The sequence below is a fragment of the Rhodococcus sp. SGAir0479 genome, from assembly GCF_005484805.1.
In the GTDB taxonomy this organism is placed as follows: Bacteria; Actinomycetota; Actinomycetes; order Mycobacteriales; family Mycobacteriaceae; genus Prescottella.
Genome location: NZ_CP039432.1, coordinates 4,579,679 through 4,637,349, shown reverse-complemented (window position 1 = coordinate 4,637,349; position 57,671 = coordinate 4,579,679). Strand labels below are relative to the sequence as shown.

The 57,671-nt window shown below is 69.1% G+C and carries 49 protein-coding genes, 1 tRNA gene, 3 rRNA genes, 1 pseudogene and 1 riboswitch (2 of these 55 running past the window's edge); of the genes and pseudogenes, 14 read left to right on the top strand and 40 right to left on the bottom strand.

What is annotated here, in order from left to right; translation table 11 throughout:
* On the top strand, window positions 1-466 hold the 3' portion of the coding sequence (locus tag E7742_RS21460) for a hypothetical protein (RefSeq protein ID WP_254699104.1). 47 nt of this gene lie to the left of the window's left edge; the window shows 466 of its 513 coding nt (coding positions 48-513); its start codon lies beyond the left edge, outside the window; its stop codon occupies window positions 464-466.
* Between the two features lie 25 nt (window positions 467-491).
* Here E7742_RS21460 and E7742_RS23315 read toward each other — a convergent pair whose 3' ends face one another.
* On the bottom strand, window positions 492-635 hold the full coding sequence (locus E7742_RS23315; RefSeq protein ID WP_175420553.1) for a hypothetical protein: 144 nt from the start codon (window positions 633-635) through the stop codon (window positions 492-494).
* A 209-nt stretch (window positions 636-844) separates the two neighbouring features.
* Between E7742_RS23315 and E7742_RS23310 the strand changes: the two genes are divergently transcribed.
* Window positions 845-1,012 (top strand): hypothetical protein, encoded by a 168-nt coding sequence (locus E7742_RS23310; protein ID WP_175420552.1) that lies wholly within the window; start codon window positions 845-847, stop codon window positions 1,010-1,012.
* Between the two features lie 8 nt (window positions 1,013-1,020).
* A complete protein-coding gene (locus tag E7742_RS21455) occupies window positions 1,021-1,410 on the top strand; it encodes an ATP-binding protein (protein ID WP_137800780.1) in 390 nt (129 codons plus the stop codon).
* A gap of 36 nt (window positions 1,411-1,446) precedes the next feature.
* On the opposite strand, the gene E7742_RS21450 is transcribed toward E7742_RS21455, so the two are convergent.
* The 3 genes from E7742_RS21450 to E7742_RS21440 are packed head-to-tail and all read right to left on the bottom strand — an operon-like array spanning window position 1,447 to window position 4,464.
* On the bottom strand, window positions 1,447-3,123 hold the full coding sequence (locus E7742_RS21450) for an MDR family MFS transporter (RefSeq protein WP_137800779.1): 1,677 nt from the start codon (window positions 3,121-3,123) through the stop codon (window positions 1,447-1,449).
* 33 nt (window positions 3,124-3,156) lie between these two features.
* On the bottom strand, window positions 3,157-3,987 hold the full coding sequence (locus E7742_RS21445; protein ID WP_137800778.1) for a crotonase/enoyl-CoA hydratase family protein: 831 nt from the start codon (window positions 3,985-3,987) through the stop codon (window positions 3,157-3,159).
* Window positions 3,988-4,026: 39 nt separating this feature from the next.
* Window positions 4,027-4,464 (bottom strand): carboxymuconolactone decarboxylase family protein, encoded by a 438-nt coding sequence (locus E7742_RS21440; protein WP_137800777.1) that lies wholly within the window; start codon window positions 4,462-4,464, stop codon window positions 4,027-4,029.
* A gap of 205 nt (window positions 4,465-4,669) precedes the next feature.
* Here E7742_RS21440 and E7742_RS21435 point away from each other — a divergent pair, with 205 nt between their 5' ends.
* Window positions 4,670-5,191: a 2-oxo-4-hydroxy-4-carboxy-5-ureidoimidazoline decarboxylase gene (locus tag E7742_RS21435; protein WP_137800776.1), complete on the top strand. Its 522-nt coding sequence runs from the start codon at window positions 4,670-4,672 to the stop codon at window positions 5,189-5,191.
* A gap of 91 nt (window positions 5,192-5,282) precedes the next feature.
* Window positions 5,283-6,359 (top strand): alkene reductase, encoded by a 1,077-nt coding sequence (locus E7742_RS21430; protein ID WP_137800775.1) that lies wholly within the window; start codon window positions 5,283-5,285, stop codon window positions 6,357-6,359.
* 43 nt (window positions 6,360-6,402) lie between these two features.
* Here E7742_RS21430 and E7742_RS21425 read toward each other — a convergent pair whose 3' ends face one another.
* Window positions 6,403-7,053 (bottom strand): TetR/AcrR family transcriptional regulator, encoded by a 651-nt coding sequence (locus tag E7742_RS21425; RefSeq protein WP_441346870.1) that lies wholly within the window; start codon window positions 7,051-7,053, stop codon window positions 6,403-6,405.
* A gap of 80 nt (window positions 7,054-7,133) precedes the next feature.
* Between E7742_RS21425 and E7742_RS21420 the strand changes: the two genes are divergently transcribed.
* From E7742_RS21420 to E7742_RS21410, 3 genes are all read left to right on the top strand, one after another.
* Window positions 7,134-8,237, top strand: coding sequence for an ABC transporter permease (locus E7742_RS21420; protein WP_137800773.1), 1,104 nt, complete (start codon window positions 7,134-7,136; stop codon window positions 8,235-8,237).
* A gap of 15 nt (window positions 8,238-8,252) precedes the next feature.
* Complete coding sequence (locus tag E7742_RS21415; RefSeq protein WP_137800772.1) at window positions 8,253-8,765, top strand: YbaK/EbsC family protein; 513 nt, start codon at window positions 8,253-8,255, stop codon at window positions 8,763-8,765.
* A gap of 74 nt (window positions 8,766-8,839) precedes the next feature.
* On the top strand, window positions 8,840-9,394 hold the full coding sequence (locus E7742_RS21410) for a flavin reductase family protein (RefSeq protein WP_137800771.1): 555 nt from the start codon (window positions 8,840-8,842) through the stop codon (window positions 9,392-9,394).
* A 27-nt stretch (window positions 9,395-9,421) separates the two neighbouring features.
* On the opposite strand, the gene E7742_RS21405 is transcribed toward E7742_RS21410, so the two are convergent.
* The 8 genes and pseudogenes from E7742_RS21405 to E7742_RS21375 form a co-directional block, all read right to left on the bottom strand.
* Window positions 9,422-9,805, bottom strand: coding sequence for an ATP-binding protein (locus E7742_RS21405; protein ID WP_254699103.1), 384 nt, complete (start codon window positions 9,803-9,805; stop codon window positions 9,422-9,424).
* Between the two features lie 28 nt (window positions 9,806-9,833).
* A complete protein-coding gene (locus E7742_RS21400; RefSeq protein WP_137800769.1) occupies window positions 9,834-10,172 on the bottom strand; it encodes an STAS domain-containing protein in 339 nt (112 codons plus the stop codon).
* Window positions 10,169-12,137, bottom strand: a pseudogene (locus E7742_RS21395) (glycosyltransferase). Before E7742_RS21395 ends, E7742_RS21400 begins: the two are co-directional and overlap by 4 nt.
* Window positions 12,134-13,369, bottom strand: a complete 1,236-nt coding sequence (locus E7742_RS21390) for a SpoIIE family protein phosphatase (protein WP_254699102.1) — start codon at window positions 13,367-13,369, stop codon at window positions 12,134-12,136. The pseudogene E7742_RS21395 and the gene E7742_RS21390 overlap by 4 nt, the downstream one beginning before the upstream one ends.
* A 1-nt stretch (window position 13,370) precedes the next feature.
* Complete coding sequence (locus tag E7742_RS21385; RefSeq protein ID WP_137800768.1) at window positions 13,371-14,282, bottom strand: glycoside hydrolase family 26 protein; 912 nt, start codon at window positions 14,280-14,282, stop codon at window positions 13,371-13,373.
* A gap of 73 nt (window positions 14,283-14,355) precedes the next feature.
* The gene (locus tag E7742_RS21380) at window positions 14,356-14,991 is read right to left on the bottom strand and encodes an LLM class flavin-dependent oxidoreductase (protein WP_137800767.1); all 636 of its coding nucleotides are present in this window, start codon (window positions 14,989-14,991) and stop codon (window positions 14,356-14,358) included.
* A 44-nt stretch (window positions 14,992-15,035) separates the two neighbouring features.
* Window positions 15,036-15,119: a putative leader peptide gene (locus E7742_RS23830; RefSeq protein WP_368076974.1), complete on the bottom strand. Its 84-nt coding sequence runs from the start codon at window positions 15,117-15,119 to the stop codon at window positions 15,036-15,038.
* A gap of 60 nt (window positions 15,120-15,179) precedes the next feature.
* On the bottom strand, window positions 15,180-16,496 hold the full coding sequence (locus tag E7742_RS21375) for an aminotransferase class V-fold PLP-dependent enzyme (protein ID WP_137800766.1): 1,317 nt from the start codon (window positions 16,494-16,496) through the stop codon (window positions 15,180-15,182).
* Window positions 16,497-16,550: 54 nt separating this feature from the next.
* A riboswitch (SAM riboswitch) is annotated at window positions 16,551-16,665 on the bottom strand.
* Between the two features lie 215 nt (window positions 16,666-16,880).
* Here E7742_RS21375 and E7742_RS21370 point away from each other — a divergent pair.
* Entirely contained in the window at window positions 16,881-20,819 is a 3,939-nt protein-coding gene (locus E7742_RS21370) for a Pls/PosA family non-ribosomal peptide synthetase (RefSeq protein WP_137800765.1), read from the top strand.
* On the top strand, window positions 20,816-22,132 hold the full coding sequence (locus tag E7742_RS21365) for a M1 family metallopeptidase (RefSeq protein WP_137800764.1): 1,317 nt from the start codon (window positions 20,816-20,818) through the stop codon (window positions 22,130-22,132). Before E7742_RS21370 ends, E7742_RS21365 begins: the two co-directional genes overlap by 4 nt.
* On the opposite strand, the gene E7742_RS21360 is transcribed toward E7742_RS21365, so the two are convergent.
* From E7742_RS21360 to E7742_RS21300, 13 genes are all read right to left on the bottom strand, one after another.
* Window positions 22,118-23,383 (bottom strand): MFS transporter, encoded by a 1,266-nt coding sequence (locus tag E7742_RS21360; RefSeq protein ID WP_175420550.1) that lies wholly within the window; start codon window positions 23,381-23,383, stop codon window positions 22,118-22,120. The two genes, E7742_RS21365 and E7742_RS21360, sit on opposite strands and share 15 nt — an antisense overlap.
* On the bottom strand, window positions 23,380-24,033 hold the full coding sequence (locus E7742_RS21355) for a GntR family transcriptional regulator (protein ID WP_137800763.1): 654 nt from the start codon (window positions 24,031-24,033) through the stop codon (window positions 23,380-23,382). The genes E7742_RS21360 and E7742_RS21355 overlap by 4 nt, the downstream gene beginning before the upstream one ends.
* A gap of 49 nt (window positions 24,034-24,082) precedes the next feature.
* A complete protein-coding gene (locus E7742_RS21350; RefSeq protein WP_137800762.1) occupies window positions 24,083-24,904 on the bottom strand; it encodes an ABC transporter ATP-binding protein in 822 nt (273 codons plus the stop codon).
* Window positions 24,901-25,590: a FadR/GntR family transcriptional regulator gene (locus E7742_RS21345; RefSeq protein WP_137800761.1), complete on the bottom strand. Its 690-nt coding sequence runs from the start codon at window positions 25,588-25,590 to the stop codon at window positions 24,901-24,903. Before E7742_RS21345 ends, E7742_RS21350 begins: the two co-directional genes overlap by 4 nt.
* A gap of 265 nt (window positions 25,591-25,855) precedes the next feature.
* Window positions 25,856-25,972: ribosomal RNA gene (rrf, locus tag E7742_RS21340) — 5S ribosomal RNA — on the bottom strand.
* Between the two features lie 126 nt (window positions 25,973-26,098).
* Window positions 26,099-29,230, bottom strand: a 23S ribosomal RNA gene (locus E7742_RS21335).
* Between the two features lie 339 nt (window positions 29,231-29,569).
* Window positions 29,570-31,088 (bottom strand): 16S ribosomal RNA (locus E7742_RS21330).
* Together the 16S, 23S and 5S rRNA genes form the textbook arrangement of a ribosomal RNA operon.
* A 594-nt stretch (window positions 31,089-31,682) precedes the next feature.
* On the bottom strand, window positions 31,683-31,880 hold the full coding sequence (locus E7742_RS21325) for a hypothetical protein (RefSeq protein WP_137800760.1): 198 nt from the start codon (window positions 31,878-31,880) through the stop codon (window positions 31,683-31,685).
* A 281-nt stretch (window positions 31,881-32,161) separates the two neighbouring features.
* A tRNA-Thr gene (locus tag E7742_RS21320) sits at window positions 32,162-32,234 on the bottom strand.
* Window positions 32,235-32,297: 63 nt separating this feature from the next.
* Window positions 32,298-33,485, bottom strand: coding sequence for a DNA polymerase III subunit delta' (locus E7742_RS21315; RefSeq protein ID WP_137800759.1), 1,188 nt, complete (start codon window positions 33,483-33,485; stop codon window positions 32,298-32,300).
* 44 nt (window positions 33,486-33,529) lie between these two features.
* The gene (topA, locus tag E7742_RS21310) at window positions 33,530-36,418 is read right to left on the bottom strand and encodes a type I DNA topoisomerase (protein WP_137800758.1); all 2,889 of its coding nucleotides are present in this window, start codon (window positions 36,416-36,418) and stop codon (window positions 33,530-33,532) included.
* Window positions 36,419-36,565: 147 nt separating this feature from the next.
* Window positions 36,566-37,150, bottom strand: coding sequence for a hypothetical protein (locus E7742_RS21305; protein ID WP_137800757.1), 585 nt, complete (start codon window positions 37,148-37,150; stop codon window positions 36,566-36,568).
* Between the two features lie 178 nt (window positions 37,151-37,328).
* Window positions 37,329-37,532, bottom strand: a complete 204-nt coding sequence (locus E7742_RS21300) for a cold-shock protein (protein ID WP_005515803.1) — start codon at window positions 37,530-37,532, stop codon at window positions 37,329-37,331.
* A gap of 388 nt (window positions 37,533-37,920) precedes the next feature.
* Here E7742_RS21300 and E7742_RS21295 point away from each other — a divergent pair, with 388 nt between their 5' ends.
* Window positions 37,921-40,284 carry a DEAD/DEAH box helicase gene (locus E7742_RS21295; RefSeq protein WP_137800756.1) on the top strand — a complete coding sequence of 788 codons (2,364 nt, stop codon included), beginning with the start codon at window positions 37,921-37,923 and terminating at the stop codon, window positions 40,282-40,284.
* A 5-nt stretch (window positions 40,285-40,289) separates the two neighbouring features.
* Here E7742_RS21295 and E7742_RS21290 read toward each other — a convergent pair whose 3' ends face one another.
* The 7 genes from E7742_RS21290 to ssd are packed head-to-tail and all read right to left on the bottom strand — an operon-like array spanning window position 40,290 to window position 44,964.
* Window positions 40,290-40,646 carry an Rv3654c family TadE-like protein gene (locus E7742_RS21290; protein ID WP_137800755.1) on the bottom strand — a complete coding sequence of 119 codons (357 nt, stop codon included), beginning with the start codon at window positions 40,644-40,646 and terminating at the stop codon, window positions 40,290-40,292.
* On the bottom strand, window positions 40,643-40,996 hold the full coding sequence (locus E7742_RS21285) for a TadE family type IV pilus minor pilin (RefSeq protein ID WP_137801345.1): 354 nt from the start codon (window positions 40,994-40,996) through the stop codon (window positions 40,643-40,645). The genes E7742_RS21290 and E7742_RS21285 overlap by 4 nt, the downstream gene beginning before the upstream one ends.
* Entirely contained in the window at window positions 40,993-41,196 is a 204-nt protein-coding gene (locus tag E7742_RS21280; protein ID WP_137801344.1) for a DUF4244 domain-containing protein, read from the bottom strand. The genes E7742_RS21285 and E7742_RS21280 overlap by 4 nt, the downstream gene beginning before the upstream one ends.
* Window positions 41,197-41,256: 60 nt before the next feature.
* Window positions 41,257-41,841, bottom strand: a complete 585-nt coding sequence (locus tag E7742_RS21275; RefSeq protein WP_175420549.1) for a type II secretion system F family protein — start codon at window positions 41,839-41,841, stop codon at window positions 41,257-41,259.
* The gene (locus E7742_RS21270; protein WP_137800753.1) at window positions 41,841-42,662 is read right to left on the bottom strand and encodes a type II secretion system F family protein; all 822 of its coding nucleotides are present in this window, start codon (window positions 42,660-42,662) and stop codon (window positions 41,841-41,843) included. Before E7742_RS21270 ends, E7742_RS21275 begins: the two co-directional genes overlap by 1 nt.
* Window positions 42,659-43,858 (bottom strand): TadA family conjugal transfer-associated ATPase, encoded by a 1,200-nt coding sequence (locus E7742_RS21265; RefSeq protein ID WP_175420548.1) that lies wholly within the window; start codon window positions 43,856-43,858, stop codon window positions 42,659-42,661. The genes E7742_RS21270 and E7742_RS21265 overlap by 4 nt, the downstream gene beginning before the upstream one ends.
* A complete protein-coding gene (ssd, locus tag E7742_RS21260) occupies window positions 43,855-44,964 on the bottom strand; it encodes a septum site-determining protein Ssd (protein ID WP_137800752.1) in 1,110 nt (369 codons plus the stop codon). Before ssd ends, E7742_RS21265 begins: the two co-directional genes overlap by 4 nt.
* 531 nt (window positions 44,965-45,495) lie before the next feature.
* Between ssd and E7742_RS21250 the strand changes: the two genes are divergently transcribed.
* Entirely contained in the window at window positions 45,496-46,314 is an 819-nt protein-coding gene (locus E7742_RS21250; RefSeq protein ID WP_137800750.1) for an HAD-IB family hydrolase, read from the top strand.
* A 385-nt stretch (window positions 46,315-46,699) separates the two neighbouring features.
* On the opposite strand, the gene E7742_RS21245 is transcribed toward E7742_RS21250, so the two are convergent.
* From E7742_RS21245 to E7742_RS21225, 5 genes are all read right to left on the bottom strand, one after another.
* A complete protein-coding gene (locus E7742_RS21245) occupies window positions 46,700-47,452 on the bottom strand; it encodes an oxidoreductase (protein ID WP_137800749.1) in 753 nt (250 codons plus the stop codon).
* A gap of 63 nt (window positions 47,453-47,515) precedes the next feature.
* A complete protein-coding gene (locus E7742_RS21240) occupies window positions 47,516-49,141 on the bottom strand; it encodes a dipeptide ABC transporter ATP-binding protein (protein WP_137800748.1) in 1,626 nt (541 codons plus the stop codon).
* Entirely contained in the window at window positions 49,138-49,980 is an 843-nt protein-coding gene (locus E7742_RS21235; protein ID WP_137801342.1) for an ABC transporter permease, read from the bottom strand. Before E7742_RS21235 ends, E7742_RS21240 begins: the two co-directional genes overlap by 4 nt.
* 19 nt (window positions 49,981-49,999) lie before the next feature.
* Window positions 50,000-50,926, bottom strand: coding sequence for an ABC transporter permease (locus E7742_RS21230; RefSeq protein ID WP_137800747.1), 927 nt, complete (start codon window positions 50,924-50,926; stop codon window positions 50,000-50,002).
* Window positions 50,927-50,929: 3 nt separating this feature from the next.
* The gene (locus E7742_RS21225) at window positions 50,930-52,549 is read right to left on the bottom strand and encodes a peptide ABC transporter substrate-binding protein (protein WP_175420547.1); all 1,620 of its coding nucleotides are present in this window, start codon (window positions 52,547-52,549) and stop codon (window positions 50,930-50,932) included.
* Between the two features lie 340 nt (window positions 52,550-52,889).
* Between E7742_RS21225 and acs the strand changes: the two genes are divergently transcribed.
* Entirely contained in the window at window positions 52,890-54,818 is a 1,929-nt protein-coding gene (gene acs, locus E7742_RS21220; protein ID WP_137800746.1) for an acetate--CoA ligase, read from the top strand.
* Between the two features lie 76 nt (window positions 54,819-54,894).
* Here the strand turns inward: acs and E7742_RS21215 are convergent, their stop codons facing one another.
* The gene (locus E7742_RS21215; RefSeq protein ID WP_137800745.1) at window positions 54,895-56,547 is read right to left on the bottom strand and encodes an outer membrane protein assembly factor BamB family protein; all 1,653 of its coding nucleotides are present in this window, start codon (window positions 56,545-56,547) and stop codon (window positions 54,895-54,897) included.
* A gap of 45 nt (window positions 56,548-56,592) precedes the next feature.
* Between E7742_RS21215 and E7742_RS21210 the strand changes: the two genes are divergently transcribed.
* A complete protein-coding gene (locus E7742_RS21210) occupies window positions 56,593-57,216 on the top strand; it encodes a TetR/AcrR family transcriptional regulator (RefSeq protein ID WP_137800744.1) in 624 nt (207 codons plus the stop codon).
* Between the two features lie 54 nt (window positions 57,217-57,270).
* On the opposite strand, the gene E7742_RS21205 is transcribed toward E7742_RS21210, so the two are convergent.
* On the bottom strand, window positions 57,271-57,671 hold the 3' portion of the coding sequence (locus tag E7742_RS21205) for a MarR family transcriptional regulator (protein WP_137800743.1). The gene runs 40 nt beyond the window's last position; the window shows 401 of its 441 coding nt (coding positions 41-441); its start codon lies beyond the right edge, outside the window; its stop codon occupies window positions 57,271-57,273.

The window sequence follows — 57,671 nt, the reverse complement described above, 5'->3', positions numbered from 1 at the left end:
GCCCGTTTCGTTACCTGGTGGCCGTCGGGTCGGCACCCGCACGACGGCGCGCATGCCGTCCGGGGGAGCTATCGAATCTCCGGTTACGGAACCGGGAAATCTTGCGGAGGTCTACCGCGACGAGATCCGTGCGCTCGCGCTCGCGACGCAGCGACCCACATCGGTGATCCGACACGGCCAGAGCTCGTACCTGTGCGTCGAGTTCGAGTTCGACCGCTTCCTGCTGGCCACGAACTCGCCCGACGGAGAGTTGGGACTCGCCACGCGAGGCGGCGCGGACAGCGACCTCTGGACGGTGCGAGTCTTCGATCGGCCGGCCCGACGCCTCCTCGCGCTCGAGCGGAGCGAGTGGCTCGTCGATGCGCTCGACGAGTCGCTCCTCCACATCCGACAGCGGGGCCACTGGATCCACTCGGACCTGAAGTTCGGCGAACTCACCGCGCCGGGGACGGCAGTACACGCCTAGAAGATCGTGCGTGGCCGAGTCCTGCTCACGGGAAGTCGAGCAGAGCGTTCCGGGCGGCGGTCACGTACGCCCGGTCCGCGGATGCGGCCACCGAGCCGAACGCCGGCATTTCCTGAGCGGCGACATCGGCATCGCCCTGTGCTGCGGCTACGAGCCCCTGATCGGCCATGGCTGCGACCCTTTCATCCACACCGGCGCGGTGGCCGGTAACTGTCGATCAGCGGTCCGTCGACCGCTCGGTGCCCCGGTGATACCCCGCCCAGCGCCGTCTCATACCTCCCCCGAGTACCGAAGATCGATTCATCCCCGGGGGTATAGCTCCCGGCCCGGTGGGTAGTACCTGCAGTACCTCGTCCGACCTCACACCGGGAGCCCTCGATGCCGTTCACTGCAAGCGCTGTCCGCGTTCTCTGCGTCAAGGGTCTGCGCGCCTGCTCCGACATCGCCCTCCTCGCCCCCGCGTCGCAAGGCGGTGGTGACCCGGTGACGAAGCCGCTCACCTCCCTCTCGGTTCTCGGTACCCGCCCGCTCCGGACCGCGGCCTGACTGCCACCATGTCCGTGTCCTCCGTTCCGGCCTGCGGTTCCGCGCTCCCGACCGCCCGCCGCACTCTGGTGAAATTTGCTCAGGAACAAGGCGTTCCGGACGAGATCGTCAGCGACATGTCCCTGGCCAGCTACGAGGCGATGGCCAATATCGTCGAGCACGCGTATCCCGCGCGATCCGACGGCACCTTCGACGTCCAGGCGCAGTTCGACGACAGCCGACGCGAGCTGACCGTCGTCCTCACCGACCACGGCCGGTGGAAGAATGCGCCGGCGAGCGCGGGATCGTTCCGGGGACGCGGTCTGGCGTTGATCCGAGCGTGCAGCCACACGGCCGACATCGCGACCGGGCCGGAAGGCACCCGGGTGTCGCTGCGATGGAACTGCAACGACCGGTGAACCCGGCGGAGGCTTGCCTGCCCGGTCGGCGCTCGGTCAGCCGCCGGCCCGCTCACTCTCGTCGATGCCCGATCTGGTGCGCAGCGGCACCTCCCGCCAGATCAGAATGAGCACCAGTGAGGCGATCGCGAGTACGACGATCGGTGGGTAGACGGCTTCGAAGGCGGTCGCGAAGCCGTCCTTGAACGGGGCGGCGAGCGTCGCGTCCAGGTGCTGGATGAACGAGGTGTCCTCCATCGCGGCCTTCGCGGCACTCGGATCGCCGCTCGCGAGGGCCCGGGCGATGCCGGCCTCGGCGGGGTCGGGGCTCTGTGTCCCGGCCGCGACGGCCTGCCGGAACTCCGGCGACTGGGCGGCGTCCTGCAACTGGTCACCGATCGCCGGCGTGAGCTTCGCGAAGAGGATCGAGAGGAACAGCGCGACGCCCATGGTGCCGCCGATCTGCCGGAAGAACGTCGCGGCGGCCGTCGAGACTCCCATGTCCCTGGGCGGCAACGCGTTCTGGATCGCCAGCGTCAGCGGTTGCAACAGATTTCCGAGGCCCAGACCGAGGACGAAGATGAAGGTCATGAACACCGGCAGGCCGGTCCGGGCGGTCACCGAGTGCAGTAGGAGGGCGGCCACGGCGACGAGCACGGCACCGACGACCGTGAAGATGCGGTAGCGGCCGGTCTTCGAGATCAGTTGACCGGACAGTACCGACGCGAGCGCGATCCCCAGCACCGCGGGTAGCATCTGGAACCCGGCCAGGGTGGGGCTCGAACCCTTGACGACCTGCAAATACTGCGGGATCACCGTGATCGCCCCGAACATCACCGCGCCCACCAGGAAGCTGATCAGTACTCCGAGCGCGAACGTCTGGTTGCGGAAGAAGTGCAGCGGGAACAGCGCCGCGTCCCGCATGAAGTACTCGACGGCGACGAAGCCGATCACCCCGACCACACCGATCGCGTAACAGGTGAGCGAGCGGGGACTCCCCCAGCCCCAGTCCCGACCTTGTTCGGCGACCACCAGCAGCGGCACCACCCCCACCGCCAGTACCAGCGCACCCCACCAGTCGATCCGCATCGGGCGGTGCACGGGCGGCAGGTGGAGGACCCGCCACACCACCGCGAGCGCGGCCATCCCGATCGGCACGTTCACGAGGAACACCCATCGCCAGCCGGCGATGCCGACAATCTCCTCCTGCCCGGACAGCACGCCGCCGACCACCGGTCCGAGCACGCTGGAGGTGCCGAACACGGCGAGGAAATAGCCCTGGTAGCGGGCGCGTTCGCGGGGCGGGACGATGTCGCCGATGATTGCGAGCGCCAGGGAGAACAGGCCGCCGGCGCCCAGGCCCTGGATCGCGCGGAAGACCGCCAGCATGTACATCGACTGCGCGAACGTGCACAGCACCGAGCCGAGGACGAACAGCACGATCGCGGCCATGAAGAACGGCTTGCGTCCGTAGATGTCGGAGAGCTTGCCGTACAGCGGGGTGACGAGCGTGGCGGTGATGAGGTAGGCGGTGGTCACCCACGCCTGCAGCGCATACCCGTCGAGGTCGTCGGCGATGGTGCGCATCGCGGTCGCGACCACCGTCTGGTCGAGGGCGGCCAGGAACATCCCGAGCAGCAGGCCACTGAGGATCGCCAGGATCTGGCGATGCGTGAACGCGGCCTGCGGCCCGGGCGCGACGGCGGGGTCGGAGTCTCGAGGATCCTGTGCCATGCCGGCCCCCTCGCCGTCGCTGTCACATCGGGGTCAGCGTCCCTGGAACTCGGGCGGACGCTTCTGGAACACCGCCGTGATGGCCTCGGTGAGGTCCTCCGACGGCAGGAAGGCCGCGTTCCACGCGGCCACGTACCGCAGGCTGTCGTTCACCGCCGCGGACCTGCTGTGGTCGAGCACGTCCTTGATGCCGTGCACCACGAGCGGCGGATTGGCCGCGATCTCGGCGGCGGTCGCGTGGGCGGCCGCGAGCACCGCGTCGGCGTCCTCGAACACGTCATTGACCAGTCCGATCTTCTCCGCGCGCGCCGCGTCGATGTCCTTGCCGGTCAGCGCGAGTTCGCGCAGGTGCCCGTCGCCGATGATCGCCGGCAGGCGGGCGAAACTGCCCATGTCGGCGACGATAGCAACCTTGACCTCGCGGATGCTGAACTTCGCGTCGGCGCTCGCGTAGCGGATGTCGGCGGCGGAGATCAGGTCGACGCCGCCGCCGATGCACCAGCCCTGGATCGCGGCGACGACCGGCTTGCGGCAGTCCGCGACGGCGTTGATGCCGGACTGCATCCGCTTGATCAGCTCGTGGAAGTCCGTGCGCGGGCCGGCCTGAGCCTTGTCGGCCAGGACGGCGCCGAAGCCCCCGCTCATCGCCGGCAGGTCCAACCCGAACGAGAAGTGCTTGCCGGAACCGGCCAGCACGACGGCGCGCACCTCGGGGTCGGCATCGAGCGCGGCGAAGACGCCGGGAAGCTCGTCCCAAAAGTCCGGGCCCATCGCGTTGCCCTTGCCGGGGCCGATGAGGGTCACCTGCGCGACATGGTCCTTGTGCTCGACCGTGAAGGCCTTCCAGCTCTGCTGTTCCGTCATTACTCGAGAGTAACCTTTGGTCCGTCGCCGCACACCCGCTCAGGGGGCGACGGGGTAGTGGCTGGTGATCGCGACGCGGTTCCAGGCGTTCATCACGACGGCGAGCCAGCTCACCGCGGAGGCCTGCTCGTCCGACAGCGTCCCGTCGTCCCATGCCCGCGACTCCGGCACCGTCAGCCGGGTCACCTGCTCGGCCAGCGCCAGCGCCGCCCGCTCCTGCGCGTCGAAGTACTGCGACTCCCACCACGCCGCGATCACCGCCAGGCGGTCACTCGTCTCCCCCTTCGCGATCGCGTCCCGGGTGTGCATTCGCAGACAGAAGGCGCACCCGTTGAGTTGTGAGATCCGGATCTTGACGAGGTCGCCGAGGCGCGGACCCAACCCGGACGCCTCGACGGCGGTGTCCGCCTGCCCACTCAGGACGAGCAACTGCTTGTAGACGTCCGGGTGCTGCTTGCTGAGATTCACGGAGCTCATGGGGCCGGTCCTTTCGGGGCACGCTCGGTCGCGCGGGTACCCGGGATCCTTCCACTGTCGGCCGAATCCGTCACCGGGACCGCAAATTTCGCGAGGGTGGCGACACGGCCACGCGTTAAATGTGCGCAAACTCCGTACCGATCCGTGGCTCGGTGCCGACGGTGGGCGCGATGATCGAGGGGCCTGGGACACGGAGGGAGGAACCATGTTGATGCATCAGGGAATCGGTCTGGATCGGTTCAATGCACTACCGCGCCGCCGGGCGATCCACGCGCTCTTCGAGTGCTGCTGCTGTCTGCCGTGGTCGGCGCGACTGGCCGACGGGCGCGCGTACGCGTCGTACACCGAACTGATGTCCCGCGCGGAGCGGGAGTTCGCCGAGCTGCCCGAGTCGGAGATCGACCAGGTATTACAGGGCCATCCGCGGATCGGCAGGCGGGCGCGCAGCGCGGCGTCCTTCCGGGAGCAGTGTGCGGTCTGGGTCGACGACGACGCCGTGATGCGCACCCTCGCCGAGGCCGCCGCCGCGTACGAGGAGCGGTTCGGCTTCCGGTACGTGTGGTGCGCGGACGGACGGGACGGTCGCGCCCTGCTCGCCGATCTCACCGCGCGGATGGGCCACGACGCCGCCACCGAACGCGCCGTCCGGACCGCCGAGCTGGCGAAGATCACCCGCACCCGACTGGAGCGAATGTTGGGCCCGGAGGGCGGTTTTCCCGACTACTGACGTACGGGCGGCGCCGGTGCGCCAGACGGCAGTGACACACCTCATGGTCGCCGCCGGGAATCCCACCGCGGAGAATCCCGTTGCGACACCCATGGATTTGTTCACACCTGTAGCACTCGGAGACCTCGAGCTCGCGAACCGCATCGTCATGGCCCCACTGACCCGCATGCGCGGCGGATCGGCCGGTATACCCGGCGACCTGATCGTCGAGCACTATCGGCAGCGGGCGAGCGCCGGTCTGATCATCACCGAGGGAACGTATGTGAACTACGAGTCGCAGGCGTTCGTCGGACAGCCGGGGATCGTGACCGACGAGCAGGTGGCCGGCTGGCGTCGCGTGGCGGAGGCCGTGCACGACCGCGGTGGCCGCATCGTGATGCAGTTGATGCACGGCGGCCGGGTGACACATCCGGACGTGAACAACGGCCACCGTGTCGTCGCCCCCAGTGCGGTCGCGATCGACGGTGAGGCCCACACGACCAACGGCAAGCAGCCCTATCCGGTGCCGCACGCGCTGACGATCGACGAGGTGCACGCCACCGTCGACGACTTCGTCGCCGCGGCCCGGCGAGCGGTCGCGGCCGGCATCGACGGGGTGGAGATCCACGGCGCCAACGGTTACCTGCTGCACGAGTTCCTGTCGCCGACGTCGAACCGGCGCGACGACGAGTACGGCGGTTCAGTGGAGAACCGGATCCGGTTCGTCGTCGAGGTGGTCACGGCCGTGGCCGAGGCCGTCGGCGCCGGACGGGTCGGACTCCGCATCTCCCCCGAGCACAATATTCAGGACGCCTACGAGACCGACCGCGAGGACACCCTCGCCGTCTACGGCGCCCTCGTCGACCGGTTGCGTCCGCTCGGCATGGCGTACCTGTCCGTTCTGCACAAGGAGCCTGCCGGCGACCTCGCCCAGGAACTGCGGCGCCGCTTCGGCGGCAAGGTGATCGCCAACAGCGGTTTCGCGTCGCCGACCACCCGCGACGAGGCCGTCCGGCTCATCGAGGGCGCCCACGCCGACGCCGTGGCGGTGGGACGGGCGCTGATCGCCAACCCCGACCTGGTCGAGCGCTGGCGCGGTGACCATGACGAGAACGAGCCGCGACCGGAGCTGTTCTACGGGCCCGGAGCCGAGGGCTACACGGATTACCCGTTCCTGCAAGCAGTCTGAGTTCCAGTCGTGAGACGGCGGTGGCGCACCAGCGCCACCGCCGTCACTCGTTCGAGCCCCCGGCGGAGTCGAACGACGCGCGCGCGACCGCACCCGCGAACAGTGCGGTGACCGCGGCGCCCATGGCCTGCTGATCCACCTCGTCGGGATCGACGGTGTGCTCGAGCACCAACCCGGAGATGAGGGCGGTCAGGGACAGCGCCGTGGTCCGGACGTCGAGGTCGACCCCCCATTCCCGCGCACGATCGGCGATCAGTTCGACGAGCCGGCCGCGAAGGTGGCGCCGCTCGCGCAGATACGCCTGTTTGATGTTGGGATCGCGGACGGCCTGGACGCCGAACTCGAGGACCAGCAGCGACCACTCGGTGTCCGCGATGAGGGCCGACGCGACGGCGGCGCCACCCTTGCCGACCGCGTGTGCCAGATCGAGACCGGCGATCTCGGCGAGCACCCGGCCCGCGAGGTCCAGCGAGCGCTGCGCGAACAGTTCGGCGAACAGATCCTGTTTCGACTCGAAATTCGAGTACACCGCCCCCTTGGTGAACCCCGCGCGGCGCGCGATCTCGGCGAGCCTGGCGCCCGCGAACCCCTGCTCGGCGAACTCGTCGGCGGCCGCCTCGAGGATGCGCGCCCGTACGACGTCGCGCCCCGGACGTGCGGTCGCGGTCACTTCGCCTTGACGACTACCAGTCACGATACTTACGGTATTCAATACCCACGGTATCGACAAGACCGTCGGCGACAGTACGCACACTTCGAGCATCGAGGACACCCGTGACCGCGACCACCGAGACGACCGGCGCCCCGTCGACCACCTCCGCCACCCCGCCGTCGCCGCACGGCAGTCCGGTGGAACGGCTCGGCAGCGGCAAGGTGATGGCCGCACTGGCGGTGGGCGTCCTGGTACTGCAGCTCGGATTCATCCTCAGCTACGTCGCAGCGTTCCACCAGCCCACACCGCGGGACATCCCCGTCGCGGTCGTCGCCGCGCCGGGGCTGCCGGACGGGATCGCTCCCCGGTCCGTGGACCAGCTCGACGCGCTCGCCGGGCATCCGGTCGACGCGCGCCTGGCGGCCGACACCGCCGAGGTCCGGCAGCTGCTGCGGGACCGCGACGTCCTGGGCGCGTACGTCATCGACCCCGGTGGCACGGACACTCTGATCACGGCGAGCGCGGGCGGCAGTTCGATCGCGTCGGCTCTCGAATCGATCTTCGATCGGGTGGCGATGGAGCAGGACCGCCAGCTGGTCGTCCGGGACGAGATCCCCGTCAGCGCGCACGACAACCGCGGCCTGTCCGGGTTCTACCTGTCGATCGGCTGGGTCGTGGGCGGGTACCTGCTGGCCGCCGCGATCGGCCTCTTCATCGGGGCACCGAAGACGCTGCGTCAGGCGTGGGCGCACGTCGCCGTGCTGTTCGGGTACTCCGTCGTCTCGGGGGCGCTGGGCGCACTCATCACGACGCATGTGCTGGAAACCTTTGCGGGACATTGGTTCCCGCTGTGGCTCCTGGGCACCGGAGTGGTGTTCGGGACCGGACTGTTCACCCTGGGACTGCGGGCGGCGGTCGGCATTCTGGCGGTTCCGCTCGCGATCGCGGTGTTCGTGGTGCTGGGCAACCCGAGTGCCGGCGGCGCCTTCGGGGCGAACGTGATTCCCAGCTTCTATGCGGCGATCGGCAAGTGGATCACGCCCGGTGCGGGTACGGAGGGGGTGCGCGCGGTCGTGTACTTCGACAACGTCGGGTTGGGCCAGCCCGCCCTCGCCCTCGCGCTGTACACGGTCGTCGGGGCGGTCCTGCTCCTCGGTTTCACAGTGTGGCGCGCCCGCCGCGACGCCGATTCGGACGCCGATACGCCTGCCCCGGCCGCGAACTAGTCCTACGCTGAATCCATGCCCAGGCTGCTGCATCCCCATGCGGCGCACGTCGCCGACACGCTGATCGCGCGCGGCCACCACGGGGTGATCGTCAGCCAGCCCGCGCCCATCCACAGCGCCGCCGATGCCGCGGTGACGCTGGGGGTGGATCCGGGTGCCGTCGTGAAGTCGCTCGTGTTCCTGCTCGACGACGATCCGGTACTCCTGCTGGTCTCCGGTGCGCACCAGGTCGACCTCGCCGCCACCGGCGCCCGCTTGCAGGGCTCGTTGACGCGGGCGTCGCTCGAGACGGTCCGCGAGGTCACGGGCCAGCCGATCGGTGGGGTGGCGCCGCTGGGGCATCCGACGAATCTGCCGACGTACCTCGACAGCGCGCTCGCCGACTACCCGGAACTGTGGGCCGCGGCGGGACATCCGGACACCGTCTTCCGCACCACGTTCTCCGAGCTCCTGCGGGTGACGGCGGGCCTGGCGATCGACATGGGCCGCGGCCCGAAAGGGGCGGCGGATCAGTTGTCCGCTGAGTGAACCGAAGCCTGGTTGGTCGGTATGGCTGGCCTTATAGTGGCGAACAGTCACCCAGGTCGAATCGGAGTAATGCCTTGTCACAGTCTGTCGAGAATGCGCCCGAACTCGCTGTCGTCCCTGCCGTCGGTTCGGAGGGCGTGAGCAACGACGAGTACAAGGCCGCGATGCGGCGTCATCCGGCGGGCGTCACCATCGTGACCCTGGACTCCGGGAAGGGCCCGGTCGGCTTCACCGCCACGTCGTTCGCGTCGTTGTCGATGGAACCGCCGCTGATCTCGTTCAACATCGCGCTGAACTCGTCGAGCATCGACGCGCTCCGGGCGGCGGATTCCGTGGTCGTGCACCTGCTGGGCGAGCACCAGCAGCACCTGTCGCAGCGGTTCTCCCGCAGCGCCGACCAGCGGTTCAGCGACGAGTCGCTGTGGTCACGGCTCGAGACCGGTGAGCCGGTCCTGCACGGCACGCCCATCTGGATGCGCACGACGGTGCACCAGCTGATCCCCGCCGGCGACCATCTCTTGGTGATCGGTCACATCACGCGCCTGCACAACGAGAACGACGACGAGGCCGCCGCGGCGCCGCTGCTCTACCACGACGGCCGCTACCACCGCGCGGCTCCGCTGGACTGACGCGGTTCCGGCGGCGCACGGGCGTCGTCAGCGCCGACACGAGACGAACCACCGATTGACGGCTCCGACGCGGCGGTAGTTCAGGGTCTCGCTGAGTTGCTTGGCGATGGCCAGCCCGCGCCCCCGCTCGGCGAGCGGATCGGGCATCGTCACGGCCGCGAGGTCGATGCGAACCTCCGGCCCGTCGTCCTCGAACGTCGCGTCCAGCCGGTCGGGCAACGACTCCACCACCAGCTGCAGGTGCACCGGATCCGCGCCGCGGGGGGTGTGCTCGACGATGTTCGCGGCCAGTTCCGCCACGACGGTCTCGAACCGGTGCCGCGGGTCCGCGGCTACCGGTTCCGCCTCGAACAGGTCGTCCAGCAGCTGGTGCACGGCCTCGAGGGCGCCGGGACCGGTCGTCGTCGTCAACGTCCTCCCGGCGCCTGTCGCGTCCGGGTCACTCGCCTCCGAAGGCACCGTCGGCCGATTCGTAGGACCGCAGCACGCGGTCGAGACTCGTCAGCGCGAGAACGCTCTGCACCTGCGGGGTGGGCGACGCGATACGCAGATCGCCCCCGGACTGCCGCGCGGCCTTCAGGCCCGAGATGAGGGCACCGAGTCCGGAGGAGTCGACGAACTCGACGCCTCCCAGATCCACGACGAGTCGTGACGTGCCCGCCGCGACGAGGGACGTCAGCTGTTCGCGCAGTCCCGGTGCGGCGATCATGTTCAGTCGTCCCTCGGGCCGGACGACGACCACGCCCGCCGCGGTCGTCCTGGTGTCGAAGGCGGTCATCGGTGTCCTCCCGTTTCCGTTCCGCGGTAACGCACCGCGGTGATCACAACGCTCAATATCACCAGATCGAACATCACCCAGAAGAGGTTCACCCCGACGCCGAGGACGGAGATGGTGCCGAACCACAGGCGGACGATTCCCACCACCGACGCCACCACCAGCAACACCATGGCCGCCAGCTGGTACTTCACGAGGTGCCACGGCAACGATTGCACGTTCTGTCTCGTCTTGGGTGTGACGGCGAAACCGAGCGGTCGTCCCAGGCAGACGTTCGCAAAGGCGGTGGTGCACGCGCGGATCCACACCGGGAACAGCGCGAGGCTGTACTGCTGACCGCGCCACGTCGGCATACCCCGGCTCACCACGAAGAACAGCAACTGGTTCAGCAGGAGGAAGGGCACCAGTCGGCCGAAGAAGTCCCAACTGTAGGCGTCCACCGGCATCACGCCCGTGATCAGGTACACCGCGGGTGCAGCGATGTACGCCAGTGCAGCGAACCCGGCGAGGTAGCTCCACATGGTGGCCCAGTACATCAACCGTTGTGCGACGCTCAGGCCCCGCTGCACCAGCGGGTTCTCCCGGAGCATCACCTGGATGGTGCCCTGGGCCCAGCGCAGCCGTTGCGTGAGCATCGTTTTCAGGTCGTCCGGCGCGAGCCCCTCGGCCAGGATCTCGTGGTGGTACACCGTGCGCCACCCCTGGGCGTGCAGGCGCATGCACGTCGCCATGTCCTCGGTGACGGAGATCGTCGCGAGCGGGAGCATCGGCTGGGCTTCGTCCGATCGCCCCACGTCGACGGAGTCGACGAGGAGTCGTACCGATTCGATCGCCCCGAGCGGTGACCACTCGCGGTGTGCCAGCCGCGCGAGTGGCCTCGTCGTCGAAGAAGGAGTCGTCGTCGCCGGCCGGTTCCTCCGTCAGCGCACGAACCGCTGCCAGGTCCGCCCGCATCGCCTCGACGTCCTTGGCGACGACGCCCTCCGCGGCACCCGCGACGGCCCGCTGGAACGAGTACGTGACGTCGCCGACGGACTCCCCCGCCCGCAGGCGCTGCTCCGCGACCCGCACGGCGTCCCGAACCTGTTCGAGCGCGGCCAGCGCCGACGGGTCGTCGGTGTCCCGGGCCGCGCGCCGCAGCACGTCGGTGGCGGTGCGCAGCGCACGACGGACACCCTCCTCGACGGCGCGGACGTACCCGCTGATGCCCAACCGCATCAACGCCTCCCGCCGCAGCACGGCGTTGGACCCGCAGAAGAAGGCGGCGTTCCACCCGTCCTTGCCCTGCTGGATGGGACCGTAGAACAGCGGCGCCTGACTCCCGAACGGATCGCCCGGAGGCACGTTGACGAAGTACTGCGGTGTCTGGACCAGCGCAGTGCTCTCGTCGCGGAAGTAGCCGAGCGTGCGATCGAGGATGTCGGGGTGCGGGACCTGGTCGGCGTCGAGCACCAGGAGGTACTCGCCTTCGGTCGCCAGGAGCGCGTTGTTGAGGTTCCCGGCCTTGGCGTGCCTGGGCTTGCCGGCCCAGTCCGACGACCGCGTGAGGTACCCGATGCCGGCCTTCTCCGCAGCCGCCGCCAGTTCGGGTCGGTCGCCGTCGTCGAGGATCCAGGTCCGGTGCGGGTGGCGGATCCGCTGCGCCGCCTCGGCGGTGTCCATCACCATCTCGATGGGCTCGTTGTAGGTGGTCACGAAGACGTCGACGGTGGCGCCGGGCGGGGGCGGCGGGGGATCGGGTCGCCGCCGCAGCCGCCACATCGTGAGGCCGAACAGCAGCGAATCCACGAGGCTGTACGTTTCGGCGATCACCAGCGGTACGGCGATCCACCAGGCCGTCCAGTTCACCGAGAACAGCCACCGCCACACGACGTAGTTGATGCCGAGAATCGCCGTGACGAGGATCAGGAACCGCAGGGCCACCGACGGCTCCGTGCCGCGGGCCACCTCGCTCCGCGTGGTCGTCATGCGTCCTCCCTGCCGATCGCCACGATCGTCACGTCGTCCAGTGGGGGCATCTCCGCCACGAGATCGCCGACCGCGGCGACGAGGCCGGCGGCGTCCACGTGCGCGGCCACGAACGCGTGGACGGCCCGCGGATCGCTGTCCTCGTCGAGCAGGTCGAGCAGGCCGTCGGAACACACGACGAGCATGTCGCCCGGAGACAGCGACGACGTGTGCGAGTCCCACGCGTCGTCGAGCGCGATCCCGAGTGGCAGCCCCGAGGCCCGCAACGGCTCCACCGTGCCGTCGCGGCGGCGCACCATCGACAGCCCGTGACCGGCGTCGACGTACGTCACCGTGCCGGTCGGGAGATCGACGACGGCATGGAACGCCGTGACGAAGGTGTCGGTACCGTCCAGGTCCTCGGCGAGTTGTTCGGCGGCCGCCGACGCGGCGACACCGGCGTCCACGTCGGCCTGCGTCTCCCCCGCCAGGCGGGCGAACGCGCGCGTCGCGCCGCGAAACGTGGACCGGACGGCGGCCGCCACGATCGCGGCTCCGGTGCCCTTGCCCATCACGTCCGCGACCGTCACCACGAGTCGGTCGTCGACGACGTGGTGGTCGTAGAAGTCACCGCCCACCACGAACGCGGGAAGGCACGCGCCGGACACCGCGTAACCCTTCTGCCCCTGCAGTGGGCGCGGCAGCAGGCTCCGCTGGATGTCGGCACCCCGCGCGAGATCCTCGGACCACTCGAGTTCCCGCTGGACCATTCCGGCCATCTCGGCGAAGTTGGTGAGCTCCTCGTCGTCGAGGGTGCGAGGGGTCTCGTCGTAGACGCAGAACGTCCCGACGGTGTGTCCGCCCGGTCCGTAGAGCGGGTACCCGGCGTAGAAGCGGATGCCGCCGTCGCCCCCGATGCCGGGGATTTCGCTGAACCGCGGGTCGTCGGCGGCATCCTCCACCACCAGTACGGGATCGGGCACCCCCCGGTACGTGCGCGCGATGGTGGTCTGACACACCGTTCGATCCCGCGGGACCTCGGTGAGGGCGAGTCCCTCGATCGACTTGAACCACTGCCGATCACGGTCCATCAGCGACACACTGCACATCGGTACTCCGAGCACCCGGCGGGTCATCCGGGCGATGCGGTCGAACCGCTCCTCCTTCGGGGTGTCCAGCAGCCCGAGCTGCTCGACCGCCTGCATTCGTTCCCGCTCGATCTCCGGGCGAATCCACCCCCCGGCGTCCGTCATCTCACCGACACCCTTCCCCGATTGCTCGGGCGAACGCGCTCACCGACTCCGGCGAACTGATCATCCGCCAGTCCACTTCCTTGTCGTGATCGAACCACACGAATCCGGCGATTTCGCGGCGGTCCGCGAGGAACTGGACCAAACGGCCGATCCACTCGGGTCTGGAGCCCCCGGACTCGGCGCACGCGACCTCGGTGAGCAGACGCGGGCACCCGGGCGCGAGTGGACGCAGCTCGTCGAGGGTCGGTTCGAACAGTGCCCGCGGCTGCGTCCAAATCGAGTGTGCGCGAGCCCGTCCCCAGTTGTAGCCGTCGAGTCCCACGACGTCCACGACGTCGTCTCCCGGGTAGTAGGCCGCGACCGACGCGCTACCCGGAAAGGACACGGTGGGCGCCCAGATCCAGGACACGTTGTGGGCACCGTGCCGACGGAAGACCGCATGGACGTGACGCCAGGCGGCGATGTAGTCGGCTCCGGAGTTGGTCGCAGCGCCCCACGGATACCACCCCCCGTTGGGTTCGTGCGCGAACCGCAGACCGATCGGGCCGCCCCACTCGGTGAGCGCGCCGGCCCACGTGGCGAGGTACTCGTCGTGAAGGCCGACCGCCACCGAGCGCACGGACGGCACCGAACCGGGGCCGCGGTGCTCCCACCACCAGGGCTCCCACGTGACGATCGGAACGGCGCCGCGTCCGGCCACCATGTCCATGCCCGTGATCGGTGGCGCGCACGCGAAGTCGCAGAAGGCCATCACGAGCCGGGGCTGCACGCCGACTGCGCCCACGACCTCGTCGAGGTCGTGGGCAGACGCGAATCCGGACTCGACGCTGACACCGAACCGGGGCCCCGACAGGGCATCCTGTCCCGGGCCGACCGGAGGGTCCCACGGAAGTCGCGCTCGCCAAGTGCTCACTCCGCCAGTGTCCGTGCGGGGCGCCGATCGTGCTCGACGATCGCCGCGGCGACCGCGTCCGGGGCCGGGTGTCTCAGGACGCCCGTGCGGGCCGCTGCAACCCGAACCGGGCCAGTGCCTCGTCGACGGTGTGGGACGCGGTGACCGATCCGCGGCGTTCGAGCCACGGGAGGGTGCCGTCGACGACACGTTCGAGGACGCGCGGCAATGCCAGCGGCAGCAGCGTCACCCCGTCGGCGACATCGGCGGCGTGGATGTCCGCGATCAGGCTCGCCAGCCCCTCGGCGGTCCCGATGTACGACAACGACGACGGCTGGTGCGGCACACTCGACGTCTCGTCGAGCAGGGCGAGTTCGGCTCGGGCACTGCGAGAGTCGGCACCGATCAGGGTTTCGATGTCGACGAGCACCGCCACGGCGTCGGGGTCGCGGCCGTCCGCCGCGACCGCGGATCGGATGCGGGCGCGGATCTGTTGCACCTCACGCAGGTCGGCGGCACGGACCCGATGCACCACCGCCGGCTCGGCGGCGAGATCGAGGGTGTCGGGCCCCACGGTGAGGTCGACCCACAAGTCGGGTCCGGTCAGCGCGATGTTGCCGGCGATCCGGGCGGCGGCGGGATGATGTCCGGCGCCGGAGAGTTCGACGGCCACCCGCAGGGGGCGGCGTGGGGTGACGGTGTGGACGGAAGCGAAAACGGACTGGGGCATGGTGGTTCCTCGGGACGAGCGTGGACGGGGACGACGGGTGAGCGTCAGTCCCGACACATCTCCGACGAGGTGCGGCACAGGTCGACGTGACGGCGCGACCACCGTCCGCTCGTACCGGTCGACTCCATGCGCGTCACGCTACCCTCGGTCGTTGTCCCCCATCAGGGTTCGGATCACCGTGATCGAGATCAGATGCACTCCGCGGCGCCGTCGGCGCCACTCGAGAAGCCGCGGGTCTCGGGCACCGGGTTCCACAGGCCGTCGGTCTTCCCGTAGTTCCAGTCGGCCTCGCCCGCGACCAGCTGCCGGACGGCGGCGACGAGGCGTTCGACGTCGTCGGACGTGGTGCCCAGGCCGAGGCTCGCGCGGACCGCACCACCGGCGTGGCCGATGCGGTTGAGCAGCGGGTGAGCGCAGAACCGGCCGTCGCGCACACCGATGCCGTGCTCGGCCGAGAGGTACGCGGCGATCTGGCCGGGCTCGAAGCCGTCGATCGTGAAGGTGACGATGCCGACGCTGTCCGGGGCGTCCGACCACAGGCGCAGCAGCTGCACGCCGTCGATCTCGCCGAGGCCCTCGGCCAGGCGCGTGGAGAGAGCACGCTCGTGCTCGACGACCTTCTCGAAGTCCAACGCGGCCAGCGCATCACAGGCTGCGGCGAGGGCGGCGACGCCGAGGACGTTGGGGCTGCCGGCCTCGTGTCGGGCCGGAGCGGGGGCCCAGCAGGTCTCGTCCACGGTCACCTCGCGGACGGCGCCGCCGCCGGCGAGGTACGGCTCGGCAGCGTCGAGCCAGTCGCGGCGGCCGACCAGCACCCCGGCACCGAACGGCGCGTACAGCTTGTGCCCGGAGAACGCGAGGTAGTCGACGCCGGTCGCGGCGAGGTCCACGCGGCGGTGCGGGGCGAGCTGCGCGCCGTCGACGAGGATGCGGGCGCCGCAGCGGTGCGCGATCTCGGCCAGCTCGGCGATGGGAAGCACCTCGCCGGTGACGTTGGACGCGCCGGTGATCGCGAGCAGCGCGGCCGGCCTGGAGCACAGTTCGGCGACGATCCGGCGGATGGTCTCGGCCACCGTGTCGGCGGCCTCGACAACGCGGGAGTTCTTCCAGGGCAGGAAGTTTGCGTGATGCTCGATGTCGAGCACGACGACGTCACCGGGGACGCAGCTCGCGAGCAGGTTGAGCGAGTCGGTGGTGTTGCGGGTGAACACCACGACCTGGTCGGCGGCGGTGTTGACGAAGCGCTCGACCGCGACGCGCGAGTTCTCGTAGGCCTCGGTGCTCACCCGGGAGGCGTAGCCGGCGCCGCGGTGGACGCTGGCGTAGAAGGGAAGCAGCTCCTGGACCCGGTCGGTGACCTGCTCGAGGGCCGGCGCGCTGGCCGCGTAGTCGAAGTTCGCGTAAACGCAGGTTCCACCCCCGACGAGCGGAACCTGCAGGTCACAGCCGGACACCCGCGCGATCGGGGCGGTGGCACAGGCGGCGTCGGTCAGTACAGCGGTCATCACTACATCCTTCGAGTCCTGGGACTCGTCGGCAGTGGAGGTCGACGCCATCGGAGTCCGCGCTTGCCATGTCCTTGTGGACCATGACCTGGTCGTCACCCGGAGCACCCCACCGCGGTTGGAGGGTTGCCGACCAGCTAGCCGGGGCTTGACGCTGGTACTCGTGACCTGTCGAAGAGGATGACAGAGCGGCTCCCTCGATGTCAACCCGGGAACCGAGAGGTGGGCCGGGAGCACCGTTTTCGGCCCATCCGGGGGAGAATCGAGGAGAGAAGCCGAGGGCCTGACCGATGGGCACGCCGCGACGAGGTGTTCATCCACCGGACACCTTGCCGTGAGAGAACGAGGTGCCCGCCCGACAGGCACAGAGAGGGACGTCCCGGATTGTCTGCCCAGCCAGCAACAGAACAGACGCAGCAGCGCGATCGAACGCTGCCGGAACGGATACCGGCTCCGTTCCTGCGCTCACCGCACGCGCCCGAACCGCGCACCCTCGTCGACATCCTCACGGCCACCGCCACTGCGCATCCGGACACGACCGCGATCGACGACGGCGCCGCGGCGCTGACGTATCGGGAACTGCTCGACGAGATCGCGGTGGGCGCCCGGCGGCTCGCGGATGCCGGCGTCGGCGCCGGGGACCGGGTGGGCGTACGGATGCCGTCGGGAACGCGCGAACTGTATGTCGCGATCCTGTCGGTACTCGCGGCCGGCGCGGCGTACGTCCCGGTCGACGCGGACGATCCCGACGAACGCGCCGAACTGGTGTTCGGCGAGGCACGGGTGGCGGCGATCCTCACCGCCGACGGGGTGCAGCCGGGCACCGCGCCGCACCGGGCCGACGTTCCGGAGATCCGCACACCCACGCCGGACGACGACGCGTGGATCATCTTCACGTCGGGGTCGACGGGCACCCCCAAGGGCGTCGCGGTCACGCACCGCAACGCGGCTGCCTTCGTCGACGCGGAAGCGCGAATGTTCCTGCAGGGAAATCCGATCGGCCCCCGGGACCGAGTACTGGCCGGCCTGTCGGTGGCGTTCGACGCGTCGTGCGAGGAGATGTGGCTGGCATGGCGGCACGGGGCCACACTGGTCCCGGCTCCCCGCTCGCTCGTCCGCAGCGGCATGGATCTGGGGCCGTGGCTGGTCTCCCGCAACGTCACCGTCGTCTCGACCGTCCCCACGCTCGCGGCGATGTGGCCGGCCGAGGCGCTCGAAGCGGTCCGGCTGTTGATCTTCGGCGGGGAGGCGTGCCCGCCGGAACTGGCCGCCCGTCTGGCCGTCCCCGGCCGCGAGGTGTGGAACACGTACGGACCCACCGAGGCCACCGTCGTCGCGTGCGGCGCCCGGATGGACGGGACCGGACCGGTCCGGATCGGTCTGCCGCTCGACGGTTGGGACCTCGCGGTCGTCGACGCGGCCGGCGAACCCGTCGCCGAGGGCGAGATCGGCGAGTTGGTCATCGGCGGGGTGGGACTGGCGCGGTACCTCGATCCGGCGAAGGACGCCGAGAAGTACGCGCCCATGCCCACGCTCGGGTGGGCGCGGGCCTATCGCAGCGGCGACCTGGTCCGTCTCGACCGTGCCGGGCTGCTGTTCCAGGGCCGCGCCGACGACCAGGTCAAGATCGGCGGCCGTCGCATCGAACTCGGCGAGGTCGACAACGCGCTGCAGAACCTGCCCGGTGTGAGCGGGGCGGCCGCGGCGGTCCGCAGGACGCCGGCCGGGACGGCAATCCTCGTCGGCTACCTCTCCAGCACCGACGCCGACTTCGACCTCGACGAGGCCCGCGAGCTGCTGGCCGACCGGTTGCCGGCCGCACTCGTCCCGCGGCTGGCGTTGGTCGACGAGCTGCCCACCCGCACGTCGGGCAAGGTCGACCGCGACGCGTTGCCGTGGCCGCTGCCCGGCAGCGGGACGGACGACGCCGGCGCCGATCTCGGCGGCACCGCTGGCTGGGTGGCCGGACTGTGGACGTCGATCCTCGGCGCCCGGATCACCGGTCCGGACGACGACTTCTTCGAGATGGGCGGCGGCTCACTGGCCGCGGCGCAACTCGTCACCGCGCTGCGCGACCGCTTCCCCGAGGTGACCGTCGCGCAGCTGTACGACCATCCCCGGCTCGGGTCGCTGGCCGGGTTCCTCGACGAACTCTCCCCCACCGAGGCCGCCGTACCCCGACATGTCGAGCCCACACCACGGCGCGCGCAGGCGGCGCAGATCGCGGCGACCGTCCCGCTGATGACGCTCACCGGTCTGCAGTGGGTGACCTGGCTGGCGATCGCCGGCAACGTGCTGGCCCTGTTCGACGTCGACTGGGCACCCACCCTGTCGTGGTGGTGGGTGACCGTGCTCTTCGTCCTCTTCATCACCCCGCTGGGGCGGATGGCCGTCGCGGTCGCCGGGGCCCGGCTGTTGCTGCGCGGTCTGCAACCGGGCACCTACCGCCGGGGCGGGCGCGAGCATCTACGGCTGTGGATCGCGCTGCGCCTCGTCGAGGCCAGCGGTGCCGACAACCTGTCCGGGGCGCCGTGGATGCTGTACTTCGCCCGTGCGCTGGGCGCCGAGGTCGGTCGCGGCGTCGACCTGCACACGCTCCCGCCGGTCACCGGGATGCTCGTGCTCGGCGACGGCTGCTCGGTGGAACCGGAGGTGGACCTGTCCGGGCACTGGATCGACGGCGACGTCGTACACATCGGCGCGATCCGGATCGGCGACGGTGCCGCAATCGGCGCTCGCTCGACACTGCTGCCGGGAGCCCGTATCGGCCGCGGCGCCGAGGTCGCCGCGGGGTCGGCGGTGTTCGGGAAGGTCAAGGCCGGGCAGCAGTGGGCCGGTTCACCCGCGGTCAAGGTCGGCAAGGCCACTCACCCGTGGCCGCAGCATCCGCCGCGCCGTGCCGCGCACTGGGTCCCGATCTTCGGTGTCACGTCGGTGGTGTTGGCCGGCATGCCGATCTTCGGGCTCGCCGCCGGTCTGGTCCCGGTCGGGTGGTCGGTGCGCGACGCTGCCGGCCTGGGCGACGCCTTCCGACGCGCGCTCGCCGTCCTGCCGATCGCGACGCTGGTGAGTCTGTTCGTCTTCGCGGCCCTGACGGTGCTCGCGGTGCGGCTGCTGTCGATCGGCCTCACCGAGGGCTACCACCCGGTCCGTAGCCGGGCGGGCTGGCAGGCGTGGGCCACCGAGCGCCTCATGGACTCGGCCCGGACCTTCCTGTTCCCGCTGTACGCGAGCCTGCTGACACCGCTGTGGCTGCGCCTGCTCGGCGCGAAGGTGGGCCGCGACACCGAGATCTCCACGGCGCTGGTGCTTCCCAAGTTCACCACCGTCGCCGACGGCGCCTTCCTGGCCGACGACACCCTGGTCGCGAGCTACGAACTCGGCGGCGGCTGGATGCGTATCGAGCCCGCCAAGATCGGTAAACGCGCCTTCCTCGGTAACTCCGGCATCGCCGGGCCGGGCCGGCGCGTCCCCAAGAACAGCCTGGTGGCGGTGCTGTCGGCGGCGCCGAGCAAGGCCAAGTCCGGATCGTCGTGGCTGGGCAGTCCACCCGTCCGGTTGCGTCGGGCCGCGACGCAGGCCGACGCGTCGCGCACCTTCGATCCGCCGCTGCGGCTCAAGGTCGCCCGCGCGGTGGTCGAGACGTGCCGGCTGATCCCCGTGATGGTCACGTTCGGTATCGGGCTGGGCGTGTTGTTCACACTGGCGTGGCTGGTGTCGGTCGGCGGCTTCGGGCTGGCGGCGCTCGGGGGCGGCATCGTGCTGCTCGTCGCGGGCGCCGTCGCCGGGGTGGTGTCGGTGGCCGCGAAGTGGCTCGTCGTCGGTCGGATCGGGGCCGTCGAGCATCCACTGTGGAGTTCGTTCGTGTGGCGCAACGAGGTGTCCGATGCCTTCGTCGAAACCGTCGCCGCCCCGTGGTTCGCGCGCGCCGCGAACGGCACCGCGGTGATGAACGTGTGGCTACGCGGTCTCGGCGCCACGATCGGCCGCGGCGTCTGGTGCGAGACCTACTGGCTGCCGGAGGCCGACCTGGTGACCCTCGGCGACGGCGCCACGGTGGAGCGGGGGTGCGTCGTGCAGACCCATCTGTTCCATGATCGGATCATGTCCATGGACACGGTCACGTTGGGTGCGGGCGCCACCCTCGGCCCGCACTGTGTCGCGCTCCCCGCCGCCGGACTCGGCGACGGCGCCACCGTGGGCCCCGCGTCGCTGGTCATGCGCGGCGACACCGTGCCGCCGTCCACCCGTTGGCAGGGCAATCCCATCACGCCGTGGAACGATCCGCCGCCGTGGACGGCGTCGGCCGAGGGCGTCCGATGAAGCCAGGGAAGATCTCCGAGGAACCGCTCGATCCGTACGTACCGCAGCACGGCAACCGCGGTTACCGGGTGTCGCGGTACGAGCTGGATCTGACCTACCGGGTGCACAGCAACCGCCTGTCCGGCAGGGCGTCCATCACCGCCACCACCACCGACGTCCGGCCCCGCTTCTCGCTCGATCTCGCGACGACGATGCAGGTGTCGAAGTTGTCGGTCAACGGCCGGCGCGTCGCGAAGTACACCCATCGCAACGGAAAGCTCACCCTCACCCCGGCGCAGCCCGTCCCCGCGGGCGGCGTCCTCTCGATCACCGTCCAGTACGCCGGCAACCCGCAGCCGATCGTGAGCATGTGGGGCGACGTCGGCTGGGAGGAACTGAGCGAGGGTTCGCTCGTCGCGAGCCAGCCGAACGGTGCGCCGTCGTGGTTCCCGTGCGACGACCACCCGAGTTGCAAAGCGAGCTACCGTATCTCGATCGCCACCGACTCGCCGTACCACGCCGTCGCGAACGGCACGCTGGTCAGCAAGCAGACCAAGGCGAGCCTGACGACGTGGGTGTACGAGCAGACCGAGCCCATGTCGACCTATCTGGCCACCGTCCAGATCGGACCGTACGAGCGGCGCCGGATCGACAGCGGGCAGGTGCCCGTCCACGTGATCCATCCCCCGCGGCTGCGCGAGCACGTCGACCACGACTTCGGGCGGCAGCCGCAGATGGTGGAGGTCTTCGAGAGACTGTTCGGCCCGTATCCGTTCGCGGACTACTCGGTCGTCGTCACCGACGACGACCTGGAGATCCCGATCGAGGCCCAGGGCCTGTCGGTCTTCGGGGCGAACCACAGCGACGGTCGGCGCGGCTGCGAACGTCTCGTCGCGCACGAGCTCGCGCACCAGTGGTTCGGCAACAGCCTCACCCTCGCCGTGTGGAAGGACATCTGGCTGCACGAGGGATTCGCGTGCTACGCCGAGTGGCTGTGGTCGGAGAACTCCGGCGGCCCCGACGCCCACACGCACGCGCTGCACGCGCACCGCCGCCTCGCCGCCGAACCGCAGGACATCCTGCTCGGCGACCCCGGACCGCGACTGATGTTCGACGACCGCATCTACAAGCGGGGCGCCCTCACCCTGCACGCGCTGCGGCAGGAGATCGGGGACGCCGCGTTCTTCGCCCTCCTCCGCACCTGGACGGAGAAGTACCGGCACTCGACGGTGTCCACCGAACAGTTCACCGACCTGGCAACGCATTTCACCGACACGTCGCTGCGCGGGCTGTGGCAGTCGTGGCTCGCCGAGAAGCCGCTACCGCGCCTCTGACACCTCGGGCAGGTGCCGCCGCCACTTGACGAGAACGAGCACCAGGCTCGCGGCGGCGACGATTGCGCCGAAGACGAACATCATCGGGTAGGTGAGCGCCGGATCGGTCTCCGCGATCACCGCCATCGCGGCCGGGACCGCGAACCCGAGGTAGCTCAGCGAGTAGAACACCGCGGTGAGACCGGCCAGATCGTCGGGCCCGGCGATCCGCTGGATCTCCTGCAGGCCCGACACCAGCGCCAACCCGTACCCGCAGCCGAGGATCGCCGCCGCCACGATCGAGACCGCGACGGTGAGCACGTGCGACGCCACCGCCGCCACCGCCATACCGACCACCAGCACCGCGAGGGCCACCGCGACGGCGCGCGCGTTGCGCGGCGTGTCGATCCGACGGCCGAGTGCCTGGATCGCGAACCCCGAGCCGAGGCCGATCATGCACAGGAGCGCGGAGAACGCGACCGGCGCGCTGCCACTGCGACCGGTCATGAGGGCCGGCATCACGGCGTACGCGGATGCCGCCGCACCGAACACCCACGGCGCCACGGGGGCGACCACGTACAGGAATCGGCGATGGCCGGCGGCGGGAATCTTCAGATCCTGGGCCAGCGAACGCCGCTCGGTGGAGGGCACGGCGGGGCGGGTCTCCGGGGCCCGCAGCACCGCGACACCGGCCGCGAGCGCGAGCGCCGAATGGACCGCGTACGCGAGCGCGCTCGGCCACGGCGCCCACTGCGCGAGGATCCCGGCGACCCCGGCCCCGATGCCGAAGCCCGCGGTCAGGCTCATCGCCGCACGACGGGCTCCCGCCCCGGGCGAGGCGGACGGGTCCCGGTCCGGCGACGAGAGTTCCTTGAGCCAGCTGCCGCCGACGGCCATGCCCAGGCCCAGCGCGACGCCGGACAGCACACGTCCGACGATCAGCCACGTCGCCGAGTCCGGCCCCGCGGCCAGTACCACCGAACCGGCCACCGCGATGAACGGCGCCGGCACCATCAGCGGACGGCGTCCCAGCCGATCCGAGAGCGGTCCGCCGATCAGGAGCGCCGGAACGATCCCGATCACGTACGCGAACAGGAAGGTGTCGACCACCACCTGCGTGAAGCCGTGATCCAGTTTGTACATCACCAGCAGCGGTGTGAACTCGTTGCCGCCCCACGCCACGGCGAACATGCCGGCGGCCACCAACATCCACTGCCGCGTGCGCGTGCGGGCGGCGTGCGCAGTGCCGGTGTCCTCACGCGTCGTCGTCATCGCCGTCCTCCCTCACTCAGTGCGTGCACCTCGCGCATGTGTCGACGGACGGCGGACGCGAACCCGTCGGCGTCACCGGCCGCCACCAGATCCGTCAGCCGCGCGTGGTCGTCGACGATCTTGGAAATCTGTTCGGGGTCCCGCGCGAGCGAGCGTGCCGTCATCCGGCGCTGACGCTCCCGCAGCCCGTCGTAGAACGTCTCGAGCAGCGGGTTGCCGCCGGCGCGCACCAGCGCCCGATGGAAGTCGGCGTCGAGCACACTGAACTGCGCGGCGTCCCCACCGGAGACGATCAGTTCGCGCTGCCGGTCCAGGTTCTCCCGCAGGGTCAGCACCAGCACGTCCCGGGCCCGCGGGTTCCTCGCGATCGCCTCGACGGCGTGCGTCTCCACGAGGAGTCGGGCGTCGACGACGTGCTCGGCCTCGCCGTCCGCGACCGGCACGATCAGGGCCCCGCGCTTGGGGTAGAGGCGCATCCAGCCCTCCGCCTCGAGCCGAAGGAACGCTTCCCGGACCGGGGTGCGGCTCGATCCCATCCGTGTGGCGATCTCACCCTCGCTGATCAGCTCACCTCCCGGCAACGCGCCGGACAGGATGAGCTCCTTCACCTCGCGGTACGCGAGCTCGGCCGCCGAATACAACTTAGACACAAGATGTATTTATACGCCTTGCGAAGGACCTGCCGGCAGGCGGGGTCGGTCAGGCCGTGGTGCCGAGTCCCTCCCCACGCGACTGCGCCGAGTACCGTCCGCCGCTGCGCAGGATCGTGATCGGGTGATCGAAGCACTCGCTGATCCGCGTCGTGGTGATGACGGACTCCGCCGCACCCTGCGCGGTGATGCGGCCGTCACGGATCAGCAGAGCGTGCGTCGTGGTGGTCGGGATCTCCTCGATGTGGTGCGTGACGAGGATGCTCGCCATCGCCGGATGCCGGGCCCGCATCTGGTCGAGCGCGGCGAGCAGCTGCTCGCGGGCCGCGAGGTCGAGCCCGGTGGCGGGCTCGTCGAGCAGCAGCACCGGCGGGTCCGGCATCAACGCGCGGGCGATGAGCGCGCGACCGCGCTCGCCCTGCGATAGCACCGGCCACCGCGCCTCGATCCGCGCGGACATTCCCATCATCGCGATGAGGTCCTCCGCCCGCGCCCGGTCCGCCGCCGTGGGCTGCCAGCGCTGTGCGAACTCCGGCGTGTTCGTCAGGCCGGTCAGCACGACGTCCCGCACCGTGAGCGGCCGGTCGATCGCGTGCCGCGGGTTGACATGCCCGATGTGCGCGCGCAGCTCTCGCATGTCCACCCTGCCGAGACGATGTCCGAGCACGTGCACGGTGCCGCGAGTCGGATGGGTCACCGCCCCCAGCAGGCTGAGCAGCGTGCTCTTGCCGGCACCGTTGGCGCCCAACAGCACCCAGTGTTGTCCCTGCTCTATCCGGACGTCGATGTCGCGCAGGATTGCCCGGCCGTCGCGGACGAGGTCCACGCCTTCGGTACTCAGCACGACACCGCCGTGGATCGGGGTGCTCATTCGCCGGTCCGTCCTTCCCGCAACTTCGCGATCATGGGGTCGAGGTTTGCGTTGGTCGCGGCAACCGCCGCCGCCCCGTCGCCCGCCGCGAGAGCGGCGACGAGGGCGTCGTGCGCCGCGCCGGTGTCCGGCAGCTGCGGTTCACTGTCCACCATGTCGACCAGCGCGGCGTGCAACACCGGTCGCACGGAATCGAACAGCGCGGTGAGCACGGCGTTCCCGGCCAGCACGACCACGGACCGGTGGAAGTCCAGGTCGGCCGTCACGAATGCGTCGGCGCCGCCCACCTGGCGCGCGTGCCGTTCGGCGACCTGTCGACGCAGCGCGGCGACGCCCTCTCGATCCGCGCGGTCGGCCGCCAACCGTGCGGCCTCCGTCTCGAGCGCCCGGCGGACCTCCAGGACTTCCAGGACCCGGGCCCGCCGCAGGAGCTGGTCGAAGCCGGGACCGTCCGGTGGTTCCGCCACGAAAGTCCCGACGCCGTGCCGGACGTCGAGCAGACCGTCACGAGCCAGCAGACGTACCGCCTCACGGACGGAGGAACGCCCCACCCCCAGTTCCGCGGCGAGTTCCGCCTCGCTGGGCAGTCGTTGTCCGACGGCCCACGACCCGGTCTCGATCCGCTGCCGCAGCACGTGCTCCAACTGCGGTACCAGCGGACCGTTCCGCAACGCCTGCCCTGCCATAGCTGCCACCTCCTGCCGGAAGTCTACAGACCTCAGATGTCTGAGGTCTCTGGTGAGTCCGTGCGCCCATACTCGCTGTTCGGCTCCGGCTCGGGCTGCTTCTATGCGAAGTTCGGCGAACACGGCCGGGCCGACCAGATCGTCACGGTTTTGTCGACTTCCGACTCCCCGCATCTCAGCGCAGCTGCCGGCGGAGAGGTGGTGCGGACATGCGAAAAACGCCGAAGGCCCCCACCATTACTGGTGGGGGCCTTCGGGAAAGGATGTTCGGCGGTGTCCTACTCTCCCACACCCTGTCGAGTGCAGTACCATCGGCGCTGGAGGGCTTAGCTTCCGGGTTCGGAATGGGACCGGGCGTTTCCCCTCCGCTATGGCCGCCGTAACTCTATGAAACTGTCACACATTCAACTCCCCGCCCGAACCATCCACCGGCTGCTGCCGGGCATGGTGGGGGTGAATGGTATCTGTGTGTTGTTTCAGATACCGCACAGTGGACGCGTAGCTTCTTTGTGGTAAGTCCTCGGCCTATTAGTACCAGTCACCTCCACACATTACTGTGCTTCCAGTTCTGGCCTATCAACCCGGTGGTCTGCCGGGGGCCTTACCCCCTCGAGGGGGTGAGAAACCTCATCTTGGAACAGGCTTCCCGCTTAGATGCTTTCAGCGGTTATCCCTTCCGAACGTAGCTAACCAGCAGTGCTCCTGGTGGAACAACTGGCACACCAGAGGTTCGTCCGTCCCGGTCCTCTCGTACTAGGGACAGCCTTCCTCAAGTTTCTGACGCGCGCGGCGGATAGAGACCGAACTGTCTCACGACGTTCTAAACCCAGCTCGCGTGCCGCTTTAATGGGCGAACAGCCCAACCCTTGGGACCTACTCCAGCCCCAGGATGCGACGAGCCGACATCGAGGTGCCAAACCATCCCGTCGATATGGACTCTTGGGGAAGATCAGCCTGTTATCCCCGGGGTACCTTTTATCCGTTGAGCGACACCGCTTCCACTTGCCGGTGCCGGATCACTAGTCCCGACTTTCGTCCCTGCTCGACCTGTCAGTCTCACAGTCAAGCTCCCTTGTGCACTTGCACTCGACACCTGATTGCCAACCAGGCTGAGGGAACCTTTGGGCGCCTCCGTTACATTTTGGGAGGCAACCGCCCCAGTTAAACTACCCACCAGGCACTGTCCCTGAACCAGATCATGGTCCGAGGTTAGATGTCCAATACGATCAGAGTGGTATTTCAACAACGACTCCACACACACTGGCGTGCATGCTTCACAGTCTCCCACCTATCCTACACAAACCGAACCGAACACCAATACCAAGCTATAGTGAAGGTCCCGGGGTCTTTTCGTCCTGCCGCGCGTAACGAGCATCTTTACTCGTAATGCAATTTCGCCGAGTCTGTGGTTGAGACAGCAGAGAAGTCGTTACGCCATTCGTGCAGGTCGGAACTTACCCGACAAGGAATTTCGCTACCTTAGGATGGTTATAGTTACCACCGCCGTTTACTGGGGCTTAAATTCTCAGCTTCGCCATTACTGGCTAACCGGTCCTCTTAACCTTCCAGCACCGGGCAGGCGTCAGTCCGTATACATCGTCTTACGACTTCGCACGGACCTGTGTTTTTAGTAAACAGTCGCTTCTCTCTGGTCTCTGCGGCCCCACCCAGCTCACACTGCAAGAGTGATCACCAGACGAGGCCCCCCTTCTCCCGAAGTTACGGGGGCATTTTGCCGAGTTCCTTAACCACAGTTCTCTCGATCGCCTTAGTATTCTCTACCTGACCACCTGTGTCGGTTTGGGGTACGGGCCGTGTGAAAGCTCGCTAGAGGCTTTTCTCGGCAGCATAGGATCACTGAATTCGCCTCAATCGGCTACGCATCACGTCTCAGGCATCATGAGTGGCGGATTTGCCTACCACTCGCCCTACACGCTTACACCAGTATTACCACTGACTGGCTCAGCTACCTTCCTGCGTCACCCCATCGCTTGGCTACTACCAGATCAGGTCCCGTGCATCCACATCCAGGTTCCCCGAAGGGAAGTAAGGACGCTTCAGGACGGTTAGTATCACTGATTCACCAGGGGCGCGTTCACACGGGTACGGGAATATCAACCCGTTGTCCATCGACTACGCCTGTCGGCCTCGCCTTAGGTCCCGACTCACCCTGGGCGGATTAACCTGGCCCAGGAACCCTTGGTCATTCGGCGGACGAGTTTCTCACTCGTCTTTCGCTACTCATGCCTGCATTCTCACTCGTGCAGCCTCCACACCTGGATCACTCCGGCGCTTCCATGGCTGCACGACGCTCCCCTACCCATCCACACCACTGCACACAGGCCCGTAGACCCGCATGGGTGTTATGTGAATGCCGCGGCTTCGGCGGTGTACTTGAGCCCCGCTACATTGTCGGCGCAGGATCACTTGACCAGTGAGCTATTACGCACTCTTTCAAGGGTGGCTGCTTCTAAGCCAACCTCCTGGTTGTCTTCGCGACCCCACATCCTTTTCCACTTAGTACACGCTTAGGGGCCTTAGCCGGCGATCTGGGCTGTTTCCCTCTCGACTACGAAGCTTATCCCCCGCAGTCTCACTGCCGTGCTCTCACACTCTGGCATTCGGAGTTTGGCTGACGTCAGTAACCTTGTGGGGCCCATCGGCCATCCAGTAGCTCTACCTCCAGAGTGAAACACACGACGCTGCACCTAAATGCATTTCGGGGAGAACCAGCTATCACGGAGTTTGATTGGCCTTTCACCCCTACCCACAGCTCATCCCCTCAGTTTTCAACCTAAGTGGGTTCGGGCCTCCACGACGTCTTACCGTCGCTTCACCCTGGCCATGGGTAGATCACTCCGCTTCGGGTCTAGAACATGCCACTCAAACGCCCTATTCGGACTCGCTTTCGCTACGGCTACCCCACACGGGTTAACCTCGCGACATGCCGCTAACTCGCAGGCTCATTCTTCAAAAGGCACGCCATCACCCCCAACACCGAAGTGTTCGAAGGCTCTGACGGATTGTAAGCGCACGGTTTCAGGTACTATTTCACTCCCCTCCCGGGGTACTTTTCATCTTTCCCTCACGGTACTAGTCCGCTATCGGTCACCAGGGAGTATTCAGGCTTATCGGGTGGTCCCGACAGATTCACAGCAGATTTCACGGGCCCGCTGCTACTCGGGTGTCCGTCACGACAGTCACCATGTTTTCGTCTACGGGACTCTCACCCTCTACGACAGGCCGTTCCAGACCACTTCGACTAACACGATGATTTCTTACTGTCGGCCAATCCGGCAGAATTGACAAGACGGATCCCACAACCCCACGAATGCAACGCCTGCCGGCTATCACACACCCATGGTTTAGCCTCTTCCGCTTTCGCTCGCCACTACTCACGGAATCACATGTTGTTTTCTCTTCCTGTGGGTACTGAGATGTTTCACTTCCCCACGTTCCCTCCACACGCCCTATATATTCAGGCGCGGGTAACCACACATCACTGTGGCTGGGTTTCCCCATTCGGACATCCTCGGATCTCAGCTCGGTTGACAGCTCCCCGAGGCTTATCGCAGCCTCCTACGTCCTTCATCGGCTCCTGGTGCCAAGACATCCACCGTACGCTCTTAAACACTTACAACAAAGATGCTCGCGTCCACTGTGCAGTTCTCAAACAACACACAAGCAGAAAACTCGTGCAGACACCGGACCAACCAGAACCGAAGTTCCCGCTGCGGTATGACCTGCGTTTCCCGCCTGTCGTCACTTTCCTTCGAGAAGATCACTTGCGTGTTCTCTCAGGACCCAACAGTATGCCGATATAACTCTCTTCCCACCAGCACTCGGGCCGGCAGTAGTGAAGAAGAATGCTTGTCAGTGTTCCACCCATGAGCAACCGCAGTCCCACGATTGGGGACTAAACGGCCTCTGCCAACCAGCAGGCCACCTGTGTGACCCCTGCGTTGGAGATGCTCCTTAGAAAGGAGGTGATCCAGCCGCACCTTCCGGTACGGCTACCTTGTTACGACTTCGTCCCAATCGCCGATCCCACCTTCGACGGCTCCCTCCACAAGGGTTAGGCCACCGGCTTCGGGTGTTACCGACTTTCATGACGTGACGGGCGGTGTGTACAAGGCCCGGGAACGTATTCACCGCAGCGTTGCTGATCTGCGATTACTAGCGACTCCGACTTCACGGGGTCGAGTTGCAGACCCCGATCCGAACTGAGACCGGCTTTAAGGGATTCGCTCCACCTCACGGTATCGCAGCCCTCTGTACCGGCCATTGTAGCATGTGTGAAGCCCTGGACATAAGGGGCATGATGACTTGACGTCGTCCCCACCTTCCTCCGAGTTGACCCCGGCAGTCTCCTGCGAGTCCCCGCCATTACGCGCTGGCAACACAGGACAAGGGTTGCGCTCGTTGCGGGACTTAACCCAACATCTCACGACACGAGCTGACGACAGCCATGCACCACCTGTATACCGACCACAAGGGGGCACCTATCTCTAGGTGTTTCCGGTATATGTCAAACCCAGGTAAGGTTCTTCGCGTTGCATCGAATTAATCCACATGCTCCGCCGCTTGTGCGGGCCCCCGTCAATTCCTTTGAGTTTTAGCCTTGCGGCCGTACTCCCCAGGCGGGGCGCTTAATGCGTTAGCTACGGCACGGATCCCGTGGAAGGAAACCCACACCTAGCGCCCACCGTTTACGGCGTGGACTACCAGGGTATCTAATCCTGTTCGCTACCCACGCTTTCGCTCCTCAGCGTCAGTTACTGCCCAGAGACCCGCCTTCGCCACCGGTGTTCCTCCTGATATCTGCGCATTTCACCGCTACACCAGGAATTCCAGTCTCCCCTGCAGTACTCAAGTCTGCCCGTATCGCCCGCAAGCTTGGGGTTGAGCCCCAAGTTTTCACGGACGACGCGACAAACCGCCTACGAGCTCTTTACGCCCAGTAATTCCGGACAACGCTCGCACCCTACGTATTACCGCGGCTGCTGGCACGTAGTTGGCCGGTGCTTCTTCTGCAGGTACCGTCACTTTCGCTTCGTCCCTGCTGAAAGAGGTTTACAACCCGAAGGCCGTCATCCCTCACGCGGCGTCGCTGCATCAGGCTTTCGCCCATTGTGCAATATTCCCCACTGCTGCCTCCCGTAGGAGTCTGGGCCGTGTCTCAGTCCCAGTGTGGCCGGTCGCCCTCTCAGGCCGGCTACCCGTCGTCGCCTTGGTAGGCCATTACCCCACCAACAAGCTGATAGGCCGCGGGCCCATCCTGCACCAGTAAACCTTTCCAACCCCCGCCATGCGACAGGAGCTCATATCCGGTATTAGACCCAGTTTCCCAGGCTTATCCCAGAGTGCAGGGCAGATCACCCACGTGTTACTCACCCGTTCGCCGCTCGTGTACCCCCGAAGGGGCCTTACCGCTCGACTTGCATGTGTTAAGCACGCCGCCAGCGTTCGTCCTGAGCCAGGATCAAACTCTCCGTTGAAGACTCTAGATTTCGCAGCCGAAGCCACTAATCAGTCATAGACATCGAGTCAAATCACTAGCAAAAAAACTCAAACTAGCTTTGCACTGACCATCCCAGACGGAAGAATGAGACGATCAGCAAATACCCACACCACGCTGCGGCAAAGCCGCGACACGATGGTGTGGAGTACCAAATAAATAATTGGCACTGACATTCATCGACACACTGTTGAGTTCTCAAAGAACACGCGCACACCATCACTCGAAACTTTGCAGTTCCTCGTTCCGGGGCAACCGTTCCAGCTTATCCCACCCGGGATCCGAGTGCAAACTCGGCTCCTTGCGGGCCACCCGGACGCGGCTCCACCACCCTACACGAGGGCGATACGACCAAACCGGGTGTGCCAGGCGCTCCCCGTACAACCTCGTTTTCCCTCGCTGACCTGTGAAGATCGCGTCCGGGTCGGTGTCCGTGTCGCTCTGACCTGGAATAAGTTACGCGAAGCATTCACCGAACACCAAATCGCCTGGTCACATGCCCTGAATGGGCCTCGAGTACTGCGCGGGACGTCCATTCGCCACCTCGAGGTGGCTCGAGCGGCGTTCCGGCCGGCTACGGGACCCAGTATTTGGCGGCCAGCTCCTCGACCAACGGGTCGTCATCGGCGACCTCGTCGAGCGCCGCGAGATCCCCGTCGATCGCGACCAGTCGCGGATCGTCGCCCTCGAACTCCTCGACCGGATGGCCACCGTTCTCGGCGAGCTGCCGCAGCAGCTTCTCGCGCACTCGGGCCTTGAGTGAATCGCTCACCTTCCGAGCATGGCGGCTCCCGCGCGATCCTGTCGAGCGTTTCGGTGACAGTCCGGAGACCTCAGTCGTCGTCGGAGCGCTTGAAGACCTGCCGCGCGACGGGAATCAGCATGACCAGGGCGCCGACCGCGAGGATCAGCCAGAAGATCTGCCACAACATCGGGGCTCCTCCCTGCACGGGTGGGGTGTCCCTACATTGTCCCGGTTCGGCCGGCCCGACCCGCGGATCGGACGAAAACGGGGAAGGCCCCGGCGGACTGTGTCCACCGGGGCCTTCCCAGAGCTGCCTGCGAGAATCGAACTCGCGACCTTTTCATTACGAGTGAAATGCTCTACCGACTGAGCTAAGGCAGCGTGCCTTTCGGCGCGTGCGAGTTTAGCCCGAACCCCCGCCCCCAATGCAAATCGGGCACCGGGCTACCGGTACTCGTCGCCGATCCGGGCCACGAGCGCGTCCAGAGCGAACTTCGGTTTGACGTTCATGTCCAGCGCTGCGCGGCAGTCCAGGATCGCCTCGATGCAGCGCAGCAGCCCATCGCGAGTGGTGCGGGCGGCGAGGTCTGCCGCGTGCTCCGCCATGTCGGGGTGGTTCGACGTCGCCGTCGAACCGAACGAGACGGCGAGCGCGTCACGGTACAGGCCGGCCAAGTCCATGAGTGCTCGATCGAGGGCGTCACGACCGGTGCGCGTGGCCCGTGACTTCTGCCGTCGCTCCAGATCCTTGAGGACACCCGCGGAGCCGCGCAGCGCGCCGGCCGCACCCTTCCCGGTACCACCGGCGCCGAGAGCTGTCCGTAGTTCCTCGGTTTCCCGCTCGTCTCGCCCGGCGGTGAGTTCCTTGGCCTCGACGTCCGCGGCCTGGACCAACTCCTCCGCGGCGGCGTACGCCGTCCCGGGGCGCATGGCGGCACCGGCGAGTGCGAGAGCGCGCTTGCGGCGCGCCCGCGCATCCTCGTCGGTGGCCAGCCGGCGGGCGCGTCCCACGTGCCCGCCACAGATCGATGCCGCCCACTGCGCGGTGTCGGCGTCCAAGCGGTCGCGGTCGCGCAGCACGTGGGCAATGGCCTCCACCGACGGCGTGACGAGGGGGATATGCCGGCAACGCGAGCGCAGCGTCACCGAGATGTCCTGGGGATCGACCGAGGGCGCGCACAGCAGGAACACGGTGCGCTCCGGCGGCTCCTCGACCACCTTGAGGAGGGCGTTGGCCGCGCCCTCGGTGAGTCGGTCGGCGTCCTCGACGACGACGATCTGCCACCGGCCGGTGCTGGGCCGCCGCGACGCGGTCTGCACGATCGCGCGCATCTCGCCGACGCTGATGCTCAGCCCCTCGGGCACGATGCGCCGGACGTCGCCGTGCGTACCGGCCATCGTGGTGGTGCACGCCTGACACTCGCCACAGCCGGGGACGCCGTCGGACGTGCACTGCAGCGCCGCCGCGAAGCACACCGCGGCCACCGAGCGCCCGGATCCGGGCGGCCCGGTGAACAGCCAGGAGTGCGTCATCCGGGAACCGGCGTCGCCGCCGCGCGCGGCGGTGGCGGCGGCCGTCAGTTCCGCCTCGACGTGCTCCTGGCCGACCAGTCGATCGAATACACCCGCCACGCGCCGAGCCTAACGGTCGATGCCGACGGCGAAGGCCCGGCCGGTCACGACTTCTTCGCCGCGGCCTTCTTGGCCGGCGCCTTCTTGGCTGCGGTCTTTTTCGCGGCTGCCTTCTTGGCGGGAGCCTTCTTGGCCGCCGCCTTCTTCTTCACCGGTCCGCGGGCGCGTCGCTCGGCGAGCAATTCGGACGCCCGCTCGTCGGTGATCGACTCGACCTCGTCGCCCTTGCGCAGGCTCGCGTTGGTCTCACCGTCGGTGACGTACGGGCCGAAACGTCCGTCCTTGATGACCATCGGCTTGCCGGTCGCCGAGTCGTTGCCCAGCTCCCGCAGCGGTGCCGCCGCCGAAGCCTGTCGACCGCGCCGCTTGGGCTCGGCGTAGATCTTCAGCGCCTCGTCGAGCGTCACCGTGAACATCTGCTCCTCGTTCTCCAGGGAACGGGAGTCGGTGCCCTTCTTGAGGTACGGGCCGTACCGGCCGTTCTGCGCGGTGATCTCTTCCTTCGACTCCGGATCCACACCCACGACCCGGGGCAGCGACAGTAGCTTGAGGGCGTCCTCGAGCGTGACGGTCGACAGGTCCATCGACTTGAGCAGCGAACCGGTGCGCGGCTTGGGACCGGCAGCCTTCTTCGCGGCCTTCTTGGCGGGCGCCTTCTTGGCGGCCTTCGTCTTGGTCGTGCCGGTGCCGTCGGCGTCGACCGGCACGATGTCCGGTTCGGGCTCGGGCGCCGGTTCCGGGAGGATCTCGGTGACGTACGGGCCGAAGCGGCCTTCCTTCGCGACGATCTCGTGCCCGGTCAGCGGGTCGACACCGAGCTTGCGGCCCTCCTGCGGAGTCGAGAACAGCTTCTCCGCGTACTCGGGCGTGAGCTCGTCCGGCGGCAGGTCGTCGGGCAGGTTCGCACGCTGCGAGACGGGGTCGCCGTCCGGGTCGTCCGGGTTCTGGACCATCCGCTCGAGGTACGGGCCGAAGCGTCCGACGCGCACGTGGACCTCGCGTCCCTCGGCGTCGTCGAACAGGCGGATCGAGTTGATCTCGCGGGCGTCGATGTCCTCGAGGTTCTCGCCGACCATCTTCTTGAGGCCGCCGGCCGCGGCGACCGAGTCGTCCGCCGCCTGCGAGTCGCCGAAGTAGAAGCTCGACAACCAGTTGCCGCGCTGCTCCCGGCCACCGGCGATCTCGTCGAGATCGTCCTCCATGGCCGCGGTGAAGTCGAAGTCCACCAGGCGACCGAAGTGCGCCTCGAGCAGACCGATCACCGCGAACGCCACCCATGAGGGCACGAGCGCGCTGCCACGCTTGTAGACGTACCCGCGGTCGAGGATGGTCTTGATGATCGACGAGTACGTCGACGGGCGGCCGATACCGAGATCCTCCAGCGCCTTGATGAGGCTGGCCTCGGTGTAGCGCGCCGGCGGATTGGTGGTGTGACCGTCCGGATCGAGCTTGGTCGCGGTGACGCCCTGCCCCTTGGTGAGCACCGGCAGCCGGGACTCGGCGTCGTCGGACTGGCCGCCGGCCTCCTCGTCGACACTCTCCACGTAAGCCTTCAGGAAGCCGGGAAACGTGATGGTGCGCCCGGATGCCGAGAAGGTGCACTCCTCGCCGGTGCCCGCGGTGCCGGTGATCCGCAGCGTCAGCGTCGTGCCGCGCGCGTCGGCCATCTGCGACGCGACGGTGCGCTGCCAGATGAGCTCGTACAGGCGGTACTCGTCGTTCTCGAGGCGCGCATGCAACTGGCCCGGCGTCTGGAAGACGTCACCGGCCGGCCGGATCGCCTCGTGCGCCTCCTGCGCGTTCTTGACCTTGCGCGTGTACTGCCGCGGGCTCGAGTGCACGTACTCGGCGCCGTACAGCTCGGTGGCCTGGGCGCGGGCGGCCGCGATGGCCGACTGCGACAGCGTGGTCGAGTCGGTTCGCATGTAGGTGATGTAGCCGTTCTCGTACAGCCGCTGCGCGACGCGCATCGTGCGCTCCGAGGAGAACCGGAGCTTGCGCGCGGCCTCCTGCTGCAGCGTCGACGTCATGAACGGCGCGTACGGCTTGCGGGTGTACGGCTTGTCCTCGGCGGACGAGACGACCAGGTCGACACCCTCGAGCGACTCGGCGAGCCGACGGGCGTACGCCTCGTCGATCACCGTCACCCCGGACGACTTCAGCTTGCCGTCGGGTCCGAAATCGCGGCCGACCGCGACACGCGAGCCGTCGACCGCGACCAGACGCGCACCGAAGTTACGGGGACTCGCGTCGGCACCGGCGTCGAGCGTGGCCGAGATGTCCCAGTACTCCGCGGAACGGAACGCCATCCGCTCCCGCTCGCGCCGAACGATGACGCGAGTGGCGACGGACTGCACGCGGCCCGCCGACAGCTTCGGCATGACCTTCTTCCACAGCACGGGGCTGACCTCGTAGCCGTAGAGGCGGTCGAGGATGCGGCGGGTCTCCTGCGCGTCGACCAGATCGTTGTCGAGATCGCGGGTGTCCTCGGCGGCCGCACGGATCGCGGGCTCGGTGATCTCGTGGAAGACCATCCGGCGAACCGGGATCTTCGGCTTGAGAGTCTCGAGCAGGTGCCAGGCGATGGCCTCGCCCTCGCGGTCGGGGTCGGTGGCGAGGTAGAGCTCGTCGGCGTCCTTGAGGAGGCTCTTGAGCTCGGTGACCTTCGACTTCTTCTCGGGGCTGACGACGTAGAGCGGTTCGAAGTCCTGGTCGACGTTCACGCCCAGGCGCGCCCACGGCTCACCCTTGTACTTCGCGGGCACGTCCGCGGCGCCCCGCGGCAGGTCACGGATGTGTCCGACCGACGCCTCCACGACGTAGTTCTTGCCGAGGTAGGGCGCGATCTTCTTGGCCTTCGTCGGTGACTCGACGATGACGAGGCGGCGCGTGGCAGACGCTCCGTCCGCCGTGCTCTTCTCCCGTGATGCCACCAGTCTGTCCGCACCTTTCCTGCTCGATCAGTGCCGCTGTGCGCACCTGATGCGAATCTCGTCTCCGCCCCCGTTATACCGGGTCCGGTCTTTTACAGGGTGTCACACGGCCCGGACAGGTGCGCATATCCATCCCGTTCGATTCGCTCAAATGTGCGGCCAGTTGCGCCGGGCGTCCGGGTCGTCCGGTGCCTCTCCGATGTTCTCCGCGAGATGCATGAGCCGTCGCCGCCCGGAAATTCGCAAGGCCGGGGACGGCCCCCGATTTCCGACGATCGTCGGCGCGACACCGGCCCGCATCAACGATTGCGCGAGGACATTGTGCGTGTCCGGGGCGTGCGGATCGAGTCCCAGCACGTAGCGCTGGCCGTCGAGTTCGACGCGCCCCGACGCGAGCACCCACGCACGCTGCGCCCGCGTGCCGGGGACCCAGCCCTCGGGGACCGCCTTGACCGCCCCGCGCGTCCACCGCGCGGCGAGCGTGGTCAGCTGCGGAACCGCCGCGGTCCGCACCAGCGGACGGTCCTCCTCCGACCGGCCGATCTCCGCGTCGAGTCCGGTTTCCCGCATCATCTCGGCGATCGCCTCGGCGCGCCACACGCTGTCGACGACGACGGACACGCGGGCGCCCTCCCGGGACGACACCACCTGGCCCTGCGCAGCCAGCAGCCCGCCGAGGTCGGTCACCGCCGGCGGGACCGCCTCGGCGGAGAAGAAGGAGAGCTGCGCCACAAGTGGGACAGTAGGCCACAATCGGGCCGTGGTCGGGAGGATCGCCGAACGGCGCTCGCACCGGAGACGCGGCCGCCCCACTAACGAACTCGTCCCCCGGTACCGCGAAGGGCACCGGGGGACGAGTCAGGCAGCGGTCGTCACGACCAGCCTGCCGAATCGTTCAAAGATGAACGGATCAGATAGCGCGAACGCCGGTGGCCTGCGGGCCCTTGGTGCCCTGGCCGACCTCGAACTCGACGCGCTGGTTCTCTTCCAGGGTGCGGAAGCCGCTGCCCTGGATCTCGGAGTAGTGGACGAAGACGTCAGCGGAGCCGTCCTCGGGAGCGATGAAGCCGAAGCCCTTTTCCGCGTTGAACCACTTCACAGTGCCCTGTGCCATGCTTTTCCTTCTCTTTCTTACACCGGATTCGATGGACAGCACTTCTGGTCCACCGGGCCGGTTCCGACCGCTGTACTTTCTCGATTCCCCCTCAGGAACGCATAAGCACCGCGCTCGCAACATCGATCCTGCGGGCGTTTAAACGAACACAGAAGCTGCGACCAGGTCATAGTCAACCACGTCCGCCGCCCCTGCAACAGTCGAAAGACGAACAAAAACTGCAAACGGATGATCTTGCACGGAGTGCCACTCCAGTTACCGTCGAGTACACCCCTCGCCGACCCCGTTCGGACACCCCATATAGGATCAAAAGCCCAGGTCCGGGGCGCCCGGCGCGATCCGGACCCCGGGACGAGACTTGCATCGGACAATTCCGGAAGGGGCGCCCGTGAACACCTCGCCGCGTGCCCGTCGCACGCGCGAAACCGGTCCCGACTCGTTCGGACGCACACTGCTCGATCGCGTGTTGGCAGGTACCCCTCCCGGCGAGCGTCCGCTCACGTTCACTTCCGAACTCCCGGCCCGGGTCGCGCAGGTAGCCGAGTGGCCGGAGTGGGCGGATCCGGCCGTGGTGCGCGCCCTTCGGCAGGCGGGGATTCCGCAGCCGTGGCGTCACCAGGCCGAGGCGGCGACGATCGCAGCGGGCGGCGACCACGTCGTCGTGGCCACGGGCACGGCGTCGGGCAAATCGCTGGCGTACCAACTTCCGGTGCTGACCGACCTCGCCGGACAGTCGCGGGGAACGGCGCTGTACCTGTCCCCGACCAAGGCTCTCGGCGCCGACCAGTTGCGGGCCGCGATGGCGCTGACCGAGTCGGAGGCGGAGCTGTCGTCGATCCATCCGTGCGGCTTCGACGGCGACACCCCGACCGAGATCCGCCAGTGGGCGCGCGCCAACTCGCGCTGGATCTTCACCAATCCGGACATGCTGCACATCGGCATCCTGCGCTCGCACCAGCGCTGGTCGCACGTGCTGCGCAACCTGCGGTACGTCGTCGTCGACGAGTGCCATTCCTATCGCGGCGTCTTCGGGTCGAACGTCGCGCTCGTGCTGCGGCGCCTGCGCAGGCTCGCGGCACGGTACGGCGCGCACCCGGTGTTCGTGCTCGCGAGCGCGACGACGTCGGAGCCGGGGGCGGCCGCGTCACGGCTGATCGGCGCACCGTGCGCCGAGGTCACCGAGGACGGTTCGCCGCACGGCCCCCGGACGATCGCGCTGTGGGAGCCGCCGCTGCTCGAGTCGGTGACCGGGGAGAACGGTGCCCCGGTTCGGCGGGCCGCGGGATCGGAGGCGGCGCGGATCATGTCGGATCTGCTGGTAGAGGGGGCCCGGACACTGACCTTCGTCCGGTCCCGCCGCGGCGCGGAGCTGACCGCGATCGGCAGCCGCCGCATCCTGTCCGAGATCGACCCCGACCTGGCCGACCGGGTGGCCGCCTACCGCGCCGGCTACCTCGCCGAGGACCGCCGTGACCTCGAGGCCTCGCTCGCGGACGGACGGCTGCTCGGCGTCGCCACGACCAACGCGCTCGAGCTGGGCGTGGACATCGCCGGACTGGACGCCGTCGTCGTCGCGGGGTTCCCCGGAACGGTCGCCTCGTTCTGGCAGCAGGCCGGCCGTTCGGGGCGGCGGGGCGAGGGCTCGCTGGTGGTGCTGGTCGCCCGCGACGATCCACTCGACACGTACCTCGTGCACCATCCGTCGGCGCTGCTCGACCGCCCGGTCGAGGCGACGGTCACCGACCCGACCAACCCGTACGTGCTGGGCCCGCAGCTGTTGTGCGCGGCGATGGAGATGCCGCTGTCGGATGCCGAAGTGGAGGAGTTCGGCGCGGCGGACGTGCTCGCGGACCTCGCCGCGCAGGGCGTGGTCCGGCACCGCTCGCGCGGCTGGTTCGTCACCCCCGACGTCGACCCCCACGGTGCTCTCGACATCCGGGGCGGGATCGGCACCCAGATCGCGATCGTCGACGGCGAGTCCGGGCGGTTGCTGGGGACGGTCGACGGGGGCCGCGCGCCGGCGACCGTCCACCCCGGTGCCGTTCACATCCATCAGGGCGAGTCGTTCGTCGTCGACCACCTCGATCTCGACGACGGCATCGCGATCGTCCACGCCGAGCAGCCGGAATGGACGACGTCGGCCCGGGAGGTCACCGACATCGGGATCGCCGACGTCGGCGAGCACAAGCGGTACGGCGACGTGGACGTCGCGCTGGCGCAGGTGGAGGTGACCCACCAGGTGGTGGGCTACCTGCGTCGGCTGCCGTCCGGTGAGGTGTTGGACTCCGTCGAACTCGACATGCCCGCCCAGACGCTGCACACCCGCGCGGTGATGTACACGATCACGCCCGAGTTGCTCGCCGACAGCGGGATCGGCGCCGACCGGACGCCGGGCGCACTGCACGCCGCCGAGCACGCCGCGATCGGTCTGCTCCCGCTGGTCGCGACGTGCGACCGTGCCGACATCGGCGGGGTCTCGACGGCGCTGCATCCGGACACCGGACTGCCGACGGTGTTCGTGTACGACGGGCACCCGGGCGGCGCCGGGTTCGCCGACCGCGGGCACGCCGAGCTGGTTCGTTGGCTGAGCGCCACCCGGTCGGCGATCGAGGCGTGCGAATGCGTGGCCGGATGCCCGTCGTGCGTGCATTCCCCCAAGTGCGGCAACGGTAATCACCCGTTGGACAAGGACGGCGCGATCCGGGTCCTGGCCGCGGTGCTCGACGCGGTGGACCCGCAACCGCGCGCCTGACGGGTTCACTCGGCCGGCCCGGCTCGGGCGACCGCCCGAGCCGGGCCGAGCTGAAGGGCCTTCGACCCCGTCGGCGCCTCGGTCGACACGACGACGTCCCATCCCTCGACGCTGCATTCGCCCACCGCAACCCGCATGCGCCGTGCAACGGACTCCGCCGCGGCACAGGCGGATTCGCTGCCCTCGGCGAGCGCCTGGGCGGCCGCCAGTGCCCCGAGATCGGCGGCCGCCTGCGCCCGGTGACGTGCCGCGACCGCCCCACCCAGGTGCAACAGGACGGCCGTCACCGCCACGAGCCCGGCCAGCGCGAAGCACGCCAACACCGTCGCGCCACCGGACTCGTCCCGCCACCCACGGCTCATTCGTCTGCCGCCTCGGGCTCGCGGACGGCGACGGCCTCCGCCGACAGCACGACCAGTGGCAGCAGCGGGACCCCGGCCCGTACCGTCGCCGTGACGAATTCGCCGTCCTCCCGCAGCGTGATGTCGGCGTCGGGCGGTGCGACCCGGCCGGCGACGTCGACGGCCACCGTCCGGTCACCGCGGGCCGCGAGCCGGGCCGCCTCGCGGGCCGCGTCGATGCAACGCACCTGGGCGGAGGCGGCGGCGATGGCGCCGACGCACAGGAGAACGACCGTCACGATCGAGGCGATGCCGATCGCCACCTCGACCGTGACGGCACCGTCGTCCCCGCGAGCGAGCCGCGCCCTCAGACCTTGGTGGCGAGCGCCTTGTCGATGATCCCGGTGAGTGCGGAGACGATCGAATCCCCGGTGACCACGGTGTAGAGAATCGCCCCGAACGCCGCGGCGGCGATCGTCCCGATCGCGTACTCGGCCGTCGACATTCCGTCGTCTGCGGTCGCGGCGAGCACGAGGCGTGCCTGCAGGTGGTGCAACTTGCTGATCCACATATCTTTCCCCCTCATTTCCCATCCGCCGCGGCCTTTCCGCGACGGCCCGTCCCCGGCGGCTCACAGGAGCCCTCCCGCGAGTACCCGGCCGGCGAGTCCGATCACCACCGGAACGATTCCCAGACAGACGAACGCCGGCAGAAAACACAGTCCCAGCGGGCCCCCGATGAGGACGCCGGCCCGTTCCGCCCCCGCGACGGCACGGTCCTCGGCGTCGGCACGCTGCTGCGTCGCCAGTTCCCCGATCGCTTCCGACAGCGCCGCGCCCGATCGCGCCGATCGGCGCGCCATCCGCGCCAGCGCCTCCGTGGCCGGGTCACCGGCCACGACTCCCCACGCCGTCGCCGGATCCGCGCCGAGCGTCAGCAGATCGGCGGTGCGTCGCAACGATCGGGAGAGCGGTGACGGCGCGGAGGGGCCGACGGCAGCGGCCGCGGCGGACGCGGGCAGCCCGGCCCGCAGACATGCGGCGAGCAGGTCGAACGCGCCGGCGACCGCCAGCGGATCGGTCGACGTCGGCGCGGGGTCGACTGCCGGGGGCGGTGCCCCACCCGGCGTCGCCGTACCGCGCAGGCGCCGCCGCGGGGCCGACGGACCGGGCGTCACGAGTGCCGCCCCCGCGAGGGCCAATGCCGCGGCCCACATCACGCCATCACCCGGTCCACGATCCGGTCGGTCCACGCCAGTCCGGCCGCGACCAGTACGGTGCCGGCGATCAACAGCACCCCGCCGAGCCCGCCGCCGAGCAGGACCGTGACGGGCGCAGCGCCCATGAGTTGGCCCAGCCCGATGCCGAGCACCGGTAGGCCTGCCAGCACGGCCGCCGTGGCCCGCGCGCCCGCCAACGACGCGTCGGTGCGGGTGCGGAACCGGTTGCGTCCCAGCAGATCCGATCGGGCCGCCTGCAACAGATCGGCCAGCGCGAGACCGTGACTCTCCGCGACCGCCCACGCATTCGCGATCCGTTGCAGATCGTCGGCCACCACGCTGCTCGGCACGAGCAGGCCGCCGGCCGCCGAGCCGCCCAGCCGCGCCCGGGCGCCGGCACACCGGAACGCGTCGGCGGCCACGCCGTCGCACTCGGCCGCCGCCGTCTCGCACGCGACCGCCGGGTGTGCCCCCACCCGCAGTTCGCCGATCACCACGTCGAGCCCGGCCAGCACACCGCGCCGTTGGCGCGCGCGGTGATCGGCCGCGCGCCGGCGCCGGTGACGCCGACGGACGGTGGCCGCGAGCACGGCAGCCGCCACGGCCGGAGTCACCGCACCGAGCGCCGCCAGCGGTACGCACACGAGGAACGCGAGATCGACCGGGGACAGGCCGCGCCGAGAGGCCGCCCGCCGAACGCGCGCCACCGCACCGCGCGGCGCCACCGGCCTGCCCTGCACCCCCCGCAGCCGGATCCGGGCCGCACGAGTGGGCAGCACCAGTATCGCCCCGGCCAGACACAGCAGAGCGGCCGTCACCGCGCGTTCCTCGCGTCCAGCAACGCGCGCAACGCCGCGCCTCCGGGCGCCGGGCCGGCCTCTGCGGTCCAGACCGGCACGACGCGCACCGTACCGGCCGGATCCCTTTCGAGCACACCGATTTCCACGAGTCCGCGACGCCCGGAGGAGTCCCGGCGGACGTGCAGGACGGCCTGGACCGCCGCGGCGAGCTGGCTGTGCAGAGCCCGGCGGTCCATGCCGCCGAGCGCCGCGAGTGCCTCCAGCCGGGCCGGCACCTCACCGGGCGAGTTGGCGTGCACCGTCCCGGCGCCGCCGTCGTGACCGGTGTTGAGCGCGGTGAGCAGATCGACCACCTCGGCCCCGCGCACCTCCCCGACCACGATGCGGTCGGGCCGCATCCGCAGCGACTGCCGCACCAGATCGCGGACCGTCACCTCGCCGACGCCCTCGACGTTGGGGGCCCGGGCGACGAGCTGCACGACGTGCGGGTGGGACGGCGCCAGCTCGGCGGCGTCCTCGACGCAGACGATCCGTTCGCTCGGATCGACCCGGCCTAGCATGGCGGCGAGCATCGTCGTCTTGCCGGCGCCGGTGCCCCCGGTGACGAGGAACGCCAGCCGCGCGCGCACGATCTCCTCGAGCAGCGCGTGCGCCTGCGGGTGGACCGCCCCGCGCACGGCGAGGTCGTCCAATCCCTGGGTGGCCGGCCGGAGGACACGCAACGACACGCAAGTGCCGCCTTGCGCGACGGGAGCGAGCACCGCGTGCAGGCGCACGCCCAGGTCCCCGCCGCCGATGCCGTCGAGGCGCCCGTCCACCCAGGGTTGGGCGTCGTCCAGACGTCGGCCCGCCGACAGCGCGAGCCGCTGGGCGAGCCGCCGCACGGCCGCCTCGTCGGGGAAGGACACGGCTGTGCGTTCGAGTCCGGCGCCGAGGTCGACCCACACCGCGTCGGGCGCCGTGACGAGGACGTCCGCGACACCGGGCAGCGCCAGCAGTGGTTCGAGGGGTCCCGCGCCGGTCAGCTCCGTCTGCAGCGTGCGCAACACGGCCAACAGGTCGGTGTCGCCGAGCACGCCACCGGATTCCGCCCGGATGGCCGACGCCACGGTGGCCGGGCCGAGATCGCCCTCCGTCAGGGCCAGTCGTTCCCGGACCCGCTCGAGCAGATCCGGGGAGGCCAGCGTCCCCGACCGACCCGGCTCGACGGTCACGCCGCCCTCCCCTGCCGGCGCGGACGGGCTGCGAGCACGTCCAGCACCGCGCGCGCCCCCGCCGCGAGCGGTGAGCGCCGACCGGGATCGAAGCCCCCACGCTCGAGCATCGCGTCGATCCCCGGTTCGGGGCGCACGGCCGCGAGCAGTGGGACCCCCAGGCTCCCCGCCAGATCGCCGCTCCGCAGCCCGCCCGGGGCGGGGCCACGAACCACGATCCCCTGGTTGGGGTTTCGCTCCGACACCCGCGCCAGCACGTGTTCGGCCGCGACACCTCCCCGCACGGTCGCCGGCACGACCACCACGACGAGATCCGCGACGTCGAGCACGCTGTCGCCTGCCGCGGACGGAAGGCGCGGCACGTCGCAGACCACGAGTCCGCCCACCGAGCGACCGGCCTCGACGACCGCGGTGACCGCCGCCGGTGTGGGTGCGCCCGTGTCCCCGCGATCGCACGAGAGGACGCTCAGCGCAGCGGATCGCGCCGGGAGCGCCGCGCGCAGCGCCTCCGCCGAGACACGCCCTCCCTCCACCGCGAGCCCCGACCACCGCAGCCCCGGCTTCCCCTCGATGCCCAGAAGCAGGTCCAGCCCGGCGCCGAGGGGATCGACGTCGACGAGCAGCGCCCACGCTCCCGCGGTCCCGGCACCACGCGGACGTGACGCCTCGAGCGCGACCGCCGCGGCCAGGCTCGAGGCGCCCGCTCCCCCGCACCCGCCGACCACCGCGATCACCGCCCCCTCTCCCGGCGTCCGGACCCGGGGCTCGGCGAAGGCCGCGACGAGCGCGGCTTCGTCGTCCGGTACCCCGAGCACGCTGGCGGCGCCGACCGCGGTGGCCGCCTGCCAGTCGGCGAGCGTCGGCACGCCGTCGGCCACGAGCAGCACTTGTTCTCGCCGGGGCAGTCGCGTCGCACAGCCCCGGGCGGCGGCGGCGTCCAGAACCACGAGGTCCGCCGATTCCCACTCGGACCGCCCGACAGGGAGCGACGCCTCAACGAAGGTTTGATCGGTCGCGGCAGCGACGGACCGCAGACTCTGCAGAATCGTGCCGGGGCCGACGATGCCCAGTACGCCACGCCGGACCCCGGAATCGCTGATGTTCATGCCGCCAGCCTGCGTTTCGCGGAGACCGACCGGAAGGCGTCGAACGAGAATGTGGAGTAATTCGGAGCCTGTGGATCAATTTCGGTACGAACGTACCAATTATGCGAATAGCCGAGACCGCACTGCGCGCACGAACCGTCGAGAAATAGCCCGACGAGGACGCGGGTGATGGCCTCGCGGCCGAGGAACCGCACGAGAGAAGGCGCCGGCCGGAAAGGATTCGGTGGGCGACACCGAGGAAGCAGGGCGAGGAAAAGAAGGCGCGACCAGCACGGGAGCACGGCCGGAACCTGGCCGAGAAAGGGGACGACCCCCGCCAGGGGGGGAGGAGGCGGGGGTCGTCAGAGTTCAGCCCCGGGGGGTCGGGCTGAACACGCCTGGATCGCGTCCAGGTAGAAGCAATACTACACCCAGATCCACGAATATTCGCAAGTTCCGATATCCCGCAGGAAAGCGCGGAACTGCAGGTCGCGTCCGACAATCCGCGCACAGTGAGCCACGCCACGGACCCGCTCCCCTATTCTTGGTCACGTGAACGCCCGACCGAGCGCACATCCGGAACGCGACCGAGTGGCCGCGTTCTTCGATCTGGACAAGACCGTCATCGCGAAGTCCAGCGCACTCGCGTTCAGCAAGCCGTTCTTCGCCGAGGGGCTCATCACGCGGCGGTCGGTACTGCAGAGCAGCTACGCCCAATTCCTGTTCCTGCTCTCCGGGGCCGACCACGACCAGATGGAGCGCATGCGCGCACACCTGACGAACATGACGGCCGGCTGGGACGTCGAACAGATCCGCGCCATCGTCGCCGAGACCCTGCACGACATCGTCGATCCGTTGATCTACGCGGAGGCGGTGGACCTCATCGCCGACCACCGGGCGCGGGGCCACGACGTCGTGATCGTCTCGGCCTCCGGCGAGGAGGTGGTGACGCCCATCGCCACCGCACTGGGAGCCACCCACAGCACCGCGACCCGCATGGTCGTCGAGGACGGCCGGTACACCGGAGAGCTCGAGTTCTACTGCTACGGCGACGGCAAGGTCGAGGCGATGCGCGAGCTCGCCGCGAGTCACGGCTACGACCTGACGCGGTGCTACGCGTACTCCGACTCGGTGACCGATCTGCCCATGCTCGCCGCCGTCGGACACCCCACCGCCGTCAACCCGGATCGGGCACTGCGCCGCGCCGCGACCGAAAATGGTTGGCCCGTATTGTCTTTCTCCAACCCGGTGTCGATGCGGTCCCGGCTGCACGCCTCACCGCGGAGCGCCGCCGCGGCCGCCGCCGCCCTCCTGTCGGGCGCTGCGGTCGTCGGCGCGTTCACCTACGGGGCGCGTCGACGGAAACGGTGAACGAGCGTCTGACACAAAGGAAAATTGGCTCTTGAAGTGGGGTGGAGCAGAGGGTACAAAGGAGTTACGGAATGCCGGAAGGCCAGGGTCGATCCGGAAGAGAAGGGCCGATCCCCCGCACGGACTTCCCAGCACGGGCACCAGGTACCCACGCGAAGCAGCAAGCCACTATAAGGGCAGAAGCGTTGTGGGCCTGCGAGACTCGGACGCCTGACGGTAAGGGTCCCGCACCAGTTGCGGGAACGAACCGGCACCGATCGAGCCAGCGCCGAGGCCGTGACACACAACCCACATGTGCACGCATGGTAACCCGGCAGTCCGTGCTAGCGGGTGGCGGCGCCGACCACGGTCGACGGCACCACCCGCTTCGCATGTGCGGGCCGGCTCAGCCCGCGGTGGCCGCGTCCGCGATCGACATAGCCTCTCGGGCACCGGCTTCGAGCGCGCCGCAGCACAGGATCACCCAGCTGCCCACTCCTTCGGGTGTGCCGGCCGCGAACCCGGCGATGCCGTCCCGGTAGGCCGGCACCCGACGCATCCAGCTGACCTCCGGCACGCCGAGGTTGTGCGGATCCAGCCCCGTCGAGGTAGCGACCAGTCGGGACGCCGCGCGAGCGACGATGCCGTCGGCGACACCGAACGGCTGCAGCGCCAGCAGTTCGCCGTGCACGATGGCCGCCAGCACCGGGGCAGGTGCCTTCGTCCCGCCGGTGACGAGCTGCGCGAGCATGTCCAGACGCTCCCCCACGCCCGGCTCGGACCGCGGACGTCCGAGCGTCTCCGCATCGGTGACGAGGTCGGACGCGGCGAGCAGGTGCAGCCGGGCGAGGGCCTGCAGCGGCGCCCGCTGCCAGGTCGGGAGGATCACGGTGAGCGCCTCCCCGTCCAGGGCCTGCGCCACGCGCAGCGCCCCCGAGAGCACCGGGTCGCCGACCGTGCCCGGGGTGGGCAGTTCCGTGGAACCACCGTCGATCGCGGCCGACGCCCGCGCGGCGCGCACCGACGCCTCGGTGGCCGTCTGCGGCCACCCCCGCCGGTTGGTCTTGTGCCGATGCACCTCGCCGAGCGCGTCGCGGGCGCGGTCGGCCGCCTCCACCACACCGGGCAGGTCCAACAGCGGCCGCAGAGGATCAGTCACGGGAACACTCACAGCCCAGACGCTACCTGCCGGTGGTCGCCACCCCGATCGCCGTGTGACTGGTCAACGCCGCCGGCCGCGCGGGATCGCGTCGAGCAGGCGTCGCGTGTACTCGTGCGTCGGATGTTCGAACACCTCGGCCGCGGAGGCCGCCTCGACCACCCGACCACCGTGCATCACCACCACCCGGTCCGCGATCGCGCGTACCACCGCGAGGTCGTGGCTGATGAAGACGTACGTCAGCCCCAGCTCGCGTTGCAGCTCGTCGAGCAGTCGCAGGATCTGGTCCTGCACGACGACGTCGAGTGCGGACACCGCCTCGTCGCAGACGACGAGCTCCGGGCCGAGCGCGAGTGCACGCGCGATCGCGACCCGCTGCCGTTGCCCTCCGGACAGTTCGGCGGGGAATCGGTCGGCGGTCTCCGACGGCAGCGCCACCCGGTCGAGCAGCTCGCGCACCCGCCCGGCCCGCGTGCGCCGGTCGCCCACGCGGTGCACCCGTAGTGGTTCCTCGATGATCCGCTGCACCGAGTACGTGGGATCGAGGCTGCCGTACGGATCCTGGAACACGGGTTGCACCCGGCGCCGGAACGGCGCCTGCCGCTGCAGGGTGGTGAGGTCGGTGCCGTCGAACATCACCGTCCCGGAATCCGGCGACAGCAGCCCCGACACCATCCGGGCGACGGTGGACTTGCCGGATCCGGATTCGCCGACGATCGCGGTCGTCGTGCCGCGGGCAACGGTGAACGAGACGTCGTCGGCCGCCGTGACCTCGACGACCGCCCGACGGCGGCCGATCCGCGAGCCCCTCCGCCGGAACACCTTGCGCACGCCGTCGACGACGAGCAGCGGGGGCGCCGCGGAGGCCGGGGCCGCCGCACGCGGACGCGCACGAGCCGACGCGAGCGACGGCGCCGCCGCGACGAGCCGGCGGGTGTACGCGTCCCGGGGATCGGTGAGTAGACGCTCGGCCGGGCCCGCCTCCACGATCCGCCCGCGGTGCATCACGACCACGTGCTCGGCGCGTTCGGCGGCGACCCCGAGGTCGTGGGTGACGAGCAGGACCGCGGTGCCGAGCTCACGTGTCAACCCGGACAGGTGGTCGAGCACGCGCCGCTGCACGGTCACGTCGAGCGCCGACGTCGGTTCGTCCGCGATCAACAGCCTCGGCCGCGCTGCGAGCCCGATCGCGATGAGGACCCGCTGCCGCATGCCTCCGGAGAACTCGTGCGGATAGTGCCCGCTGCGGTCGGCGGCGTCCTCGAGCCCGGCCTCCTCGAGCAGTTCGTCGGCGCGGCGCCGGGCCGCCCGGCCCGACGCGACACCGTTGGCCATCAGCGCCTCCCGCACCTGGAATCCCACCGGCCACACCGGATTGAGATTGGTCGCGGGGTCCTGCGGGACGAACCCGATCCCGCTGCCCCGGATTCGGACGAGCTGCCGTGCCGATGCCCCCACCAGGTCGGCGCCGTCGAACCGGATCCGCCCGCCGGTGATCCGTCCGCCTGTCGGCAGCAAACCGAGAATCGCGTGCGCGAGCGTGGATTTGCCGGATCCGGACTCGCCGACCACCGCGACCGTCTGGCCGGGATGCACCGTCAGGCCGGCCTCCCGCACGGCGCGCACCGCCGTCGGCCCCGATCCGAACGCGACGTCGAGGGCGTCCACCTCGAGCAGCGGCGCGGTCATCGCGGCCGCGCCCGGACGGGATCGAGCGCGTCGCGGAGGGCGTCGCCCAACAACACGAAACCCAGCACGGTGACGGCGAGCGCACCGGCGGGGTAGAACAGGATCGCCGAACCACTCCGCAACGTCACCTGAGCGGTACTGATGTCGCCACCCCACGAGACGGTGGTGGACGGCAGACCGATCCCCAGGAACGACAGCGTCGCCTCCGCGACGATGAACGTCCCGATCGACATCGTGGTCACGACGACGATCGGCGCGAGCGAGTTCGGCAACACGTGGCGCACCAGGATCGACGGATGCGACATGCCGACTGCCCGCGCGGCCGGCACGTAATCGTTGTTCTTGGCCGAGATGACGGCTCCACGAGTGATTCTCGCCATCTGGGGCCACCCGAACAGGGCGAGCACCACGACCACCGTCCACACGGTCCGTTGCGGAAACAGCTGCATCAACACGATGGCCGCGAGGATCAACGGGATTCCGAAGAAGACGTCGGTCACGCGCGACAACAGCGAGTCCGCCCAGCCGCCGTAGTACCCGGCCAGCGACCCCGACACGACGCCGATCACGAGCACGGCCCCCGTCACGCACACCCCCACCGTGACCGACGGCCGCGCCCCGTACACCGTCCGCGCGAAGATGTCGCACCCCTGGCGATCGAACCCGAACCAGTGCCCCGACCGCGGCGGCGCGAGGCTGTCGGCGATGCTGCAGTACCGCGGATCGAGATCGGTGAACAGCGACGGGAACAGCGCCACCGCCGCCACGCCGACCAGGATCACGCACGCGACGACGAACCCGGGACGCCGACGCAGTCGTCGCCACGCGGACGCCCACATACCGTGTGCCCGGTCGCTCTCAGACATAGCGGATCCTGGGGTCCAGCACTGCGTAGAGGAGATCCACCAGCAGGTTGGCCACGAGGTACACGACCACGAGCACGCTCACGAACGAGACGACGGTGGGCGCCTCGCCGCGGCTCACCGCCTGGTAGATCGTGCCGCCCACGCCGTTGATGTTGAAGATTCCCTCGGTGACGACGGCACCGCCCATCAGTGCCGCGAGGTCGACGCCGAGGAACGTGACAACCGGGATGAGCGAGTTGCGCAGCACGTGCATTCCGACGACCCGCCGCCGCGACAGCCCCTTCGCGGTCGCGGTGCGCACGTGGTCGGACACCAGCGTCACGGCGACCGACGTCCGGGTGAGCCGGAGCACGAACGCGAACGACACCGCGGCGAGCACACACGCCGGCAACAGCATTCGTGCGAGGCTGGTGTCCGCGCCCACCGTGGGCGGGGCCCATCCCCACCGGATTCCGACGAAGAACTGGGCGAGGAATCCGATCACGAACACCGGCACGGCGAGCAGCACCAGACTCACGACCAGCACGGTCGAGTCGAACACTCCGCCCTGCCGCAGCCCCGCCACCAGTCCCGCCCCCACCCCGAACACCGTTTCGATGACGACGGCCGTCACCGCCAGCTTCAGCGTGATCGGAAACGCCTGCGCCAGGACCTCTCCCACGGGTCGACCCGAGTACGACGTGCCGAAGTCGAGCGTCAGGATCCCCTTCAGGTACTGCAGGTACTGCACCAGGAACGGCTGGTCGAGGTGGTACCGGGCGCGCAACTGCTCCGTGACGGCCGGCGTGAGCGCCCGGTCGCCCGCGAGGGCCGCGACCGGGTCGCCGGGCAGGAGGAACACCAGCGCGTAGATCAGGAACGTGGCACCGAGGAACACCGGGATCATCTGCAGCACACGGCGTCCGGTGTAGCGCAGCATGGCTCACTTCTTCTCGATGAGGTAGTACAACGGAATTCCGTCCCAGCCGAACCGCACGTTCGTGACGTACTCGGACCATCCGCCCGTGGTGTTGCGGTTCCAGTTCGGGACGGCGGGCAGGTCCCGCAGCAGGATCTCCTGCGCGTCGTCGATCGCCCGTTGCGCCGCCGCCGGATCGGTGGCCCCGGCCGAAGCCCGCAGCAACGCGTCGAACCGGGGATTCGAATACCCGCCGTCGTTCGAGCTGCCCCCGGTCTCGAAGTTCTGGGCCAGGAAGCCGTACTGCTGCGGATAGTCCGCCTGCCATCCGGACCGGAACGCGCTGTCGATCGTCCCGTTCGTCGCCTCGGTGCGCAGTTGCGCGAACGTCGGGTACGGCGCGCCGTGCGCATCGATGCCGAGGGTGTTGCGAATGCTGTTGCACACCGCATCGACCCAGTCCTGGTGGCCGCCGTCGGAGTTGTAGGCGATCCGGAACGACCCCGTCCACGGCGCGATGGCATCGGCCTGCGCCCAGTCCGCGCGGGCCCGGTCGGGCGCGAAGTCGAGGTTCTCGGACCCTGGCAGATCCGGCGTCCAGCCTTGGATCGCCGGACTGGTGAAGTCTCGCGCCGGACTACGGGTTCCGGCGAACAGGCGGGCGGTGATCTGCGGGCGATCGATCGCGCGGGAGATCGCCTGCCGGCGCAGACGCCCCTCCTCTCCGCCGAAATGCGGCAACCGTTGCGGAACGGTGAACGACTCGATCGTCGCGGAGGGCTGGTTGACGGTGCGGCCCGGCAGGTCGGCCTCGTAGATCTCCAGCGCGCTGGCCGGTACGCCGTCGACGACGTCGAGATTGTTCGACACCAGGTCGGTGTAGGCCGTGTCGAGGTTGCTGTAGAGCACGAACGTGACGCCGTAGTTGCGGGCCACCCGACCACCGCGGTAGTCGGGATTGGCGACGAGGTCGATGCGCACGTTGTGCTGCCACGCGTCGTCGTTCGCGAATCGGTAGGGGCCGTTACCGATCGGATGACGACCGAATCCCGGCATGTCCGCGTAGGCGGACTGCGGGAGAGGATAGTAGGCCGCGAATCCCAAGCGTTTCGGAAACGCCGACTCGGGCTGCTCCAGGGTGATCGTGAACGTGCGGTCGTCGAGCACCCGCAGCCCCGACATCGTCTGCGCCGTCGGGTCGGCCGCCGCCACCTCGTCGTAGCCGTCGATCGGGGCGAAGAACGACGCCTGCAACTGCGCGTTGGTCGAGAGGGCGCCGTAGTTCCACGCGTCGACGAACGACGCCGCGGTGACCGGGCTGCCGTCGGTGAACGTCCAACCGCCTTCCAGCGTCACGGTGTAGTGCTGTGCGTCCGGCGTGACGATCGACTCGGCCACCTCGTTCTCGATACCGCCGTCGGCGGTGTAGGCGACCAGGCCGGCGAACACCGCGTCGAGCACGCGCCCGCCGGTGTTGTCGCTGGTGTCGGTGGGGATCAGCGGATTCTGCGGCTCGCCGCTCCACGCCAGGACGATCCCGGTACCCGGCCCGGTCCCGGCGGTGCACGCGGCCGTCACCGACACGACGAGCCCCACCGCCACCGTCGACGCCACTGCCCGCGCGACGCCTCCACGACCGGCCACCGCCCACCTCCCGAACTGATCGGTTGGTCCCAGCGACGATAGAGATCGCGTGCGCCGCGCGTCGTGGAGCCGGGCGCCCCGCCCGGATCGGCACCGGTTCGAGTCCCGATCGCAACACGGCGGCCCCTATGAATTCCGTCACGGGCGGTATGCCCCGACCGCAGGTGGCCGGACCGTCCGTCGCAGAGAATCGACCGGCCGTCGCAGTTCGGTGCCACTCCGCGGGAGGTACCCCTGCAGGGTCGCTGACCTGTGACTACCCTCACAAAGGCGAGAACCGTCGCAGCGACATTCCCGACGCTCCGCCCGAGAGCTCGACCCGGAAAGAAGGCAAGCCGAGATGACGAGCAGTGCTACCGACGCACCCGAGGTGTACCCGCCCAGCGCGGAGTTCACGGCCGCGGCGAACGCAGGTCCCGAGTTGCAGGCCGAGGCCGACCGTGACCGGCTCGCCTTCTGGGACACCCAGGCGCGACGGCTGGACTGGGCAACCGAGTGGTCGGAGGTCCTCGACTGGTCCGACGCCCCGGTCGCGAAGTGGTTCGTCGGAGGACGCCTCAACGTCGCGTACAACTGCGTCGACCGGCACGTCCTCGCCGGCAACGGCGACCGGGTCGCGATCCACTTCGAGGGTGAGCCCGGCGACAGCCGCGACCTCACCTACAACGACCTGTTGTCGGAAGTGAGCCGCGCCGCAAACACTTTCACCGACCTCGGCCTGGTGGCCGGCGACCGGGTCGCGATCTACATGCCGATGATCCCCGAGGCGATCGTCGCGATGCTCGCATGCGCCCGGCTCGGTCTCACCCACTCGGTGGTGTTCGCCGGATTCTCCGCCGGCGCCCTGCGCTCCCGCATCGACGACGCCGAGGCCAAGCTCGTCGTCACCGTCGACGGCCAGTGGCGCCGCGGCCAGGCGGCTCCGCTCAAGCCCGCGGTCGACGAAGCGGTGGCAGACGCCGCGTCGGTCCGCAACGTGCTGGTCGTCAAGCGGACCGGCATCGACGTCGACATCACCGAGGGACGGGACCTGTGGTGGCACGAGACGGTCGAGAAGGCCTCGCCCGAGCACGAGGCGCAGCCCTTCGACGCCGAGCATCCGCTGTTCATCCTGTACACATCCGGCACGACCGGTAAGCCCAAGGGCATCGTCCACACCTCGGGCGGCTACCTGACGCAGACGTCGTACACCCACCACAACGTCTTCGACCACAAGGCCGGCAGCGACGTCTACTGGTGCACCGCCGACATCGGCTGGGTCACCGGCCACAGCTACATCGTCTACGGTCCGCTGAGCAACGGCGCCACCCAGGTGGTGTACGAGGGCACCCCCAACTCCCCCGACGAGCACCGGCACTTCCAGATCATCGAGAAGTACGGCGTCACGATCTACTACACCGCGCCCACGCTGGTGCGCACGTTCATGAAGTGGGGCCGCGAGATCCCCGACGCCCACGACCTGTCGTCCATCCGGGTGCTCGGTTCCGTCGGCGAGCCCATCAACCCCGAGGCGTGGCGCTGGTTCCGCGAGGTCCTCGGCGCCGGCACCGCCCCGATCGTCGACACCTGGTGGCAGACCGAGACCGGCGCCATCATGATCTCGCCGCTGCCCGGCGTCACCGCGACCAAGCCCGGTTCGGCGATGGCTCCGCTGCCCGGCATCTCCGCGAAGATCGTCGACGACGAGGCCCACGAGTTGGGTGCGGGCGCGAGCGGGTACCTCGTGCTCGACCAGCCCTGGCCGTCGATGCTGCGAGGCATCTGGGGCGACATGGAGCGCTACGCGGAGACCTACTGGTCGCGCTACCGCGAGCAGGGCTGGTACTTCGCCGGGGACGGCGCCAAGTACGACGAGGACGGCGCTCTGTGGGTGCTCGGCCGCGTCGACGACGTCATGAACGTCTCCGGCCACCGCATCTCCACGTCGGAGGTCGAGTCCGCACTGGTCGGTCACCCTTCGATCGCCGAGGCCGCTGTCGTCGGCGCGGCGGACGAAACCACCGGCCAGGGCATCGTCGCGTTCGTGATTCTGCGCGAGGGCGCGGAGAACACCGGGGAACAGCTCATCGCGGACCTGCGCGCCCAGGTGTCCACCGCGATCTCCCCGATCGCCAAGCCGCGCCAGATCACCGTCGTGCCGGAACTGCCGAAGACCCGCTCCGGCAAGATCATGCGCCGACTGCTGCGCGACGTCGCCGAAGGCCGCGACCTGGGCGACACGTCGACGCTCGTCGACCCCAAGGTGTTCGACGCGATCCGCGGCAAGTGAGCAAGTAGTACGACGCCCTGAACGGGTGTCCCGGGATCCGGCGGGTCCGGGACACCCGTTCTGCATTGCCCGGGTGTCAGCGCACGGGCAGGAAGCCGTCCAGACCGCCCTGGGCGCGCATGACCTCGAGGCCCTCCGGCAGGTTCGGATTCACCATCGGTGCGAGCGGTGCGACCGCAGTCGAGGTCATCGCCCCGAGCGTCGAGAACATGCGACCGTCGGGCGCAACCGCGAGCAGTCCCTCGGTGCTGTCGCTGGCGATCGCGACGTTGCGCCGCGCCACTCCCGTCGCCGGATCGAGTTCGACGATCGCCGCCTTCACCGGCACGGACACCGAACTTCCCTGTACCGGAACGTCGTAGCCGTAGAAGACCTCGATCAGCACGGCGCCGTCGACCACGGTGGGATTGCCGTTCCCCCGCACGACCGGCGCACCGTAGACGTCACTGACGGGTAGCGCCGCAGCCGTCACCGCGGACAGGTCCGCGTCCCACAACTTGTTGCCGGCCTCGTCGAAGGCCGACGCGACACCGGGATTCGTCAGGACGTAGATGCTCCCGTCGGCGCCCACCGTCACCGCTGCGGCGGCGGCGTCGGACGGGGCGCTCCACACCCGCTGCCCGGTCGCGGTGTCGAACGCGTACAGCAGACCCTCGTCGTCGCACGTGTAGACCAGACGCCCGTCGGGTGAGAGGACCGGGCTGGAACCGCTGCCCGGGCCCATCTGTGCCGCGAACCCGATCGACACCGCCCCCGGGTCGTCGCCCCGCGGCGGCGTCACGTCGAGGCCGTACAACGCCCCCTTGTCCTGCTCGACGTCGGTGGCGGCCACGAACACACGGCCGGTCCGGTCGTCGACGGCAGGAGTGTTGGCGCTCTGAACGATTCCACCCATGACGATCTGGAAGATGGGGTCCTTGATGGCGGGGTCCATGATTCCGTCGGACCACATACTCGGCGACATCGGTGTCTTGGTGTGCCGCTTCGCGAGCGTGCCTGGCAACTGCAGGATCGGGGCACGCAGTTCCCCGGTCGCGCGGTCGACGACGAGCACCTGACCGAACGCCGTCGTGCCCAGCACACCACCGTCCTCGGTGAACGCAGCGGTGACGAACGGGTTGATCGGGCGCGATCCCGAGGCGAACGGGTTGGGTGTGGGCGCGGCCGGCAGGTCGATCACCCATCTCAGATCGCCGCGACCGGTGTACGACCAGAACTGGTCGCCGTCGGCGATGTAGATGTTGCCGTCGACGTCGATGATCGGCGACGACATGATCGCGGCGGAATCGACACCGTCCTTCCCGTTCCACGCCGGCGACTCCCAGACGATGTTGCCGAGGCGGTCGAGCACGTGCAGATTGGCGTTGCCCTCGGCCTTGCCGGTGGTCACCGCGAGGTTGCCGTCGGGCAGCAGTGTCGGGGCGGTGAGTACGGCCGACCCCTCGAGCGCGGTCCAACGCGTGTACTGCGCCGCCGTCGTCACACCCAGTTGCTGCTTCCGGTTGGCTGGGTCGCCGTGCAGTGTCACCCACCCGGTGTCCGCATACGGCCACAGATCGTTTCCGGCGTTTCCCGGCCCGGCGCTGCCGCTTCCGAAATCTCCGAGACTGCCGAGGCTCCCGGCGGCACCGGCCACCCCGGCGCCCGAGCCGACGGCCGCGGCCAGGATCACCGCTGCGAGCCCGGCCCGGCCGAGCTTTCGACCGCGAGCTGGTTCGAATGATTTCATTAATACTCCTTATTAGTAGTAGCTCCGGAAGCTACACTGAACCGCATGAACCGGGAGCCGCTTTCGACGAAAGAGAAGCTCCTCGATGTGGCCGAGGAGCTGTTCGCATCCCGGGGCGTGGAGGCAACCCTCGTCGGTGACATCGTTCAGGGTGCAGGACAACGCAATCCGTCGGCGCTGCGGTACCACTTCGGCTCACGCGACGGCGTCCTGCAGGCGATTCTCGAGAAGCACCTCACCCGGATCGAGGAACGGCGCGCGAAGCTTCTCGCCTCGTGGCCCGCGCCGGGGCCCCGCACGCCCCGGGACGCGATCGAACTCGCCGTGGTTCCGCTGGCCGAACTCCTGTCGACCGAGGCCGGCCGACGGTATCTGCGCATCCTCGGACAGACGATGTACGAATTGGCGCCGGATCAGATGAAGGGCGTCGGCAAGTACCCCAGCCTGTCGGCGACGATAGACCTGATGCGCGGCTGCATCGACACCCTGCCGCCCCGGGTGGTCGACGAGCGCATCCAGGGCACCCTGTTGCTCATCTCGGCGATGCTGGCCATCCGTGCGCGGGACATGTCGAGTCGACGTCGTCCGCCGCTTCCCCTCTCGACCTTCCAGCGCAATCTGATCGCCATGGCGACGTCGACGTTGACCGCGCCGCACGACGAACCCTGATCCGAACCGCGCCGAATCGGGCTCGGGCACAGGATGTCTGCACCTCCGGCTCCGTCAGATGTCGGTACGCCCCAGGGCCACCAGGCTGCGGACCAGATCGGCGGAACGTGCGTCGGACAGCTCGGCCAGCCAGTCCCTCTCGACGTCACGGATGGCGGCCGACAGGCGGGCGTGCAGCTGCCGGCCACGCGTGCTGGGATGAACCCGCACCCGGCGCCGGTCGTCGGCGTCGACCTCACGGTAGACGGCCGCGATCGACACCAGCCGGTCGACGACGCGGGTGAGCGTCGGGGCCGGAATGCGGGTGCGGTCGCGAAGTTCGGCCATCGTCGCGCCGGGGCGGTCGATCAGCGTGTCGAGCGCCAGGTAGTGGTCCGCGGTCACATCGTCCGCAGCGAGTGCCTCGTCCGCCGCCTGGGCCGCGACCCGCGCAGCACGCAGGAGCGCAACCGTCA

Excerpts from the sequence above, each read along its gene's own strand:
- E7742_RS23315 (WP_175420553.1), bottom strand. The coding sequence starts at position 635 with ATGGCCGATCAGGGGCTCGTAGCCGCAGCACAGGGCGATGCCGATGTC.
- E7742_RS23310 (WP_175420552.1), top strand. The coding sequence starts at position 845 with ATGCCGTTCACTGCAAGCGCTGTCCGCGTTCTCTGCGTCAAGGGTCTG.
- E7742_RS21455 (WP_137800780.1), top strand. The coding sequence starts at position 1,021 with ATGTCCGTGTCCTCCGTTCCGGCCTGCGGTTCCGCGCTCCCGACCGCC.
- E7742_RS21450 (WP_137800779.1), bottom strand. The coding sequence starts at position 3,123 with ATGGCACAGGATCCTCGAGACTCCGACCCCGCCGTCGCGCCCGGGCCG.
- E7742_RS21445 (WP_137800778.1), bottom strand. The coding sequence starts at position 3,987 with ATGACGGAACAGCAGAGCTGGAAGGCCTTCACGGTCGAGCACAAGGAC.
- E7742_RS21440 (WP_137800777.1), bottom strand. The coding sequence starts at position 4,464 with ATGAGCTCCGTGAATCTCAGCAAGCAGCACCCGGACGTCTACAAGCAG.
- E7742_RS21435 (WP_137800776.1), top strand. The coding sequence starts at position 4,670 with ATGTTGATGCATCAGGGAATCGGTCTGGATCGGTTCAATGCACTACCG.
- E7742_RS21430 (WP_137800775.1), top strand. The coding sequence starts at position 5,283 with ATGGATTTGTTCACACCTGTAGCACTCGGAGACCTCGAGCTCGCGAAC.
- E7742_RS21415 (WP_137800772.1), top strand. The coding sequence starts at position 8,253 with ATGCCCAGGCTGCTGCATCCCCATGCGGCGCACGTCGCCGACACGCTG.
- E7742_RS21400 (WP_137800769.1), bottom strand. The coding sequence starts at position 10,172 with ATGACCGCCTTCGACACCAGGACGACCGCGGCGGGCGTGGTCGTCGTC.
- E7742_RS21390 (WP_254699102.1), bottom strand. The coding sequence starts at position 13,369 with ATGACGGACGCCGGGGGGTGGATTCGCCCGGAGATCGAGCGGGAACGA.
- E7742_RS21380 (WP_137800767.1), bottom strand. The coding sequence starts at position 14,991 with ATGCCCCAGTCCGTTTTCGCTTCCGTCCACACCGTCACCCCACGCCGC.
- E7742_RS23830 (WP_368076974.1), bottom strand. The coding sequence starts at position 15,119 with ATGGAGTCGACCGGTACGAGCGGACGGTGGTCGCGCCGTCACGTCGAC.
- E7742_RS21375 (WP_137800766.1), bottom strand. The coding sequence starts at position 16,496 with ATGACCGCTGTACTGACCGACGCCGCCTGTGCCACCGCCCCGATCGCG.
- E7742_RS21365 (WP_137800764.1), top strand. The coding sequence starts at position 20,816 with ATGAAGCCAGGGAAGATCTCCGAGGAACCGCTCGATCCGTACGTACCG.
- E7742_RS21360 (WP_175420550.1), bottom strand. The coding sequence starts at position 23,383 with ATGACGACGACGCGTGAGGACACCGGCACTGCGCACGCCGCCCGCACG.
- E7742_RS21350 (WP_137800762.1), bottom strand. The coding sequence starts at position 24,904 with ATGAGCACCCCGATCCACGGCGGTGTCGTGCTGAGTACCGAAGGCGTG.
- E7742_RS21345 (WP_137800761.1), bottom strand. The coding sequence starts at position 25,590 with ATGGCAGGGCAGGCGTTGCGGAACGGTCCGCTGGTACCGCAGTTGGAG.
- E7742_RS21300 (WP_005515803.1), bottom strand. The coding sequence starts at position 37,532 with ATGGCACAGGGCACTGTGAAGTGGTTCAACGCGGAAAAGGGCTTCGGC.
- E7742_RS21290 (WP_137800755.1), bottom strand. The coding sequence starts at position 40,646 with ATGAGCCGTGGGTGGCGGGACGAGTCCGGTGGCGCGACGGTGTTGGCG.
- E7742_RS21280 (WP_137801344.1), bottom strand. The coding sequence starts at position 41,196 with ATGTGGATCAGCAAGTTGCACCACCTGCAGGCACGCCTCGTGCTCGCC.
- E7742_RS21275 (WP_175420549.1), bottom strand. The coding sequence starts at position 41,841 with ATGTGGGCCGCGGCATTGGCCCTCGCGGGGGCGGCACTCGTGACGCCC.
- ssd (WP_137800752.1), bottom strand. The coding sequence starts at position 44,964 with ATGAACATCAGCGATTCCGGGGTCCGGCGTGGCGTACTGGGCATCGTC.
- E7742_RS21240 (WP_137800748.1), bottom strand. The coding sequence starts at position 49,141 with ATGACCGCGCCGCTGCTCGAGGTGGACGCCCTCGACGTCGCGTTCGGA.
- E7742_RS21235 (WP_137801342.1), bottom strand. The coding sequence starts at position 49,980 with ATGTGGGCGTCCGCGTGGCGACGACTGCGTCGGCGTCCCGGGTTCGTC.
- E7742_RS21230 (WP_137800747.1), bottom strand. The coding sequence starts at position 50,926 with ATGCTGCGCTACACCGGACGCCGTGTGCTGCAGATGATCCCGGTGTTC.
- acs (WP_137800746.1), top strand. The coding sequence starts at position 52,890 with ATGACGAGCAGTGCTACCGACGCACCCGAGGTGTACCCGCCCAGCGCG.
- E7742_RS21215 (WP_137800745.1), bottom strand. The coding sequence starts at position 56,547 with ATGAAATCATTCGAACCAGCTCGCGGTCGAAAGCTCGGCCGGGCCGGG.
- E7742_RS21210 (WP_137800744.1), top strand. The coding sequence starts at position 56,593 with ATGAACCGGGAGCCGCTTTCGACGAAAGAGAAGCTCCTCGATGTGGCC.